The organism is Aquabacterium soli, assembly GCF_003933735.1.
In the GTDB taxonomy this organism is placed as follows: Bacteria; Pseudomonadota; Gammaproteobacteria; order Burkholderiales; family Burkholderiaceae_C; genus Aquabacterium; species Aquabacterium soli.
The window spans coordinates 1-57671 of sequence record NZ_RSED01000023.1 but is presented as its reverse complement, the minus strand read 5'-3'; the positions used below and the strand labels follow the sequence as shown (position 1 = coordinate 57671).

40 protein-coding genes (1 of these 40 running past the window's edge) are annotated in these 57671 nt (G+C 66.7%); 23 read left to right on the top strand and 17 right to left on the bottom strand.

The features are described 5' to 3' along the window. The 3 genes from EIP75_RS20875 to EIP75_RS20865 form a co-directional block, all read left to right on the top strand. On the top strand, window positions 1-1258 hold the 3' portion of the coding sequence (locus tag EIP75_RS20875; RefSeq protein WP_233584970.1) for a ShlB/FhaC/HecB family hemolysin secretion/activation protein. Its footprint begins 491 nt before the window's first position; only the last 1258 of its 1749 coding nucleotides appear in the window; the start codon falls outside the window, past its left edge; the stop codon is at window positions 1256-1258. A gap of 72 nt (window positions 1259-1330) precedes the next feature. Then, window positions 1331-14989, top strand: a complete 13659-nt coding sequence (locus EIP75_RS20870; RefSeq protein WP_125245130.1) for a filamentous hemagglutinin N-terminal domain-containing protein — start codon at window positions 1331-1333, stop codon at window positions 14987-14989. Window positions 14990-15021: 32 nt separating this feature from the next. Continuing rightward, a complete protein-coding gene (locus tag EIP75_RS20865) occupies window positions 15022-15753 on the top strand; it encodes a SapC family protein (RefSeq protein WP_125245129.1) in 732 nt (243 codons plus the stop codon). 22 nt (window positions 15754-15775) lie between these two features. Here EIP75_RS20865 and EIP75_RS20860 read toward each other — a convergent pair whose 3' ends face one another. Continuing rightward, window positions 15776-16321 (bottom strand): DinB family protein, encoded by a 546-nt coding sequence (locus EIP75_RS20860; protein WP_125245128.1) that lies wholly within the window; start codon window positions 16319-16321, stop codon window positions 15776-15778. Window positions 16322-16567: 246 nt separating this feature from the next. Here EIP75_RS20860 and EIP75_RS24720 point away from each other — a divergent pair, with 246 nt between their 5' ends. Together EIP75_RS24720 and EIP75_RS24715 are read left to right on the top strand one after the other, a co-directional pair. Then, a complete protein-coding gene (locus tag EIP75_RS24720; RefSeq protein WP_233584969.1) occupies window positions 16568-17008 on the top strand; it encodes a cupin domain-containing protein in 441 nt (146 codons plus the stop codon). Further along, window positions 17002-17571, top strand: a complete 570-nt coding sequence (locus EIP75_RS24715; RefSeq protein WP_233584968.1) for an AraC family transcriptional regulator — start codon at window positions 17002-17004, stop codon at window positions 17569-17571. Before EIP75_RS24720 ends, EIP75_RS24715 begins: the two co-directional genes overlap by 7 nt. A 133-nt stretch (window positions 17572-17704) precedes the next feature. Here EIP75_RS24715 and EIP75_RS20850 read toward each other — a convergent pair whose 3' ends face one another. From EIP75_RS20850 to EIP75_RS20830, 5 genes are all read right to left on the bottom strand, one after another. After that, the gene (locus EIP75_RS20850) at window positions 17705-18223 is read right to left on the bottom strand and encodes a flavin reductase family protein (protein WP_233584967.1); all 519 of its coding nucleotides are present in this window, start codon (window positions 18221-18223) and stop codon (window positions 17705-17707) included. A gap of 23 nt (window positions 18224-18246) precedes the next feature. Next, window positions 18247-19491 (bottom strand): styrene monooxygenase/indole monooxygenase family protein, encoded by a 1245-nt coding sequence (locus tag EIP75_RS20845; RefSeq protein ID WP_125245126.1) that lies wholly within the window; start codon window positions 19489-19491, stop codon window positions 18247-18249. 53 nt (window positions 19492-19544) lie between these two features. After that, entirely contained in the window at window positions 19545-20333 is a 789-nt protein-coding gene (locus EIP75_RS20840) for an SDR family oxidoreductase (RefSeq protein ID WP_125245125.1), read from the bottom strand. A gap of 131 nt (window positions 20334-20464) precedes the next feature. Next, window positions 20465-22036, bottom strand: coding sequence for a phytoene desaturase family protein (locus tag EIP75_RS20835; protein WP_125245124.1), 1572 nt, complete (start codon window positions 22034-22036; stop codon window positions 20465-20467). After that, window positions 22033-23073 carry an AraC family transcriptional regulator gene (locus EIP75_RS20830; protein ID WP_125245123.1) on the bottom strand — a complete coding sequence of 347 codons (1041 nt, stop codon included), beginning with the start codon at window positions 23071-23073 and terminating at the stop codon, window positions 22033-22035. The genes EIP75_RS20835 and EIP75_RS20830 overlap by 4 nt, the downstream gene beginning before the upstream one ends. 308 nt (window positions 23074-23381) lie before the next feature. On the opposite strand from EIP75_RS20830, the gene EIP75_RS20825 reads away from it, so the two are divergent. The 12 genes from EIP75_RS20825 (at window position 23382) to EIP75_RS20770 (ending at window position 36947) form a co-directional block, all read left to right on the top strand. Next, window positions 23382-24374 (top strand): ABC transporter permease, encoded by a 993-nt coding sequence (locus EIP75_RS20825; RefSeq protein WP_199758661.1) that lies wholly within the window; start codon window positions 23382-23384, stop codon window positions 24372-24374. Continuing rightward, window positions 24371-25249, top strand: coding sequence for an ABC transporter permease (locus EIP75_RS20820; RefSeq protein ID WP_125245121.1), 879 nt, complete (start codon window positions 24371-24373; stop codon window positions 25247-25249). The genes EIP75_RS20825 and EIP75_RS20820 overlap by 4 nt, the downstream gene beginning before the upstream one ends. After that, window positions 25246-26127 (top strand): ABC transporter ATP-binding protein, encoded by an 882-nt coding sequence (locus EIP75_RS20815; protein ID WP_125245120.1) that lies wholly within the window; start codon window positions 25246-25248, stop codon window positions 26125-26127. The genes EIP75_RS20820 and EIP75_RS20815 overlap by 4 nt, the downstream gene beginning before the upstream one ends. Next, entirely contained in the window at window positions 26124-26951 is an 828-nt protein-coding gene (locus EIP75_RS20810) for an ABC transporter ATP-binding protein (RefSeq protein ID WP_125245119.1), read from the top strand. Before EIP75_RS20815 ends, EIP75_RS20810 begins: the two co-directional genes overlap by 4 nt. Window positions 26952-27047: 96 nt before the next feature. Further along, the gene (locus EIP75_RS20805; protein WP_125245118.1) at window positions 27048-27827 is read left to right on the top strand and encodes a cyclase family protein; all 780 of its coding nucleotides are present in this window, start codon (window positions 27048-27050) and stop codon (window positions 27825-27827) included. Window positions 27828-27963: 136 nt separating this feature from the next. Further along, window positions 27964-29511, top strand: a complete 1548-nt coding sequence (locus tag EIP75_RS20800) for an ABC transporter substrate-binding protein (RefSeq protein WP_125245117.1) — start codon at window positions 27964-27966, stop codon at window positions 29509-29511. Window positions 29512-29672: 161 nt separating this feature from the next. Continuing rightward, window positions 29673-30464 carry a methyl-accepting chemotaxis protein gene (locus EIP75_RS20795; RefSeq protein WP_233584972.1) on the top strand — a complete coding sequence of 264 codons (792 nt, stop codon included), beginning with the start codon at window positions 29673-29675 and terminating at the stop codon, window positions 30462-30464. A gap of 79 nt (window positions 30465-30543) precedes the next feature. Further along, window positions 30544-32142 (top strand): phytoene desaturase family protein, encoded by a 1599-nt coding sequence (locus EIP75_RS20790; protein ID WP_125245115.1) that lies wholly within the window; start codon window positions 30544-30546, stop codon window positions 32140-32142. A 170-nt stretch (window positions 32143-32312) separates the two neighbouring features. Next, a complete protein-coding gene (locus tag EIP75_RS20785; protein ID WP_125245114.1) occupies window positions 32313-34466 on the top strand; it encodes a thiamine pyrophosphate-dependent enzyme in 2154 nt (717 codons plus the stop codon). 10 nt (window positions 34467-34476) lie between these two features. Next, complete coding sequence (locus EIP75_RS20780) at window positions 34477-35982, top strand: indolepyruvate oxidoreductase subunit beta family protein (RefSeq protein ID WP_125245113.1); 1506 nt, start codon at window positions 34477-34479, stop codon at window positions 35980-35982. A gap of 17 nt (window positions 35983-35999) precedes the next feature. Beyond that, window positions 36000-36428: an acyl-CoA thioesterase gene (locus EIP75_RS20775; protein WP_199758660.1), complete on the top strand. Its 429-nt coding sequence runs from the start codon at window positions 36000-36002 to the stop codon at window positions 36426-36428. An 18-nt stretch (window positions 36429-36446) separates the two neighbouring features. Further along, window positions 36447-36947, top strand: a complete 501-nt coding sequence (locus tag EIP75_RS20770) for a MarR family winged helix-turn-helix transcriptional regulator (RefSeq protein ID WP_125245112.1) — start codon at window positions 36447-36449, stop codon at window positions 36945-36947. Here the strand turns inward: EIP75_RS20770 and EIP75_RS20765 are convergent. After that, window positions 36944-37522 (bottom strand): MarR family winged helix-turn-helix transcriptional regulator, encoded by a 579-nt coding sequence (locus EIP75_RS20765; RefSeq protein WP_125245111.1) that lies wholly within the window; start codon window positions 37520-37522, stop codon window positions 36944-36946. The two genes, EIP75_RS20770 and EIP75_RS20765, sit on opposite strands and share 4 nt — an antisense overlap. A 109-nt stretch (window positions 37523-37631) precedes the next feature. On the opposite strand from EIP75_RS20765, the gene EIP75_RS20760 reads away from it, so the two are divergent. Both EIP75_RS20760 and EIP75_RS20755 read left to right on the top strand, forming a co-directional pair. Further along, entirely contained in the window at window positions 37632-38339 is a 708-nt protein-coding gene (locus tag EIP75_RS20760) for a DsbA family protein (RefSeq protein ID WP_233584971.1), read from the top strand. A 98-nt stretch (window positions 38340-38437) separates the two neighbouring features. Further along, window positions 38438-39535: a porin gene (locus EIP75_RS20755; RefSeq protein ID WP_274379821.1), complete on the top strand. Its 1098-nt coding sequence runs from the start codon at window positions 38438-38440 to the stop codon at window positions 39533-39535. An 847-nt stretch (window positions 39536-40382) separates the two neighbouring features. On the opposite strand, the gene EIP75_RS20750 is transcribed toward EIP75_RS20755, so the two are convergent. From EIP75_RS20750 to EIP75_RS20725, 6 genes are read right to left on the bottom strand one after another with little or no spacing between them, the layout of a single operon-like run. Then, window positions 40383-41564 (bottom strand): acyl-CoA dehydrogenase, encoded by a 1182-nt coding sequence (locus EIP75_RS20750; protein ID WP_125245108.1) that lies wholly within the window; start codon window positions 41562-41564, stop codon window positions 40383-40385. A 49-nt stretch (window positions 41565-41613) separates the two neighbouring features. Then, entirely contained in the window at window positions 41614-42006 is a 393-nt protein-coding gene (locus EIP75_RS20745; protein WP_125245107.1) for a RidA family protein, read from the bottom strand. Between the two features lie 43 nt (window positions 42007-42049). Beyond that, complete coding sequence (locus EIP75_RS20740; RefSeq protein WP_125245106.1) at window positions 42050-43234, bottom strand: acyl-CoA dehydrogenase family protein; 1185 nt, start codon at window positions 43232-43234, stop codon at window positions 42050-42052. Window position 43235: 1 nt separating this feature from the next. Then, window positions 43236-44093: an enoyl-CoA hydratase family protein gene (locus EIP75_RS20735; protein WP_125245105.1), complete on the bottom strand. Its 858-nt coding sequence runs from the start codon at window positions 44091-44093 to the stop codon at window positions 43236-43238. Window positions 44094-44125: 32 nt separating this feature from the next. Then, window positions 44126-44905, bottom strand: coding sequence for an SDR family NAD(P)-dependent oxidoreductase (locus tag EIP75_RS20730; RefSeq protein WP_125245104.1), 780 nt, complete (start codon window positions 44903-44905; stop codon window positions 44126-44128). A 3-nt stretch (window positions 44906-44908) separates the two neighbouring features. After that, a complete protein-coding gene (locus EIP75_RS20725) occupies window positions 44909-47248 on the bottom strand; it encodes a bifunctional salicylyl-CoA 5-hydroxylase/oxidoreductase (protein ID WP_125245103.1) in 2340 nt (779 codons plus the stop codon). A gap of 293 nt (window positions 47249-47541) precedes the next feature. Here EIP75_RS20725 and EIP75_RS20720 point away from each other — a divergent pair, with 293 nt between their 5' ends. After that, the gene (locus tag EIP75_RS20720; protein WP_125245102.1) at window positions 47542-48219 is read left to right on the top strand and encodes an N-acetylmuramoyl-L-alanine amidase; all 678 of its coding nucleotides are present in this window, start codon (window positions 47542-47544) and stop codon (window positions 48217-48219) included. A gap of 23 nt (window positions 48220-48242) precedes the next feature. Here the strand turns inward: EIP75_RS20720 and EIP75_RS20715 are convergent, their stop codons facing one another. Continuing rightward, on the bottom strand, window positions 48243-48857 hold the full coding sequence (locus EIP75_RS20715) for a biliverdin-producing heme oxygenase (protein ID WP_125245101.1): 615 nt from the start codon (window positions 48855-48857) through the stop codon (window positions 48243-48245). Window positions 48858-49026: 169 nt separating this feature from the next. Between EIP75_RS20715 and EIP75_RS20710 the strand changes: the two genes are divergently transcribed. Continuing rightward, window positions 49027-50385 (top strand): hypothetical protein, encoded by a 1359-nt coding sequence (locus EIP75_RS20710; protein WP_125245100.1) that lies wholly within the window; start codon window positions 49027-49029, stop codon window positions 50383-50385. 20 nt (window positions 50386-50405) lie between these two features. On the opposite strand, the gene EIP75_RS20705 is transcribed toward EIP75_RS20710, so the two are convergent. Together EIP75_RS20705 and EIP75_RS20700 are read right to left on the bottom strand one after the other, a co-directional pair. Beyond that, the gene (locus EIP75_RS20705; protein WP_125245099.1) at window positions 50406-52025 is read right to left on the bottom strand and encodes a sensor histidine kinase; all 1620 of its coding nucleotides are present in this window, start codon (window positions 52023-52025) and stop codon (window positions 50406-50408) included. A 116-nt stretch (window positions 52026-52141) separates the two neighbouring features. Further along, window positions 52142-54028 carry an ABC transporter ATP-binding protein gene (locus EIP75_RS20700; protein ID WP_125245098.1) on the bottom strand — a complete coding sequence of 629 codons (1887 nt, stop codon included), beginning with the start codon at window positions 54026-54028 and terminating at the stop codon, window positions 52142-52144. Window positions 54029-54287: 259 nt separating this feature from the next. Here EIP75_RS20700 and EIP75_RS20695 point away from each other — a divergent pair, with 259 nt between their 5' ends. Next, window positions 54288-54959 (top strand): PEP-CTERM sorting domain-containing protein, encoded by a 672-nt coding sequence (locus EIP75_RS20695; RefSeq protein WP_125245097.1) that lies wholly within the window; start codon window positions 54288-54290, stop codon window positions 54957-54959. A gap of 294 nt (window positions 54960-55253) precedes the next feature. Continuing rightward, window positions 55254-57398 carry a putative bifunctional diguanylate cyclase/phosphodiesterase gene (locus tag EIP75_RS20690; protein ID WP_125245096.1) on the top strand — a complete coding sequence of 715 codons (2145 nt, stop codon included), beginning with the start codon at window positions 55254-55256 and terminating at the stop codon, window positions 57396-57398. On the opposite strand, the gene EIP75_RS20685 is transcribed toward EIP75_RS20690, so the two are convergent. After that, complete coding sequence (locus EIP75_RS20685) at window positions 57366-57575, bottom strand: DUF6496 domain-containing protein (RefSeq protein WP_125245095.1); 210 nt, start codon at window positions 57573-57575, stop codon at window positions 57366-57368. The two genes, EIP75_RS20690 and EIP75_RS20685, sit on opposite strands and share 33 nt — an antisense overlap. Window positions 57576-57671: the final 96 nt, after the last annotated feature.

Below are 57671 nucleotides of genomic sequence, written 5' to 3'. Positions count from 1 at the left end.
CTTTCGTCTCGTCGTGGTGGAAGGTTTCGTCGCTGATGTCCGCTACGAGGACGACATCGGCCCTGCCCGAGCGGCAGTCGAGCGCCTGGTGGGTGGCCTGCGAGGGGTGAAACCGATCAGCGTCGCCGAGATCGAGCGCCGCCTGCTCCTGGCCAATGACCTGGCCGGCCTCACCGTGCGCGGCACGCTGGAGCCCTCGCCGAACGAACGGGGCGGCTCCGTGCTGACCGTGCGCACCGAGCGCAAGCCCACGGACGGGCAGGTGACCCTGGACAACCGCGCCTCGCCCTACCTGGGCCGCGGCCAATTGCAGGTCAGTCACGCCTGGAACGCCGTGGGTGAACGCGCCGACCGCATCACGCTGAACGCCAGGACCTCGGTGCCCACTGGCCGCAGCATCGGCATCGGCGCGGGCTATGACGCGCTGATCGGCTCGAACGGCACGATGCTGACCCTGGCGTTGTCTCATGCGCGATCCAACCCCCGCCGCGAGCTTGAACCGCTGGATGTGAAGAGCCGCGTGACGAGCGGCCTGGGCACGGTCACGGTGCCGGTGATCCGCTCGCGTGACGAGAACCTGCGGGCTTTCGGACAGGTCGAAGTGCGCGATGTCGACACCGACCTGACGGGCATCGAATTCACCCGCGATCGCCTGCGCATCGTGCGCGCTGGCGTCAGCTACGACCGCAGCGACCTGTGGGATGGCATCACGACCGTGCGGGCCACCCTGCACCAGGGCTTGCACGGCCTGGGCGCTTCGGACAATGGATCCGCTCTGGCCTCACGTGCCAACGGCCGCAGCGACTTCACCAAGCTCACGCTCGATCTCACGCGTCTGCAGCAGATCGCTCCGCGCCTGAGCGCTGTCGGCAGCTTCACCAGCCAGTTCTCGCGGCGCCCGTTGCTGGCCAGCGAGGAGATCGCCCTGGGAGGCGCCAGCTTCGGCCGCGCCTATGACGAGGGCGAGCTGTCGTCCGACAACGGCATCGCCGCGATGGTGGAGTTGCGCTACGTGCCCGACGTGCGCGCCAACACGCTGCAGCTCTACGGCTACATCGACGGTGGCCGCGTCTGGGCCGCCGAGGGCGGTAACGAGGTGACGCCGAGGAAGCTGACGTCTTTCGGTGGTGGCGTTCGCGCCAAGCTGAATGACTACTTCTATGCCTCCTTCGAGATCGCCAAGCCGATGAACACCATCGTGCGCACCGAAGGCAACAAGGACCCCCGTGCCTTCGTTTCGCTGACCGCGCTGTTCTGACCCGCCTGCCGTCGCAGTGGGCACCCGTGGCGCCCGCATCTCCCGCACATCGATTTTCCTGAAAGCCGTCCCATGACCATTGGCCAACCGTCCCGCCAAGTGCTCCGCCGCGTCGCCATCCGTGCCCGCCGCCTCCAGCGTTCCCTGCGCCGCCAAGGCCACGGCATCATGCTCACCAAGCTGGCGATCGTCGTGGGCTGGACGATGGCGGGGCAGGTCGCCCTGGCCAATCCGACAGGCGGCCAGGTGGCAGCGGGCTCGATCACCATCTCCGATGGCGGTGCCGGCACGCTCAATGTCCTGCAGCAAAGTGAGCGCGGGATCATCAACTGGCGCAGCTTCAGCATCGGCGCGGGCGAGACGGTCAACTTCATCCAGCCTTCGGCGCGCAGCGTCACGCTCAACCGCGTGCTGGGCAATGATCCATCGGCCATCTTCGGGCGCCTCAACGCCAATGGCACCGTGATGCTGGTCAATCCGAACGGCATCGTGTTCGGGCCCACGGCACGCGTCGATGTGGGTGGCCTGGTCGCCACCACGGCGAACATCCGCGACGACGACTTCATGGCCGGCCGCTATGAATTCGGCCTGGCTTCGCCGAACACGAACGCGGCCATCGACAACCAGGGCCAAATCACCATCCACGACAGCGGTCTGGCGGCACTGGTGGCGCCACGCGTGCGCAACTCTGGCGTCATCGAGGCCCGCCTGGGCCGTGTGGCGCTGGGGGCGGCCAACACCTTCTCGCTCGATTTCCATGGCGATGGCCTGCTCAGCTTCAGCGCGGGCTCGGCCATCACAGAGACCGTACCGGGCAGCGGTGCACTGGTCACCAACAGCGGCGAGATCCGTGCCGAGGGTGGCAGCGTGCTGCTGACGGCCCGCGCGGTGAAGGGTGTGATCGACAACGTCATCAACACCGATGGGCTGATCAGTGCGACCGCGGTGGCCAGCCAGGGCGGCCGCATCGTGCTGTCCGGCGGTGACGCCGGTACCGTGGCCATCGGCGGGCGCATGGACGTCTCGGCCGCCAGCGGTGGCCAGGGCGGCACGGTGATCGCCACCGGCGAAAAGGTGCGCGTGGCCACGGGCACGTCCATCGACGCCTCGGGCCGCCACGGTGGCGGTGAAATCGCACTGGGCAGCACCGGCTTGACCGACGCTGCCCATCCGTTCTCCAACAAGTCCGAATCGGTGTCTGTCGCGGCTGGCGCCACGCTGAACGCCGATGCGACCGAGAACGGCAAAGGCGGCAACGTCACGCTGTGGTCGACCGACACCACCGTCTTCAACGGCAAGATCAGCGCACGCGGCGGCGCCCAGGGCGGCGACGGCGGTTTTGCCGAAGTCTCCAGCCAGAAGAACATCGGCATCACGGGTGACGTGGACCTGCGCGCAGACAAAGGCCAGACCGGCACCTTCCTGATCGACCCGACCGACTTGCGCATCACCGATTCCGCCTCGGGCGGCACGCAAGACGGCAATGCGTCGGATGGCAGCGTTGCCGCGGGTGATGGCAACCAGGGCGCTGGCGCCACGCTGAACACGATTTCGCGCGGCCTGCTCGAAAGCCTGGCCGGCAACGCCAACATCGTGCTGCAGGCCACCGGCCAGATCACGATCGATGCAATGGCCGGGGGCGCCATCAATTTCCAGACCACCGCGGGTCGCGGCGTGACGCTGCAGTCCACCCAGACCGGTGGCATCCACTTCGTCGATGCGAACACCGAACTGCGCACACAGGGCGGCTCCATCACGCTCGAGGCCCTGGGCCTGGGCAGTGCACTGACCAACATTGGCCGCCTGACCACCAACGGTGGCGCCGTGACGCTGCGGGCCACCGGCAACATCCAGATCGCCGGCGAGATCAATGCCGGAACCGGTGCGGTGCAGATGGTGTCCACCGTCGGCTCGATCACCAACGCGGGAGCGACGGCGCCCTTGGTCACCGGCAGCACCGTGTCGCTGACCGCTGGCGGCGGCCACATCGGCACCGCGGGCAGCGCGATCAGCACCCACACCGAGCGCCTCACCGTGGAAGGTGGCGGTGACATCTTCGCCGCCAGCGACCGAACCCTGACCGACCTGTCGGTCAACGCGCTGCATGTCGCACCCGGCACGCACACCTACCAGATCGATGCCAGCGGCCTGAGCTTTCAGCTCACCGATGGCAGCACGCTCAGCGCCACCCAGATCGCTCAGGCAGGGCTGAACCTCACGCTGGTGTCCGACCGTTCGATCGAGCTGGGCACCCTCGACGTGGGCAGCGGCACGCTGACGCTTACCTCCACCGCGGGCAACCTGACCGGTGCGGCTGGCAACCTGAGCACGGCCGCCTCGGTGGTGCTGACGGCGCGTGGCAGCAACGGCAACAACGGTGCCATTGGCACCAGCACCCAGTCGGTCAACACCGATACGCCGACACTGTCGGCCACCTCGGGCACGGGCGGTGCCTTCGTCGCCAACGCCGGTGCGCTCAACCTGACACTGCTCAACACGACGGGCAGCTCCGCGGTGTCGGCCGCGGGTACCCTGACCGCGGGCACCGTCAGCACCGGCACCTCATCGCTGACGTTGAGCTCCAGTGGTGGCGACGTGGTCGACGACGGAAACGCCAGCACGCGCATCACCGCGGGCGCGCTGGCAGTCCATGCGGCCGGCGCCATCGGCACGTCGGGCACCCGCCTGCAGACCAATGCGACCACGCTCAGTGCCAACGCGGCCTCGGGCGGCATCTACGCGAACACCACGGCCACCAGCTCCTACCTGTCGACCATCGTGTCGGGCAACGGTCCGATCGACATCACGACCGCGGGCAGCACGACCCTCGGGACGGTCACCTCGACGACCAGTTCCCCGGGCAACGGCATCACGATCGCGACCACCGGCACCGGCGACATGACGGTGGGCACGGTCGACGCAGGCACAGCAGGTACCGTGTCGCTGACCACCCAGAACGGCAGCATCACCAGCATCGGCTCCAACGATGTGAACGCCGACCTGATCGTCGCGCGTGCCGGCGGCAACGCCAGCAACATCACGCTGCGCAGCACGGCAGCCCACCTCGACCTGGAGAACGCCGGCAACATCACCGTCACACAGAATGGCGGCGTGACGCTGGACAATGTCGCCACCACGGGCAACTCGATCCAGGTGACCAGCAGCAACGGTGACATCACGATCGGCACCGTGCGCAGCGCGCTGAACGGTTCGACCACGCTGTCGGCCAATGGAGGATCCATCGTCGATGACGGCAATGGCAGCACGCGCCTGACCACCGGCTCTGCCTACCTCAATGCGGCGCAGTCCATCGGTACCAGCGCGAATGCGATCCAGGCCAGCATCAGTGGCCTGTCGGTGAACAACACCGGCAACGTCTACCTGGTCAACACCGACAACACGCTGACCTCGCTGAGCGTGACCAACCGCCACGCCGTGCCAGGCGTGGCGAACGTGCTGGAGATCACCTCGCCGTTCCTCACTTTCGATGTGGTGGACAACGGCTCGCAGTACGCCATCAACCGCATCGTCGGTGTGCCGCTCAACTCGTTGAGCTTCAGCGGCGACCAGACCGCCGTGATCGGCCAGGTCCAGGCCAACAGCGCGTCGGTCAGCATCACCGCCACACAGGGCGACCTCGTCGAAGACGGCAACACCGATACCCGTGTCACCGGCAGTTCCGTGACGCTGCGGGCCAACCAGGGCCATGTCGGCAGTTCTTTGGCACCGCTCGAGGTGAACACCAGCCAGCTGACCCTCGCCACGCGAGGTGACCTGTATGTCAACAGCATTGCAGACCTCTCGGGCTTGAGCATCAGCAGTTCGCATGCCGACAGCACGACCGCCTATGGCCTGGTCGTGAAGGCACCGTCGCTGGCCTTCACCATCACCGACTCGGCCGCGGGCCACCACGTGCAGAACGTGGTCGATTCGAGCGGCTTGGGCTTCAGCTTCACCAGCGACCGCGACATCACGCTGGGCCAGGTCGATGTGAGCTACAGCGGCTCCGTGAGCTTCACTTCAACGGGCGGCAGCATCGTCGACGATGGCGACAAGGCCACCCGCGTGCTGGCGAACTCGACCTATCTGAATGCTCGCTCGATCGGTGCCAGCGGTAACGACCACCTCGATCTGATCACGGGCTCCTTGAATGCCAATGCCACCTACGGTGGCGTCTACATCGATGTGCCGACACCGACCGGCGGCAACTTCACCAACACGCTGACCCTGACCGGTGTGTCAGCGGCCGGCCCGGTCGAGATCGCCGTCCATGAGGGCGACATCTCGATCAATGGCAACATCACGGCATACAGTCAGGCCGTGCGTCTGACGGCAGACCGGGGCTCCATCCTCAACCCGACCGGCACGGTCTATGTCGGCGACGGCTCGCTGACGCTGAGCGCCGCAGGCAGCATCGGCAACAGCAGCCGCGCTTTGACCGTGAGCGCCTATGGTGCCGCGCTGGACGCGCAGGCCACCACCGGCATCGCGGTCACCAGCGACGGTTCGCTGACGCTGGGCGCGGTGAACGCCACCTCAGGCGGCGCGGTGTCGATCACCGCCACCAACGGCTCGCTGCTGGACGATGGCAATGCCGCCACCGGCATCACCGGCAGCCAGGTGAGTCTCAGCGCGGCCTATGGTGCGCTGGGCGGCAATGGCGCTGTCCTGAGCGTCGACACGCAGCGGCTGAACCTCACTGCCCAGGGCACCGTGGCGGTGGACGACGGCACCACGCTGACCGAGTTGAACCTCACGCGCACCGGTGGCGCCTTCGGCACCATCGGCATCACGGCCGGCGCAGGCCAGGTCTTCGACATCAGCGAAAGCGGCGGCAACCACACGCTCACTGAGGTGAGCAGCACTTCGGCGCTGGCCTTCGGCTTCAGCGGCACGGGATCGGTGAACGTGGGCACGATCGACGTCGGTGCAGCGGGCGCTGCCTCGGTCGCCAGCACCGGCGGCAGCATTGCCAACATCGACACGGATTCATCCATCACGGCGGGCAAGGTCGCCCTGGCCGCTGGCACGAGCGGCTCTGTCGGGTCCAGCACCAGCGCGATCGCGCTGCATGGCACCACCGACCTGTCGCTCACGGCCGGCCGCCACCTGCATGTGAACGACGACGCGACGCTGGCCAAGCTGGCGATCACCAGCACCAACGGCACCACCGCCGTCGGCACGGCCAGCCAGTTCGGCATCACCGCGGCGGGTCAGACCTTCAGCATCACCGATTCGGGTACCACGCAAAGCCTGAGCTCCGGGGGCACTGCGCTGGGCGATTTCAGCTTCACCAACAGCAAGAACATCGAAGCCGGTGCGCTCCAGGCCACAGGCAGCATCATGCTGGCCACCAGTGGTGGGGGCGCCAACAGCAACATCACCAGCGACGCGGGCAGCGGCCGCATCACGGCCGGCAGCGTGACGCTGAACGCCGCATCGACCACCAGCGGCGGCGGCAACATCGGCACCGCGGGGCACTACCTGCGGGTGGCCACGCCCTCGCTGACCTTGAACGGCAGCGGCAACATGCTCGTGACCGATTCGCAGAGCCTGTCCAGGCTGGACATGACGGTGACGCACGGCACCAACACCACGTACAGCTATGGCGTGGGCGCGACCAACCTCACGACGTTTGCCATCACCGATGGCGCCACGCAGTCCCTGGGCCTGGTGGCCACGAGCCCGCTCGATTTCAGCTACAGCACGGACCGCGCACTGTCGCTGAACACCATCACAGCAGGCAGCAACAGCACGGGCTCGGTGTCATTGACCTCGCGCAGCGCGCCCAATAACACCAATGCGCAGATCAACCGCAACAGCGGCACCATCACCGCAGGCGCTGTGAGCCTGACGGCGGTGGCCGGCAACGGCGCGGTGACCGCCACCACGAGCACGCAGAACCTGTCGATCGCCTCAGGCGGCAATGTGTCCGTGAACAACGGCAGCACCACGCTGCAGTCGCTGAGCCTCGACCTGCAGCACAGGACCAGTGGTGCCAACACCCACAGCTACACGGTCACTTCAGGTGGTGGCCTTGCCTTCAGCCTCAGTGACACGACCGGAGTCGGTGGCCTGATACTGAACAACATCAGCCAGTCCGGCCTGGCTCTGGACCTGAAAGCCGACCGCACGATCACGGCCACGAGCGTCAACACCGGCTCGGGCAGCGTGACACTCTCCAGCACCGACTACCTGGGCGTGGCCAATGGGCTGATCCAGGGGGGCAGCGGCGCCAGCGCGGGCAGCCCCTCCATCACCACCGACCACCTGACGCTGAACGCAGGCAGTGTCTACAGCTACAACTACAGCCCCAATCCGCTGTACACCTCGGTCAACTCGCTCAGCAGCAAGATCACCAGCTCGCTGTACGTGTCGAACAACAAGTCGCTCACGCTGCAGGACAACACCGTGGGCAACTTCGCCCGCGTGACGACCACCGCCGGCTCGATCCTGCAGGGCAGCGGTGCCCTGTTCACGGCGCCGAACCTGACGCTGACGGCGGCCCAGGCCATCGGTGCCACTGGGGCCGGCAGCAACACGGTGCAAACCAACACGCGCCAACTGGTGTTGAGCGCCGGCCGTGACATCGTCGTCAACAACTCGACCGACCTGTTCGGCCTGGACATCACCTCCACGCACGCTGCGGTGGGCACGTCCAACACCGTGTCGGTGACGGCAGACCGGCTCGACCTGTTGGTGACCGACAGCGCAGGCGGCAACCAGTACACGCTGGACCACGTCACCGATGCCAGCGGCATCAACTTCAGCCTGCGCACCGATGTGGACCTCGTGGTCGGCACCGGCGATGTGAAGGATGGCCACCACCTGACGCTGGAAAGCGGAGGCGCCAACACCTCGATCACCAACATCGGCAACTCCGCGCTGAAGGGCAACAGCGTCACGCTGCTGGCAACCGGCTCTGTAGGCGTGGCGGGCGATGCCACCACGCGCATGCAGACGGATGCGCGCTCGCTGACCGTGAGCACCGGCGCCAATGCCTTCGTGGACAACGCACGTGATCTGCTGGATCTTTCGTTCACCAGTGCTCAGGGCACAGGTGGCGCGGCACCGACCTACCATGTCACCGCGCCCCAGTTGACGTTCGACGTGACCAGCGACGGCACGACCACGACCGTCAATCAGATCCATGACGCGACCGGATTGAACTTCTCCCTCAACACCAACCAGAGCCAGGTGGTCGAACTTGTCGATGTGCAAAAGACCGGCACGGTGTCATTGACCACCTACCGTGACCTGCTCAGCAGCGGCAGCCCGACCCATCACATCACCGCTGCGCGCACCACGCTGGCCACGGCGAACTACAACAGTGGCACTGGTGGCACCATCGGCGCACTGGGCAACGAGATCCACCTGTCGTCCCCGCTGCTGACGGTGAACTCGACCGGCTCGGTGTACATCGCATCGGACACGCACATCGACCAGCTGGCGATCAACGCGACGCACCCGGTGGCCACCAGCAGCACCTACGATATCCAGTCGGTGCCTGTCCACGGCAACACACCCTACACGCTGCTGAGCGGCACCGACAGCAACACGGGCAGCGCCCTCACCACCCTGAACGACACCGAAGGCCTGGTCTTCTCGTTCGACAGCGACCGGGCCATTGCCGTGGGGGACCTGAACCTGGGCACCACAGGCGCGGTGTCGCTGAGCAACCGTGGCGGCGGCAGCATCACCGGCGACGGCGTGGCCGGCACGCAGATCCGTGCCGCCAGCCTGTCGATGAGCAGCAGTGGCGGCGCCATCGGCGCTTCCGGTGCGGGCAACAGCATCGAGGCGACGGTGGCATCCCTGAGCGCCAATTCGAACGGTGGCGCCACCTACCTGAACCTGCATGGCCGCACCTCGGTCAGCGGCGTGAGCGCCAACGGCGATGTGAACCTGGTCAACGACATCGGCGACATCGCGCTGGGCAGCATCGACGCCCGCGGCAATGCCGTCAACATCGACAACCAGGGCGGTTCGATCCTCAGCGGCTCGATCAGCAGAACCACGAGCGTGTCGTTGACGGCCGCCGGTTCCATCGGCAACCAGTCGGCCGTGAGCTTGTCTGCCAACGGTGGTGGCACGACCACCCTGACGGCATCGGCCGCCGCGGCCAACGGCGCCACCGGCAGCATCAACATCAGTGAAGGCTACGCGCTGACCGCCACCTCGGTGACCGCGCCCGGCGCGGTGACGCTCCAGGCCGGCACGGCCCTGACCGCGGGCGTCATCAGCGGCGGCGATACGGTGACGCTGACGTCAACGAATGGCAGCATCACGGCCCTGAACGGTTCGAACCTGGTCAGCGGCAGCAGTGTGGCGATGAACGCCGCCTACAACATCGGCGGCAGCGGCTCGCCATTGCGGGTGTCGACGAAGAACCTGGCGCTGCGCAACATCGGTGACATCTATGTCCAGGGGCAGCAGGATCTGGATTCGCTGTCGATCAACCGGGCCAACAACCTGGGCGCCACCAGCAGCACCGGCGTCTTCAGCCTGGCGGCGACCAACCTGACGCTGAGCGGTGCCGATACGGGCAGCGTGAGCGTCCTCACCAGCCTGGTGGACACCACCGGTCTGGACTTCAGCTTCCGCTCCATCTCCCGCATCGCGGTGGGCGGCATCGATGTCGGCAGCGGCTCCGCCACCCTTCATTCCAGTGTGAGCGGTGGCGACGGGGCCATCTACGCCTTGAACGGCAGTTCGCGCATCACCGCCGGCAACGCCTCGCTGACGGCCGTGGGCACGGACAGCTTCATCGGCACCAACGGTCTGGCCCTGGGTCTGGCCGTGGGCACGCTGACCGCGAGCTCGGGCACGGGTGGTGCCTACATGACGCAGGCCGGGTCGCTGAACCTCAGCAACCTGACCACCACCGGTGACCTGTCGGTGACCGCCACCACGGGTGACCTGACCCTGGGCACCATGAGCTACGGTGCGAACAACACGCTCCGCCTCACGGCCAGCACCGGCAGCATCCTGGCCGGCAACGTGACGCTGAGCGGCACGGGTGCGAATTCCTCGATCCAGCTGAGCGCAGCCAACGGCATCGGCACTGAACTGGCGCCGATCATCGTCAACGGCAATGCCGGCAACAGCGTGAGCGCCACCGTCACCGGCGCCGGCTCGCTGTACCTCAGCAGCACGGGCTCGCTGACAGGCGGCCTGACGACCTCGGTGGCCAACGGTTCGACCAACGTCACCGCGGCCGGCAACATCGTGCTGACGTCGATGACGTCGGCCACCGATGCGGTGGGCAATGACATCAACGTCACGGCCAGCGCAGGCAACATCACCGTCAACAACGTGTCGGCCGGTGCGAACGCTCGCCACAGCGGCGTGAACCTGTCGGCCAACGCTGGCAGCATCCTGGCCACCGGTGCCGGCACGGTCACCGGTTACGACCTGAACCTGTTCGGCGCCAATGGCGTCGGCACCAACAGCAACCGCGTGGTCGTCAACGGCCAGCGCGTGCAGGTCATCACCGATGGCGGTGCAGCCTTCCTGGGCACCAGTGGCGCCTCTGTGCTCACGAACGTGGCCACCAACGGCGGCCAGATCAATGTCAGCACCGCGCATGACCTGCTGATCGCCAATGCCACCTCCGGCGGCGGCGCGATCACCGTCAACGGCACGGCCACGAACGTGGACCTGATCGCAGGCAACATCAATGCCGGTTCCGGCAACGTGTCGCTGATCTCGAACCAGGCGGGCGGTACCGTGCAGGACGACGGCTCGGTGCTCACACGCATCACCGGCAACACGGTGACGCTGCAGGGGGCCGGTGGCGTGGGCAGTGCCTTGATGGCCATGCAGACCACGGCCAACACACTGGCCTTGAGCGATGCGGCGGGCGGTGTCGGCATCTACGTGAATGACAACAACACCAACGGCCTGACCTTGAGTTCGGTGACCGCTGGCGGCGGTGCCATCGTCATCAACGCCGCAGGCCCGCTGACGGCCACCTCGGTGGCGGCCACGGCCGATGCCGTCGGCAACAACGTCACCCTGGCCACCACCCTGGGCGACATCACCGTGGGCAGTGTGTCTGCGGGTGCGAACAACGGTGCCGTTGTGCTGAGTTCGGCAGGTGCGATCGTGGGCAGCGGTTCGGGCACGAACTTGACGGCCCACTCGGCACAGCTGACGGCCAATGGCAACATCGGCGTGGTCAACGATCTCGCCACCGGGGCCGGCACGCCGCTGCGCGTGAACGTGAGCGAACTCGACAGCCTGACGGCCACCGGTGCCAACCGCGTGGTCAGCATCAACAACGTCAACACCGGCACCTGGACAGTGGGCGCCGCCGGCCTGACGATGGGCGCGGGCGGCTCCGCCTACCTGCGATCGGCCGGCAACCTGAACGTGAGCGCTGCCACGCTGCCGCAGGACGGCAACCTGCTGCTCAGCGCCGCGGGCACGCTCACGCTGCCGACGGCCGGCCTGAGCACGAGCGGCGCGTTGAGCCTGACGGGTGGTACCGATGTGGTCACCGCTGCCAGCGGTGCCGCGGCACGCAACCTGGCCTTGAGCGGTGACACGGTCTATGTGCGCAGCGGCTCGGCCGGTGGCAACACCGTGCTCACGACCACGACGGACAGCCTCGACGCGGCACTGACCGGCGCTGGCGCGCTGACGGTGAACAACACCGGCACGCTGACCCAGACCGCGCTGCAGACCAGCAACGGCAACATCACCGCCACCAGCTCCACGGGCCTGACGGCCCAGACGGTGGTGGCCGGTGGCACCAACCGCGTCGTCTCGCTGACGGCCACCACAGGCAACCTGACCACCAGCACGGTGAACGCAGGTGCAAACGGCACGGTCTCGCTGAACGCGGCCGTCGGCCAGTTGTTCACGGTGTCGTCGTCGCTGACGGGCAGCACGCTGAACCTGACCAGCGGCAGTGGCATCGGCAGCAGCAGTTCGGCCTTCGACGCGACGGGCATGACCGTGAACGCCACGGTCACCGGCACGGGCGATATCCACCTCACGTCGAGCGGCGCGCTGACCACCGGCACCCTGACAACAGCCGATGGCGGCATCAACGTGGACACCGTGGGCCCCCTGAACGCCAATGGCGTCATCACGGCGGGGCAGGGCGGTGATGTGTCGCTGGCCTCTGACAATGGCACGGTGACGCTGGCACAAGCCTTTGCGAACCAGGGCAAGCTGACGGTCGACGGCCAGCACATCGTGCTCAATGGCGGCAGCGTCAGCACCACCGGCACACAGCACTACACCGGTGCGGTGACGCTGGGTGCCGATACCGTACTGACAGGCAGCGCCCTGACCGTGGACGGCTCAGTCAATGGTGCACGGGCGCTGACGGTGAACGCCGGCAGCGGTGACGTGGCCTTCAACGGTGCGGTGGGCAACACCACGCGCCTGGGTGCGCTGGTGGTCAACACCGCTGGCGAAACCAGCTTTGGCGCGGTGCGCGCGGCCTCGGTGACGACGGATGTGCCTGGCACCGTGGTGCTGGCTGGTGATGTGAACACCACCGGCACGCAGACCTACGGCGAACTCGTGACGCTGGCCGCGGACATCACCTTGACCGGCACCACGGTGACCATGTCCAACGGCGTGGACGCCAGTTCGGAAGGCGGCCAGGGCCTGACGATCCAGGGCGTTGCCGTGCTGGGCACCGTGGGCGGCAGCCAGGCCTTGTCGTCGCTGACGGTCAACGGTGCGAGCACCCTGAGCGGCACGGCGGTCAACACCACAGGGGCCCAAGCCTACAACGGTGCCCTCACGCTGGGAGCCGACGTGGCACTGGAAGGCAGTGCGATGGCCTTCAACGGCACGGTCGACGGCGCCCATGCCCTGACGGTGAATGCCGGCAGCGGTGACGTGGCGTTCGATCACGCGGTGGGTGGCACGACGCGCCTGGGTGCGCTGACGGTCAATACCTCTGGTGAGACAAGTTTCACGTCGGTGCGGGCAGCCTCGGTGACGACGGACGGCCCGGGCACGGTGGTGCTGGCTGGTGATGTGAACACCACTGGCACGCAGACTTATGGCGAGCAGGTGACACTGGCCTCCAACGTCACGCTAACCGGCACCACGGTGTCGCTGGCCGGTGGCGTGAACGCCAGCACGGACGGTGGGCAGAGCCTGACGATCCAGGGTGACGCGGTGCTGGGCACCGTGGGGGACAGCCAGGCGCTGTCGAGCCTGACGCTCAATGGCGCGAGCACCCTGAATGGTGGCGTGTCCACGACCGCCAGCCAAACCTACAACGGCGCGATCACGCTGGGTGCGGACATTGTGCTGAGCGGCGGCGCGATGGCGCTGAACGGCACCATCGACGGTGCGCACGCGCTGACCGTGGATGCCGGCAGCAGCGACGTGGTGCTCGACCATGCCGTTGGCGGCACCACGCGCCTGGGTGCGCTGACGATCAACACGGCTGGCGAAACCCGCCTGAACGCGTCGATCCGCGCGGCCTCTCTGGAGACCGATGCCGCAGGCACGGTGGTGCTGGCCAACGCGGTCGACACCACGGGCACGCAGACCTACGGTGAGCGTGTGACGCTGGCCGGGAACGCGGTGCTGACGGGCACCTCGGTGTCGCTGCGCCATGGCGTGGATGCCAGCACGGCCGGCGGCCAGAGCTTGAGCATCCAGGGCGATGCCGTCCTGGGCAACGTGGGCAGCACGCAGGCGCTGTCTTCGCTGAGCGTCAGTGGCGCCACCACGCTGGAAGGCACCTCGGTGTCGACCACGCAGGGCCAGACCTACAGCGGCGCGCTGACGCTGACCGACGATGCGACGCTGCACAGTACCGGCGGCTCGCTGGTCTTCGGCAGCACCGTGGACGGCCCTGCCAGCAACACACTGACGCTGCGCGCCGATGTCGGCGACATCGATGCGGTGGGCGCGGTGCGCATCGGCAACCTGGTGAGCAGCGCCGATGGCGGCACCACGCGCTTCCGCGGCGCTGTGACCGCCGACGACATCGGCGGCCTGCAACTGTCGGGCATGGGCTTCGTGTTCGAGGGGGCCGTGGCGGCCAGCACGGGCGCGCTCTCGATCGCCAACACCAGTGCTTCGGGCAGCGTGAACTTCGCGCCGGGCGCCACGGTACAGACCGCGACCGGTTTCACGCAGACGGGTGGCGCCGCGGTCTACCTCCCTGCGGTCGTGCGGGTGACCAGCGGCCCGATCAGCCTGGAGGCCCCGGTGTACCTGCCGGGCGGCTCTGCGGAGCTGACCACCGATGGGAACATCACGCTGACCGGTCTGATTGGCCGCAACACCTCGCTGACCATGGCGGCTGGCCCGACGGGCGTGCTGAACATCGGCCGCAACGATGCGGTGGCCGAGCACAAGGTCGATCTGGGACGCCTGACGGTATCGTCGGCGGTTTCTGCGCAGATGTTCGGCCGCATCGGCGGACGCACTGGGGCCATGGCCGCCGCCGGCATTGCCGGTGGGCTGGTGAATGCGCCGTACTTCATGAACGGTACGCCGTGGGGGCCGATCGACCTGATCGGCACGGTCACGGCCTCGACGCTGCCTGGCAACGTGATCCCGAGCATGCCAGGTGTGGGGGCCTTGTTCACGGGCAACTTCTCGACGACCGGTCTGTCGCCCGATGCGCTCGGTGTGTTCAAGGATCCCGTGGTGCTGACGGTGGCATCTGCCGAGCTGCACAATCGCCTGCTGGTACCTGCGGCCGACGAGCGCGAGAACGGCGAGACCGCCGGCACACGCTGAGCCCTGTCAACGAATGAACTGGACGTTTCTGGATGACTGACGCTTCCCTTCCGCTGTTCTACAAGTCGCCCCGGGTGTTGACTCCTGGGGAGCATGGCGAGCGCTCGCTGGCCCGTGACCCTGGCTATGCCTTCGCCGCCACCACGAACGCGGTGCCGCTGGTGGCCGAAGAGATGTCGATGGCCGCAAGGCACTTTCCCATCGTCTTCAGCCATGAGGCCACCCCGCACCCCGTGGCCATCCTGGGCCTGCGTGGGCAGCAGAATTTGTTCGTCGAGCCCGACGGGCAGTGGTCTACCGATGTGTATGTGCCGGCCTACATCCGCCGCTACCCGTTCATCTTCCTGGAGAACGAAGCACGCGCCGAGCTGACGCTGTGCATCGACGAGGCGTCCGAGGCACTCGTGGCCGGCCGCGACCGCCCGCTGTTCGACGATGCCGGCGAGCCGACGGCGCTGACCCGCAGCGCGCTGACCTTCTGTCGCGACTATCAGGCACAGCACCTCGAGGCGGCCGCGTTTTCGAAGGCCCTGTCCGAGGCCGACTTGCTGGTCGACCACCGCGCAGACGTCACGCTGCGCAGCGGCGAACGCCTCAGCCTGGCCGGTTTCAAGGAGATCGACGCTGACCGCTTCGCCAAGCTCCCCGACGCGACCTTCCTGGCCTGGCGGGCCAAGGGCTGGCTGACCTTGGCCTATGCGCACTTCTTTTCGATTGGCGCCTGGTCGGCGCTGGTGAACCGCGTGGCGAGTGCAGAGCACTGAAATCGGCGGGCCCGTTGACCATTCAAGCCTGGACATCCACCTGAGGAATGATCGGCAGCAGATCGGTGATCCCCAGGTCGACCCCCGCCTGGGACAACAAGGTGGAGACTTGACCGCGGTGGTGGGTCTGGTGGTTGAAGAAATGCATCAGCAGCGCGAACAGGTTTCGGGTGGATTCGACACCCTTCATGTTCGCGTAGGTCAGTGACAGGGACAACGCCTCCTCTGGGACTTCCGTGGCGAAGTGAGCGATCAGGCCGTCAAGCCAATGGCGGTAGGTTCTCAGCGAGGCGAAGTCCGGGAAAAGCGGCTCATCCAGCCGCGTTGGTCTGGGCGTTTCGTTCAACCGCTCCAGCGCGGGCTTGCACGCGGGAAGCGTTGCAAAACGCTTGAGCCATATGGTGTCAGCCACGGCAAGGTGGTTGAGCGTTCCCTGGATCGATCCAAAGAAGGCGCCTCGCTCGAGAGTGACCTCGACGGCGGGCAGCCTGTCGGCCGCCGAGTAGAGGTTCTGGTTCTGCCAGAGGTTGTACTGGGCCAGTAGCTGCAGTTGTGCTCTAGGGGTCATGGGGCGCTGCTTCGGGATGAATGGAATTGCGTCTGCGAGCAGCTTATCCGCCTCTCGGACAGGTAGTCGCATCACGACGGTGCGCCGTTGCACAGATCGGTGCCCCATTTCAGGGAAACACCCGAATCCAGGGTATTTATTTAGGTCTAAAGTTTCCTGTCCGTTTGGCACCGCTTTTGCGTGCCGCAGGCTGCGACGGTGCATTGGCGCACCTGGCTTCTTGGCGTACACGGAGGCTTCATGCTCATGTCCACATCGACCCCGGCTTCTGCCGGCCTGCATCGAGCGATGCTGGTCGCGCCGACGAGGCAGTTGTTCGCCTCGCGCGATGTGCAGGAGACGCGCGCGCTGGTGTCCCGCGTGATGAAACCCCACGCGTTGAACATCGCCAGCGGCCGGCAGAGCCTGGACGCGCGCATGCACCACCTGGGCTTCGGCGATGTAAGCATCAGCCGCCTGTGCTATGGCGCCGAGGTGCAGATCGAGCCTGGCGAACTGGAGGATTTCTTCCTGGTGATGATGCCCTTGCAGGGGCGTGCCCAGGTGCGCAGCGGCTTCGACACGCTGGAGTCGCAACCCGATGTGGCCTCGGTGATCAGCCCGCACCTGGGAACCGCCATGCGATGGAGTGCCGATTGCGACCAGCTGATGGTGCGCATTGCCCGGCCATTCCGGAGCGCATGCTGACCGCCCAGTTGGGGCATGAGCCGGATGCGCCTCTGCAGTTTTCTCTGGGCTTTCGCTGGAAGGAACAGCCCGCCTGGCAATGCCTCGTGCGCTACCTGGTGGATTGGGCCGAGCAAGCCGGCGATGTGTCGGAGCACAAGCTGCTGGTGGGCCAGCTCGAGCAACTGGTGGCCACCTCATTGCTGTCCTGCCAGGCCCACAACTTCAGCGACGAACCGCTGGCACGGCGTTCGACCGTGCTGCCCCGGCATGTGAAGCGCGTGCAGGAGTACCTGCAGGCCCATGCCCACGAGACCATCCGGGCCGAGGCCCTGGCCGAGATCGCGGGTGTCAGCTTGCGCAGCCTGTACGCGGGCTTTCAGGATTTCTGTGGCATGAGCCCGATGCAGTACCTGCGCCATACCCGCCTGGAGCGGGTTCGGGGGGATCTGCTGGCGGGGCCCGTCAGCGGTGGCGTGGCTTCGGTCGCGCTGCGATGGGGGTTCGCGCACATGGGGCGGTTCAGTGCGGAGTACAAGGATCGCTTCGGCGAATCGCCCAGTCAGACCTTGCGGAGAGCTTGAGCGCTTTGTCTTTGCAGCGCGGGGCGCGGGATGTGTTGGCATCCGGCCGGGCGCCCTCAGACCCCGCCCCGCGCTGTCACGAACAAGCGCTCAATCCAACGCAGGCAAAGAACGTGCGGGCTCTGGCACTCGATCAAGACGCATGGACCAGCGACTCAAACCGTCCATGGTGAAACACCAGCGGTGCCCCTTCAAGCGTATCCAGTCGCACCACCCGCCCGATGAACAGTTCGTGATCGCCTTCACTGTGGTGCTTGACGGTACTGCATACCAAGGTGGCCACAGCCCCCTCGATCACCGGCATCCCCTCCGGCGCCTCCCGCACCGCCACCTGATCGAACTTGTCGACCACGGCGGGGTTGGCGAAGCGGCTCGCCAATGCCTGCTGATCCTGCCCCAGCACACTGATCGCGAAGTGCGATGCCTGCTGGAAGGCCGCCAGGTTGGGCGAGCGGTCCACCAGGCTCCACAGCACCAGCGCCGGTGACAGCGACAAAGATGCAAACGAGTTGATGGTCAGCCCGATGGCCCGTCCATCAGGGCAGCGCGCCGTGACGATGGCCACCCCCGTAGGATAGCGCCCCAGCGCCTGACGCAGTGCCTTGCATTCGAACTCGGTCTGGCCCCAGACCGGGCTGCGTGCAGAACTCATGGTGAGTGCTCCCTGCATCGCCATCATGCGGCCACCGCCTGGGTCATCTTCTCGCCGACGAACTGTTCGCAGGCCTGCTCATCGCCCCACCACGGGTACAGGCTCGGCGGGTGGTTGAACCCATTGACGATGGCCTTGGCGATCGGCGGGCATTGGCCGGCAGCACCCAGCAGGTTCAACAGGTGCGGCGGGGGCGGCATCAGCATCGAGTTGGTCCACGCCACCACATCCTGCGCATAGTGCCAGAAGGTCTCGAAGGTCTGGTTCATCCAGTCCTCGCTGTAGGCCTGGTCCCCTCGGGCGAGGATCGCATCCAGGTACACGCGGAAGGCCTTGGTGGCGTTGTTCGAACCCTGCCCGGTGATCGGGTCGTTGACCACCACCGCATCACCCAGGCCCAGCACCAGCTTGCCGGAAGGCAGGCGCAGCACCGGCTTGCGGATGGTCGGCGCAAAGGTGCCCGCCAGGATGCCGTTGGCATCGGTCAACTCGGCATGGCGGGCCCGCTCGGCCTCCCAGGGCAGGTAGGTCTGCAGGATCTGGCAGCTGAAGGCCAGGTGCTCCTGCGGGCTGGTGATGCCTTTCCAGCCATCCATCGGGCCGCCGGGCAGGCCTTCGAACACCATGATGTCGCACGGGCCGCTCAAGGTGTAGGCCGGGAACACGAAGTACTCGCCGACGCCCGGGATCAGGTTGAAGGAGACGCGGCTGTACTCGGGTGTCGGGGCCAGTCCATGCACATAGGTCAGGGCCAGGGCGCGCTGCGGCTGCTCGAAGCGTGAGCGCGCGGCATCGCGTTCGAACAGCTTGACCACCTCGCCCTTGCCGGCAGCCAGGATCACCAGGTCATTCGTGGCCGCGAGTTCTTCCAGCTCGGCCACGCCCGCATCCTGCAGGATGAGCTTCCCGCCGCGCTGCTCGAACAGCTCCAGCCAGGCCGGCATCTTCACGCGCTGGTCCACGGCTTGGGCGATGTGGTCCAGGCGGTGCGACCAGTCGATCAACTTGGCGCCAGGCTGCTCCGGGTGCGGCACGGTCAGGCTGATGCCCTCCACCGGCGGACACACGGCTTCCCACTGGTTCAGGCCCACGTCGCGTTCGATCTGCAGCGAGGCGTCGAACATGCACTGGCTGGACATGACCTTGCCCGCACGGATGTGGTCTGGCGTGCGGTTGGACACGAGGGTGACGTCGTACTTCCTGTCGAGCAGTGACAGGGCCAGTGGCAGGCCGGCCTGGCCTCCACCCACGATGGCGATGCGGCGCATGGTGCGTTCCTTTGGTCAGAAGAATGGGGGTTGGGTGCCTGTGCGGTGGCGGCTCAAGCCATCAGGCGGGGAATGGCGGGCACGTTCTGCTCGGGGCCCATGGCCGAATAGCCGCCGTCGACGGCGTAGTCGGCGCCGGTCACGAAGCTGGCATGGCTTGAGAGCAGGAAGGCGACGACCTCGGCCACCTCGGCCGGATCGCCCAAGCGCCCGAGCAGGTGGTAGGACGCGGCCACCTCATCGGCCTTGGCGCGGTTGCCGCCGGCGCATTCACTGATCACGCGAGACCAGGTCCAGCCGGGTGACACCGAGTTCACGCGGATGCGGTCGGGCGCGAAGTCCATGGCCATGCTGCGCGTGACCTGCAGCAGCGCGGCCTTGGACACCGGGTACAGCCAGCGGCCGGTCTGCGCCACGCTCGACGAGATGCTGGTGAAGTTGACAATGGCACCGCCACCGGCCTGGCGCATGGGTTCGCGCACGGCGCGCGCCATCATCACGGCGCTGACCACGTTCACGTTCAGGGCCTGCAGCCAGTCTGCGCGGCCAGAGGCGGCGCCATCGTCCAGGTAGGAGCAGGCCAGGTTGACCAGGGCGTGCACGCCGCCCAGCGTGCGGACCACCTCGGCCACACGGACGTCGAGCTGGGCGTCATCGGTCAGGTCCAGCGTGTGGAACTGCACCTGTTCGGGGTGGCGGGAGGCCAACTGCGTGCCACCTTCAGCATCGATGTCGAACACCACCACCTGGGCCCCGGCGGCCACCAGGCGCTCGACGACGGCCTGGCCGATCAGGGTGGCGCCGCCCGTGACGATGGCCACATTTCCGTTCAATCCTTGCATGACGTTCCTTTCGATCGCTCTGATCAATGCGCGGTGTGTCACCGTGCATTGATCTTGATCGAAAGGGCGGCATCAGCAGTAGCCGCAGGCTGCAGCGCCTATCCAGTAACTGCGGCCTTCGTCCTTGCAGCTCAGGCGAGCTCGCGCGCCAGCATGTAGCCGGATCCGGCCCCCGTGCCGCCACCCGGCCAGGTGCTGGCGCCCACGTGGTACAGGTTCTGCACGCCGGTGCGCCAGCGTGCGCGTCCCCAGCCCGGGCGCAGCATGAAGAACTGGTCCAGGTGGTGGCTGCCGCTCAGGCTGTCGCCTTCGACCAGGTTGGGGTTGTCCCGTTCCAGATCGACCGGGGACAGCACCGTGCGGGCCAGCACCTTGGCCTTGATGCCGGGGGCATAGCCTTCCAGCAGGTTCATCATGCGGTCGGCGTAGGCTTCTTTGAGCGCGTCCCAGCTGCCGGCGGGCAGTTCATTTGACGCGTCGGCACGCACCTCGTAGGGCAGCGTGCGCACCTGCACCCACAGCACATGCTGGCCGGCCGGTGCCCGCGAGGGGTCGTGTGCGGTAGGCTGGCCGACGACGAGCATCGGCTCCGAAGGCAAGGTGCCTTCGAGTGAGTTTGCATAGGTCGTGGCCAGTTGCGTGAGCGACGGCGCCAGGTGCACATACGCGAACTGCTTGAGCGCTTCACCAGCGGCCCAGTCGGGCAGCGAGTCCATGGCCAGGTGGATCATCATCGTGGCCGGTCCAGGGCGCAGCCTGGCAGCCCCGGCGCTGTCGGCGGGCGCATCCTTGCCCAGCAGTCGGCCATACAGGGCGCGTGGGTGCACGTTGGCGATCACGGCCTTGCTGGCCAGCAGCGTCTGGCCGCTGGCGAGTTCGACACCGGTGGCACGCCCGGATTCGACGGTCACCCTGGCCACCTCGCAACCTGTGCGCACCTCGCCTCCAGCGGCTTCGATGGCCTTGGTCATCGCCTTGATGATCGTGTCGGCACCGCCCTGGCCCAGCATCATGCCGAAGCGCTGGCTGGCCATGGCCTCCAGGTAAGGGAACAAGGCACCGCCCGACACATCGGGCCCGAAATCAAGGTGCATGCCCCACGATGCCAGCATGCAGTGCACGGAAGGGCTCTCGAAGTGCTCGTGCAGCCAGTCGCGCGGCGAGCTCAGCAGGATGCGCACCAGCGCCGAGGCCTTCTGCAGGCCCAGACCACGGTACAGGCGCCACAGCAGCTTGAGCGCAGCCCACGACGGCGCGGGCGTGCCCAGCAGGCCGAACAGGTAGGGCGCCTGTTCGTCGAAGGTCTTGTCCAGCTGCTGCCAGCGCTCGGCATCCTTCGGGTTGGCCCGCCGCACGTGCGCCAGCGTGGCCTCCAGGCCTTTCTCGACGCCCACCCAGGGCAGCTGCGAAGCGGGCGGGAAGGCCGAGGCGAAAGGCTTGTCGGCGGGCACGAAGCCCAGGCCATGCTTGGCCAGCAGGCCGCCATGCTCGGCATGGAAAGGGGATCCAGCGAAAGAACTCAGGTTCATCGCGTACAGGTCATGGCGGAACCCGGGCAGGGTGCACTCCACGGTCTTGACCGCGCCGCCAGGCAGTGCCTGGCGCTCCAGCACCAGGACGCGCCAGCCCTTGGCTGACAGGTGAACGGCGGCGGCCAGACCATTGAGGCCGCTGCCCACGACGATGGCATCGAATGAACTCATGCAGCTTGCAGAAGAGAATGTTCAGAGTGACGAAATTGCCCTGGGATGAAGCCCGCCACGCGGGGCCGCAGGGTGTCCGAGGGCGAGCAGCCGTAGCGCTTGCGGTACTGGGCCGCGAAGCGCCCCAGGTGCACGAAGCCGAAGTGCAGTGCCACCTCGGTCACGGCCACCGGCCGGCCGGAGCGGTTGGCGTTGCACAGCAGTTCATGCGCGGCCTTGAGGCGCTGATCCCGCGCATAGCTCAGCGGTGAGGCCTCGCCCTGGCGCCGGAAGGCCGATTCCAGCGTGCGCGCGCTGACGCAGGCGTGGTCCGAGATCTCGCACAGGGTCAGGGCCCGGTCCAGGTGCGCATGGATGTATTCCTTGGCGCGGCGCACGCAGCGCTCGTTGTTGCGCTCCGGGCGGGTGTTGCCCGCATCCGTGGGCATGAGCAGGGCGAAGGCCGACAGCAGGAACTCTTCCATCGAGGCGCACGCCGCCCGGTGGCTCAGCCACAGCGAGCCGAACTTGTCCAGGTTGTGGGTGATGTCCATGGCCGCCTGGCACCACGCGGCCACGCCCGGGTCCTGCCGGGAACGGCTCAACGCGAAGTCCAGTGTCCGGGGGGCGTGGTCGTTGAAGAAGCGGCGTTGCACCAGCTGGCTGGGTGCACTCAAAAGGAGCATCTGGCAGTCACTGCTCCAGTGCATGCGCCCGTGTCCCTTGGGCTGCAGGATGCTCAGCACGTCCGAATCCACGTGGATGTCATCGCTGCTCGATTCCAGGCGTGCCGATCCCCGCAACGGGATCTGCACCATGTAGAAATCACCACGCTCGCCAGGGTCGATGGTGACCTCTGCGCCGTACGACAGCACGTTGAGCGAAGCCTCTTCCAGGCGGACCTGGTTGTGGTGGGCATGCAGAGCCTGGGTGTCGCCATGCAGTTCCAGTTGGTGTTGAGAGAAGGCGCGGCCGATCTCATGGCGGGCCTGCTCGGCGGTGCAAGCCCGGACAAGGGGGAAACTGTCGAGTAGTTGTGGGGCGGGGAAAGGGGACATCGATCACTCCAGGAGTGTGACGGATAGTTGACAGATAAAGTAATAGCCAGGCAACTAGGGTTTGCGCCTAGCCACCAGGAAATCCGACACGGGCCGAAAACCTCAGGCTTGCCAGTAACTTAAGAGGTAAAGCAATTTGCGGGCTCACCCGGTGCGTGCGGACCAATCGGCGCGTTTCGGCTACAGGCTCGCGGCCAATGGATAGCCCTCCAGCGCCCCGGCGGCGAGCATCAGGCCTGTGTTCAACGGCGGAAGTCGGACAGGCCCACAGCCCGTTTGATGCGTCATCGATGTCCTGGAAAGCCTTCTTGAAAACCCTCTTTCACATCGCGCTCACGCTGCTGGGCGTGGCGGTGGTCGTCTTCTTCCTGATGAGGGTGGTGCCTGGGGACCCGGTGGCGATGATGATTCCGCCCGGGGCCGGCCCCGAGGACATCGCCCACCTGCGCGCCTTCTATGGCCTCGACAAGCCGATCCCCGAGCAGTTCGGCATCTGGCTCTGGCACGCCGTGCAGGGGGATTTCGGCGTGTCCATCAGCCTGAAGCAGGACGTGCTCGGCCTCATCCTGGAGCGCCTGCCGGCCACGCTGGAGCTGGGCTTCACCGCGCTGACGCTGGCCGTGGTGGCCGGGGGGCTGCTCGGCATCATGGCCGCGGCGGGGCAGGGCTCCTGGCTGGCCTCGGCCATCGATGGTGTCACCGCCTTCTGCCAGGCCATCCCCGATTTCCTGTGGGGCCTGATCTTCATCCTGCTGTTCGGTGTGCTCTGGATGTGGCTGCCGATCTCGGGGCGCGTGGACCCCACCATCGCCTTCGACGCGCACACGGGCTTCTACTTTTTCGAGAGCCTGCTCAGGGGCCGCTGGGATGTCACCGCCTCGGTGGTCCTCCATTCGATGGCGCCCGCCGTGGCCCTGGGCATCCCCGTGAGCGCGATGATCGCGCGGGTGCTGCGGGCCTCGATCCTGGAGGCACTGTCGTCCGACTATGTGCTGCTGGCCCGGCTCAAGGGCATGTCGGGCACCCGGGTGCTGTGGGTCGAGGCATTGCCCAATGCCATCACCCCCACGCTGCAGCTCACCGGCGTGCAGTTCGCCTTCATGCTGGGCGGCACCGTGCTCATCGAGCGGCTGTTCAGCTACCCCGGCATCGGCGGGCTGGCCATCAACGCCGTGATCGCCCGCGACCTGCCGCTGATCCAGGGCATCGTGCTGACCTTTGCGCTGTTGTTCGTGCTGATCAACCTGTTGGTCGAGGTGCTGACCCTGGCCATCAACCCCCGCCTGAGGAGCTCGACATGAGCCGCGCTGCTGTTCCGATCCATGCCCGCCTGGTGCGCAACCCGCGGGTGGTGCTGGGTGCCCTGATTGTGCTGGTGCTGCTGGTGTCTGCGGTCTTTGCCCCGTGGCTGGCCCCGGTGGACCCGCTGGCGCAGGACCTGATGTCGCCGCTGCTGCCGCCGGGCACCCTGGCCGAACCCCTGATGGAGGGCGATGCCGCGGTGATGCATTGGCTGGGCACCGACAGCCTGGGCCGCGATGTCGTCTCGCGCATGATCTGGGGCGCACGCACGGCGCTGATCGTGGCCCTGCTGGCCGCCACGCTGTCGGCCCTGGTGGGCACGCTGCTGGGCGGCCTGGCAGGCTACTTCGGCGGCCGGCTCGATGCCGTCATCTGCCGCATGGTCGATGTGTGGATGGCCTTCCCGCCCGTGCTGCTGGCGGTGGTTCTGGTCGCGCTGCTGGGCACGGGCCTGACCTCGGTGATCATCGCCATCGTCGTGGTCGACTGGACCCGCTTCGCGCGCATCGTGCGTGCTGAGGTGCGCGCCCAGCGGCAGCTGGATTACGTGACCTCGGCGCAGATGCTGGGCCTGGGCCCGATCCGCACGCTGTTCAGCGAGATCCTGCCCAACGTCGCGCCCTTGCTGATCACCCTGGTCACGCTGGAGATGGGCGTGGCCATCGTGGTCGAGGCCATCCTGAGCTTCGTCGGCCTGTCCATCGCCTCGGGCGAGGCCACCTGGGGCAGCATGATCGGCGAAGGACGCCTCTACGTGAACCAATCGCCCTGGCTGATGACGGTGCCCATCATCGCGACCATCGTGTCGGTGGTCGGGCTGAACGCGCTGGGCGATGGCCTGCGGCATGAACTGGACCCGGTGGTGCGCAAATGAGCAAGAACGTACTTCAGATCGAGAACCTGGAGATGTCGATCACCTCCGCGGGGCGCGTCTCGCGCATCCTGCGGGGCGTCAACCTGCGTGTCGAAGCCGGCCAGGTGCACGCGCTGGTGGGCGAGTCCGGCGGCGGCAAGTCCATGGTGACACGCTGCGCCACGGGGCTGATGCCAGCCGGTGCGCGCATCACGGGTGGCAACATCATCCTGGCCGGCAAGGACGTGACACAGGCGAACGAGCGCGGGTGGCGCACGCTGCGCGGCAAGGTCGTGAGCATGGTGCTGCAGGATCCGCTGACGGCGCTCAACCCGCTCCGGCGCATCGGCGCCCAGCTGGAAGATGTGCTGCGCCTGCACAGCGGGATCCGGGGCGCCGACCTGCGCAAGGAATGCATCGCGCTGCTCGACAAGGTGCATGTGCGCGACCCGGAGCGCGTGCGCACCCTCTACCCCTATGAGCTGTCGGGCGGCATGCGCCAGCGCGTGGTGATCGCCATCGCGTGGGCCTGCCGGCCGCAGCTCATCATCTGCGACGAACCCACCACGGCGCTGGACGTGACCGTGCAGAAGGAAGTGCTCAAGCTGATCCGCGAGCTGGCCCGCGAAGGGCAGGGCGTGCTGTTCGTCACCCACGACCTGGGCGTGGTGGCCAAGCTGGCCGACGAGATGAGCGTGATCCACACGGGCCGCATCCTCGAATCCGGCCGCGTGAACGAGGTCTACCAGAACCCGCAGCACCCGTACACGCGCGCCCTGCTGGCCGCCACGCCCCGCTTCGACCGGCCGGGGCACCAACTGACGCCGGTGAGCGAGACCCTGATCGACACGCTCCAGGCCGAGGCGCTGCAGATCGACGCCCTGAAGGAGGCCGCATGACCCAGCCACTGCTGCACGTGCGGGGCCTGGGCCTGGATGTGCCCGATCTGTCCGCCCAGGGGCGGCGCGACAAGGCCGTGCGCGCCATCCTGCAGGATGTCAACTTTTCCGTCGAGGCCGGCCAGGCGCTGGGTGTCATCGGTGAATCGGGCAGCGGCAAGAGCTCGCTGGCCCGTGCACTCACCTTGCTGATGCCGCCGCAGCGCGGGTTCATCGAGTTCGATGGCGCACCGATCGGCCCGGAGATGGACGCCACCCGGCTGCGTGACTACCGCGCCAGCCTGCAGCTGGTGTTCCAGGACCCGATGTCGGCGCTGAACCCGCGCCGCCGGGTGGGTGCCAGCATCGTGCGTCCACTGGAGGCCTTGAACCGCCTGAACGGCCAGCGTCCGGAGCAGGCCGCTGCGGCCCTGCTGGACCGCGTGGGCCTGCCGGTCGGTTTTGCATCGCGGTACCCGCACGAACTGTCTGGCGGGCAACGCCAGCGCGTGAACATCGCGCGTGCGCTGGCGCTGAAACCCAAGGTGCTGATCGCCGACGAGGTGACCTCGGGCCTGGACGTGTCCGCCCAGGCCCGGATCGTCGAGCTCCTGGAATCGCTGCGGCGCGATGAACGGGTCTCGTTGATCTTCATCAGCCATGACCTGTCGCTGGTGCGCAGCCTGTGCGACAGCGTGCTGATCCTGCGTGGCGGGCACGTGGTGGAGTCCGGAAATTCGGCCGAGGTCTTCGCGCAACCCAGGAGCGAGTACACGCGCAAGCTGCTCGATTCCATCCCCCTGCCGGTGCCGGACGCCCACTGGCTGGACGCGGTGGAAGGATAAGCGCCAGCTGGATAGCCGAGTGCGGATTCTGGATAGAAGCCACCACCCAGGCTGGGCAAGATAGCATCATCGTCAGACCTTCGCAGGAGCAATGCAGTGACCCACGTCCTCCAGGATCTCGTTCAGGAACTCGCCACCGGTGCGGTGCGCATCGTGGACCTGACCCACACCTTGTCCGAGGACTTCCCCGCGCTCCAGCTGCCGCCGGAATTCGGACAGGTCTGGGGCTTCAAGCGCGAGAAGATCTCGCAGTACGACGAGGCTGGCCCCGCCTGGTACTGGAACAACTTCAGCTGCGGCGAGCACACCGGCACCCACTTCGACGCGCCGGTGCACTGGGTCAGCGGCAAGGACTTCCCGGCCAACACGGTGGACGAGATCGACCCAGCGGCCTTCGTGGGCCCCGCCTGCGTGATCGACGCCAGCGCCGAAGTGGCCGCGAACCCCGACTTCATCCTCACTGTGCCCTTCATCGAGCAGTGGGAAGCCAAGCATGGCCGCATCCCGGCTGGCGCCTGGGTGTTCCTGCGCACCGACTGGTGCAAGAAGATCTCGGCCCCCGAGACCTTTGCCAACCTCGCCGCCGATGGTCCGCACACACCCGGGCCCGACAAGGCCGCGGTGGAGCTGCTGGTGTCCCGCGATGTGCGTGGCTTCGGTGTCGAGACCATCAACACCGATGCGGGCCAGTCCTTCGGCTGGGAGCTGCCCTACCCCTGCCACACGCTGATGCACGGTGCGAACAAGTTCGGGCTGCAGTGCCTGAACAAGCTGTACGAGCTGCCGCCGACGGGCGCCTTGATCATCAGCGCCCCGCTCAAGATCAAGGAAGGCTCCGGCTCTCCGCTGCGGGTGCTGGCCCTGGTCAAGAGCTGACCAAAGGGCCGGCCTGGCCGGCCACCGCTGCCTGGCAGCGCTCCTGAATCGTTCTGCGTCGTTGCCCATCGTGCATGGGCAATGGGATTGCTTTGTCTGTTTGATGGCGCCGACATGCGCGCCGGGAAAGGCTTCTATGACTACGAATGCGAACCACGATGGTGGCCGACGCTCCTTCTGCGCGAGCACTGGCCTCGTGATCGCCGCCCTGGGGGCCTCCGGCCCGCTCAGCGTGCTGGCGCAGACCCAGAAGACGCTGACCATCGCCTACAACGTGGACCTGCCCTCCTGGGATCCCACCGTGGGTCCGTCGGCCGTCAACCCGACCATCCAGTCGCTGTACAAGGCGGTGTTCGCCCAGTTCATCACACAGAACGCCGACCTGTCGCTCAAGCCGGACCTGCTCACCGAGTGGGGCTGGAACGCGGACAAGACCCAGGTGTCGATGACCGTTCGCAGCGGTGCCAAGTGGCACGACGGCACGCCCATCACCGCCGAGGACGTGGCCTGGTCGCTGCGCCGTGCCGCCGACCCGAAGACGGGCAACCCCATCCAGTTCCTGTGGAGCAAGATCACCAACATCAAGGCCACGGGCAACAAGGTCACGGCCGATGTGCGCGAGTACGAGCCTGCGCTGTTCAAGTGGATGGCCTTCCTCACGGGCTACATCCTGCCCAAGGCCTATTTCGAGAAGGTGGGCGCCGACGGCTTCGAGAAGAAGCCCATCGGCAGCGGCCCCTACAAGGTGGAGGAGTTCGTGCGCGGCTCGCACGTGCGCCTGTCGGCCTTCAAGGAATACTTCGGCCCCAAGCCGGTGTTCGAGAGCGTGGTCATCAAGTTCACGACCGATCCATCGTCCCGCGTGGCCGAGGTGGAGTCGGGCCGCTCCGACCTGACGCTCGAAGTGCCCTATGAAGAAGCCGACCGACTCAAGGCCAAGGGCTTCGGCGTGAGCACGGCGCCCATCTCCGACATCGGCATGATCTTTTTGACGAACGTCGAGCCCATGACCAACGACAAGGTGCGCAAGGCCCTGGCCATGGCCATCGACAAGAAGGCCCTGGCCAGCCGCCTGCTGAAGGGCCATGTGCGCCCGCTGGACACGCTGGAAGCGCCGGGCTATGCGGCCTACGACGCGTCCATCAAGGCCCCGTTCGACCCCAAGAAGGCCGCGGCGCTGATGGCCGAGGCCGGCTACACCCGCGACAAGCCGCTGAAGTTCAAGGTGCAGACCACGCGTGGCTTCAAGCCCAAGGATTTCGAGGTGATGCAGGCCGTGGTGGGCATGTGGGCGCGCATCGGTGTGCAGGCCGAGCTGGAGGTCTATGAAGTGGCCAAGCATTACGAGCTGCGCTCGCAGCACAAGCTGGCACCGGCAGCCTTCTACAACTGGGGCAATGCCATCGGCGATCCCTCCACATCCACCGGCTTTGCCATGTTCAGCCACTCGCCGCACTCGGCCTGGAAGGACCCCAAGGTGCTGGACGGCATGATCGCGCCGTTGTGGGGCGAGAAGGACGAGGCCAAGCGCATCGCCGGCTACAAGGCGGTGAGCAGGTACATCGCCGACGAGGCCCTGGTCATTCCCCTGTTCCAGTACAGCCAGACAGTGGTCTACCGCAAGGGCCTGAAGTTCACGCCGCATGGCGCCGGCTTCGTGGTGCCCCAGGCCATCGGCCAGTAACACGGCGGCTCGTTTGCGGTTCTCCTGACGCTGGAAAGATGGCTGTGTCCTGCAATTCGATCACCCTTGTCAGAGCGGTCTCGGTGCTGGGCATGGCTGTCGCCGCGTTGGGAGCTTGGGGCCCGGCGGCGGCACCACATGCCTGGACAAGCGGCGTGTTGATGGTGCTCCTCGGGCTCGTTTTTGTGTTCAGCCTGTTCGTGCCAGGGGCGCGCAGGCCGCTGGATGAGCGCGCTGCTGTCGGCAGGCTGGCGTCTTCACCGGCCCCAGCACTGGTGCCGCCTGCTGCTCAGCCTGTCCAGCCACCGCAGGAAGCACTGCCCGTCGAAGCCTTCGCGGACCTCGCGCAGCGCCTGCGGGAGGGCATCGAGCTGTGCCGCAGCGACATGGACCGTGTCACCGAGCTGGCGCGGCAATCCAGCGCCCTGGTGGCCACGGCGTCGGGGGCCACCAAGGACGTCAGCGCCTGCTTCGAATCCCTGCGCCTCAACCTGCAGGCCACCGCCACCGTCTTCAAGGACCTGCAGGGCCGCTCGGGCCAGATCGAGGGCATCGTGGCCGTGATCAAGGAAATCGCCCGCCAGACCAACCTGCTGGCCATCAATGCGGCCATCGAAGCCAGCCGGGTGGGCCACCACGGCAAGGGCTTCGCGGTGGTGGCCGCCGAAGTGAAGAACCTGGCGCGGCGCACCGACGAGGCCGCGGCCGAAGCCGGTCGCCTCACCCGGGATCTGTCCGACTGCTGCCGATCGGCCGATGCCGAGGTGGGCAAGACGCTGCGGCTGGGCGACGAGGGGGTGGGCTTCAACGACGCCTCCCGCAACGCCATCGGGCAGGTCGAAGGCAGCGCGGCCAAGCGCATCGAGATCGTGTCCGCCTTCCTCAGCCGCCTGGACGAGCAGGTCCACCGCAGCCGCGACCTGGACAAGCTGCTGCGGCAGCAGATCGACTGAGAGAGCGCCAACTCATCGCCAACGCCTGTCCCGCGCACATCCTGTCCTGCGGGACGTCTGCATTTTGGAAACCAGATCCATGACACAAGCATTCGACGTGGTCTTTGTCGGCAGCGGCATCAACTCGCTGGTGGGCGCGGCCCTGCTGGCCACCCGCGGCAAGCGCGTGGCCGTGCTCGAGCGCAACGACCGCCTGGGTGGCTGCATCCGCACGGAAGAGCTCTTCCCGGGCTACCGCCACGACGTGCTGTCGCAGTGGTACCCGCTGTTCATGGGCAGCCCGGCCTATGCCGAACTGAAAGACAAGCTGGCTGCGGCCGGCCTGCAGTTCGCCCAGTGCGACTACACCACGGGCCTGGTGCTGCCCGATGGCCGCGGGCTGGCGCTGAAGCAGGACATCGCCGATGCGGCCCGCCGCATCGATGCGCTGTGTCCGGGCGATGGCCAGAAGATCGCGGCCATGGCGGCCCGCATGTTCGGTGAAGACGCCTCGCTCACCTTCGGCCTGATGGGCCAGTCGCCCTATGGCTGGGACACCGTGCGCCTGCTGGTGCGCGAGAGCTTCAAGCGCGGGCTCGACGGCATGCTGGCCTATGCCTCGGCCTCGATGGAGAGCTTTAGGCGCTGGGCCGACCGCGAGCTCGACCACGACCTGAGCCGTGCCCTGATCGCTCCCTGGATCCTGCACTCCGGCCTGGGCCCGGACGAGGCCTGCTCGGCACTGATCGGCAAGCTCACGTTCGCGGCCGTGGTGGCCGGCGGCATGCCGGTGGTGCGCGGCGGCAGCGAAGGCGTGGTGCGTGCGCTCGCCAAGGTCATCGAGGAGGCCGGCGGTGAGCTGCGCACGAATGCGGAGGTCAGCGAGATCCTGTTCAGTGATGCCAGCCCCAAAGCACGGGCCACCGGCGTTCGCGCCGCAGGGCAGGTGATCAACGCGCGGCAGGCGGTGGTGTGCAACGTGACGCCACCGCAGCTGTACGGCAAGCTCTGGCCACAGGCGCCTCAGGCCGTGAAGTCACGGGCCTCGGGCTACCGCTTCGGCCGCGGCGGCATGCAGATCCATTTCGCGCTGCGCGGCCAGCCCCGCTGGATGGACCCCGAGCTGGCGCGCGTGCCCCTGGTGCACCTGACCGAAAGCCTGGAAGAAGTCTGCGCTTCGGTGGTCACGGCCACCAATGGCCACCTGCCTGCCCGGCCCACGCTGGCCATCGGCCAGCCCACGGCCGTGGACCCCAGCCGCGCGCCGGCGGATGGGTCCATCCTCTGGGTGCAGATGCAGGAGCTGCCCAGCCGCATCCGTGGCGATGCTGCGGGATCGATCGAGGTGCCCGCCGACGGGCGCTGGACCGAGGCCGTGCGCGAGGCGATGGCCGACCGCGTGCAGCAGCGGCTCGAACAGGTGATGCCGGGCCTGGGTGAGCAGGTGCTGGGCCGCCGGGCCTACAGCCCTGCAGACCTGGAGCGCCTGAACTGCAACCTGGTCGGGGGCGATCCCTATGCCGGCGTCTGTTCGCCCGACCAGTTTTTCTGGATGCGGCCGTTCGCGTCGACCGCCGGCGCGCGGGGCCACAGGACGCCCTGCAGGAACCTCTACCAGATCGGTGCCTCGACCCATCCAGGCCCCGGCCTGGGCGCGGGTTCAGGCTACCTGGTGGCCCAGGAACTGAGCCGTCGCTGAGTGCTGGAGACGGTGCCGGGGCTGGCGCGGTATCCACAAATCGCAGACCGCTATCCGAAACCGGCAGCACGTCGATTCCATGAAGAATCATCGATTGACAACTAAAGCAATTGATGGAACAGTGACCCCGGTGGCGCGCGAGATGTGCGCACCGACTCGGAGATAGTGCGATGGCCGAAAGATCGTTTGTTGAAGAAGTGAAGAAGCTCCGCCTGGGTGCTGGCGAAGTGTTCAGCGGTGAAGGCATCCTGGCCGTCACCAAGGCCCTGCTGGAATCGGGCGTGTCCTACGTGGCCGGCTACCAGGGCGCCCCGATTTCGCACCTGATGGACGTGCTGGCCGACGCGCAGGACATCCTGTCCGACCACGGCATCCGTTTCGAGAACAGCGCCAGTGAGGCCACCGCGGCGGCCACGCTGGCGGCATCGGTGAACTACCCGCTGCGTGGCGCCGTGACCTTCAAGGCCACGGTGGGCACCAACGTGGCGTCGGACGCGCTCGCCAACCTGGCCTCCGGTGGCGTGCTGGGTGGCGCGCTGATCATCGTGGGAGAGGACTACGGCGAAGGCTCGTCCATCATGCAGGAGCGCTCGCACGCCTTCGCGATGAAGTCGCAGATGTGGCTGCTCGACCCCCGGCCCAACCTGCCGTGCATTGTCCAGGCGGTGAAGGACGGTTTTGATCTGTCCGAGGCCAGCAGCACGCCGGTGATGCTGCAGCTGCGCATCCGCGCCTGCCACGTGCATGGCCAGTTCGTCGCCAGCGACAACAAGCGCGCCTCGTTCACGATCAAGCAGGCCCTGGCCCGCCCGCAGCGCGATGTCAACCGCATCGTGCTGCCGCCCGCCAGCTTCATGCACGAGAAGGAGAAGATCGAGCAGCGCTGGCCCGCGGCCGTGCGCTTCATCAAGGAACGCCAGCTCAACGAGTTTTTCTCCGAGCACGACGATGACGTCGGCCTGGTGGTGCAGGGCGGTTCGTACAACACGCTGATCCGTGCGCTCAACAAGCTGGGCCTGGCCGATGTCTATGGCGAAAGCAAGGTACCGCTGTACGTGATGAACGTGGCCTACCCGCTGATCGACGACGAGTTCGAGCGCTTCTGCCAGGGTAAGCGCGCCATCCTGGTGCTGGAAGAGGGGCAACCCAACTTCGTCGAGCAGAACGTGGCCGACATCCTGCGCCGCCTGCAGTCGCCCACGGTGCTGCACGGCAAGGACCTGCTGCCCCTGGCCGGCGAGTACAACACGGCCACCATGCTGGCCGGCGTCAAGGCCTTCCTGCAGCGCTACGGCAAGGTCGAGGCCGATCCGAAGGAGCGCAAGGTCATCCCCCTGCAGCCCGTGTCGGCCGAGGCCAGCGCGGAGTTGGCCGCCAACGTGCATGCGCGTCCGCCGGGCTTTTGCACCGGCTGCCCGGAGCGGCCCATCTTCACGGCGATGAAGCTGGTGGAGCGTGAGCTGGGGCCGCACCACGTGACGGCCGACATCGGCTGCCACCTGTTCTCCATCCTGCCGCCGTTCAACATCGGGGCCACCACCATGGGCTACGGCCTGGGCGCGGCCAGTGCCGCGGCCTTCAACACGCCAGGCGCCAAGCGCGCCATCTCGGTGATGGGCGATGGCGGCTTCTGGCACAACGGCCTCACATCGGGCATTGCCAACGCGGTCTTCAACCGCAGCGACAACCTGACCATCGTCGTCGACAACAGCTACACCTCGGCCACGGGCGGGCAGGACATCCTGTCGTCCACGGCGCTCAACCCCACGCGCAGCACCGGCCATGCGATCGAGAAGGCCGTGCGGGGTGTGGGCGTTGAATGGGTGCACCGTGTCCAGCGCACCTACGACCTCAAGACCATGATGGCCACGCTGCGCGAAGCGCTGACCACCAAGGAGACCGGCCCCAAGGTGCTGATCGCACAGAGCGAATGCATGCTCAACAAGCAGCGCCGCGAGAAACCCCAGGTGCGCAAGGCCGTGGCCGCTGGCGAGCGCGTGGTGCGCGAGCGCTTCGGGGTGGACCCGGACACCTGCACGGGCGACCACTCCTGCATCCGCCTGTCAGGTTGCCCCTCGCTGACCATCAAGCCCAACCCCGACCCCTTGCGCACGGACCCCATCGCGGCGGTGCAGGACAGCTGTGTCGGTTGCGGCCTGTGCGGCGAGGTGTCGCACGCGGCGGTGCTGTGCCCCTCGTTCTACCGGGCCGAGATCATCACCAATCCCACGCGCATGGACAAGTTCAGGAAGCGCCTGAGCGGCCTGGTCATTGGCTGGCTCCAGGGCCGGGATGCGCGTCGTCGTGAGCAGCTGGCCTTCTGAGGCATTCAACATGCAAGAGATCAAGAACATTCAGCAGCCCATCAAGATCGCCATCCTGGCGATGGGCGGTGAAGGCGGCGGCGTGCTGGCCGACTGGATCGTGGACCTGGGAGAGCACCATGGCTGGTACGCGCAGACCACCTCGGTGCCCGGCGTGGCCCAGCGCACCGGCGCCACCATCTACTACGTCGAGCTGCTGCCGCCGGCACCAGCCCATGAGAAGCGCAAGCCCGTGCTGGCGCTGATGCCGATGCCCGGCGACGTGGACGTGGTGCTGTGCTCCGAGCTGATGGAAGCGGGCCGCGCCGTGCAACGCGGCCTGGTCACGCCCGACCGGACCACGCTGCTGACCTCGACGCACCGCGTGTACTCCATCGCAGAAAAAGCCGCGATGGGCGATGGCCGGGTGGATGTCGACGTGCTGCTCAAGCACGCCGAGAAGGCCGCCAAGCGGCTGGTGAGCTTCGACATGGCCCAGGCCGCCGAAGAGACCGGCAGCGTGATCAGCGCGGTGCTGTTCGGTGCCCTGTGCGGCACCGGCGTGGTGCCTTTCAGCCGCGAGCAGTTCGAGCAGACCATCGAGCGCGGCGGAGTGGGCGTCAAGCCCAGCCTCAAGGCCTTTGCGCGTGGTTGCGGCGAGGCGATGGGACAAGGCGCGCCCAAGGCCGAGGCCGCTGCCGAGGCCCTGCCCAACCCGAAGTCGCCTGCCGTGGCCCAGCTGTTGGACCGTGTCGGCAAGGCCTTCGATGAGAAATCGGGCCGCCTGGTGCGCGAAGGCGTGCGCCGCCTGATCGACTACCAGGACATCCCGTACGCCAGCCTCTACCTCGACCGCCTGGAATCGCTCCAGCGGCGCACCGGCGGGATGGATCCGGTGCTCACCGGCGAGGTGGCACGCCACCTGGCCTTGTGGATGTCCTATGAAGACACCATCCGCGTGGCCGACCTCAAGACCCGTGGCAGCCGCTTCGACCGGGTGCAGGGCGAGGTGCGGGCCAAGCAAGAGCAGCAGGTCCACATCAACGAGTTCATGCACCCGCGCATCGAAGAGATCTGCGAGACGCTGCCATCAGGCCTGGGCCGCTGGCTGTCCAAGCCGCACTTCATCCATCGCATGATCGCCCGCATGACCACGGAAGGCCGCGTGATCCGCACTTCGTCGCTGCCGGGCTTCATGCTGCTGTGGACACTGTCGCGCTGGCGCGCCGGCCGCCGCACCACGCTGCGCTATGAGCTGGAGAACCAACGCATCGAGCGCTGGTTCGGCAAGATCCTTGCCCTGGCCCACGCCCATCCCGCCCTGGCCCTGGAGGTGGCACGCCTGCAGCGCCTGGTCAAGGGTTATGGCGACACGCATGCGCGCGGGCTGGGCAACTACGAAACGCTGATGGGCTTCCTGGAGAAGCACGAGACACAGATCGCGCCAGCCACGCTCGGCGAGCTGCGCGAGGCCGCGCTGGCCTCCGAGGACGGGCAGAAGCTGCGCTTCGCGCTGCAGCGGATGGCGTTCAACTGAACACGGGGAGAAGCCGCTTGAAGACCGTCCAGGACCCCAGGGCCTTCCAGGTGCCGCACCGGATCCGCTTCTCGGAGTGCGACCCCGCGGGCATCGTCTTCTACCCGCAGTACTTCGTGCTTTTCAACGACCTGCTGGAGGCATGGATCGATGCGGTCACGCCGGACGGGTTCTCCGACCTCATCGTGAACAAGCGTTGGGGGCTGCCCACCGTGCACCTGGAGGCGGAGTTCTTCGCCATCAGCCGCATGGGCGATGACGTGACCCTGAGCCTGCGTGTCGAGCGGCTAGGCACGAAGTCCATGACGCTGGCGCTCGAGTGCACCGCGGCCGGCGGAGAAAAGCGCATGGCCGTCAAACAGACGATCGTGACCACCTCGCTGGTCACGCACCAGGCCATCGAGATCCCGGCGATGCTGAAACAGGCGCTGGAACCGGCGCAGTGAGGCGCAAGGAGACGTTTGATGAGCAAGCTCTGTGTGGTTGACAACACCGGCATCCGAACACCGGGCTTCGTGGACAGGTACCTGCCGGCCCTGCTGAACCAGGCGTCCCACCTGATCGTGGGCGATTTTGCCGAGGTCGTGCGGTCCCACGGCCTGTCGATCGTCGAGTGGCGTGTGCTGGCCATCCTGGCCGATGGCGACGCGGTGCCGGTGGGGCTGCTGGCGCGCAAGGCCGTCACCAAGCAATCGACATTGACACGGTTGCTGGACCGCATGGCCGAGCAGGGGCACATCGTGCGGCTGGCAGGAGGGCATGACCGCCGCCTGACCCTGATCGGCATCACGGAGGCTGGGCGTGCGTTGGTGGAGGTGCTGGTGGAGCAGGCCGAAGCGCAGCAGAAGCGCGCTCTGGCTGGGCTGGACCCGGCGCACCAGTGGCAGCTCGAGCACCTGCTCAGGCACCTCATCGACAGCCTGGCGGCCGATGCACCCGGAGCGCCCCGCGTGGTGGGCGTCTAGCCCTTGGTGCGGCGCCGTGCCTTGGGTTCGGGGGGCGCAGGGACAGGAGCAGGTGGTGGGGCCTCGGCGGCCCGTGCGGCGAACATGCGCAATTGCCCCAGCAGCTGCGTGAGCTGCGCACGGTCGGAGGTGCGCATGCCGGCGAACATCGACACCACCCAGGATTCGTGGACGGCGGCGATCTTCTCGAAGGTGGCCCGGCCTTCCTTGGTGAGCTGAAGCTGGTACGAGCGGCGATCGGTCGGGTGGACCTGCCGGGCCACCCAGCCCTGCTTTTCAAGCTCCTGGGTCAGGCCGGTCACGTTGCCGCCTGTCACCATCAGGTAGGCCGATAGCGCACTCATGCTCAGACCATCCGGGTAGCGGTGGAGCTGGGCGAGGTAATCGAAACGCGCCAGTGACATGCCGAACTCCACGCGCAGGCGGCGGCGGATCTCGGCCTGGACCTGGTTGGTGCAGGACATCATCCTGAGCCACAGCCGCAACGACTGGTGGTCGTCGTCGGTCACGCTGGCTTCCAGACCGAGGTTCTCGTCGGGAAGCGCCAGTTTCAAAGGGGATGGCAACGCGGGCATGGTGTGACGGCAATGAAGGGAGGCCAGCCAGGCAACCGGTAAAGGGGCTCCTCCACCTTGATTCGATTGTAGTGGCTGGCCTTGATCAACAGGGGGCATCTTGGGCGACATGGACAACGGCGATCTGGACGAGGGCCCGGCGGTGCTGCATGTGGGCGACCCGACCTGCCCGTGGTGCTGGGGCATGTCGCCTTCGGTGAAACTGCTGGCAGCGACCTGCCACCCGGCGGGGATCGATGTCCGGCTGATCGTGACCGGGCGCCGCATCGACGGCGCAGACGCCGGTAGCCCATCACGGCGAAATCGCCTTCGCAAGGACTGGGCCTACATCCGCAGCGTGACGGGCCAGCCGTTCGACCTTGGGTTGCTCGAGCGCGCATCGTTCGAGCACGACACCGAGCCCGCATGCCGAGCCCTGGTGGCGGTTCGCGGCGTGGTGAAGGCGCATGGGCTGCCCAGGCCAGTCGAACTGGCGTTCTTCTCGGAGGTGCAGCGAAGTCTGCATGTGCAGGGCGAGGACCCGACGGAGAGCGCCTTCTACCTCGGCATCTGCGAGAAGCTGGGCGTTCCCCGCGACGCCTTCCGGGCGCTCTTCTTCAGCGCCGGTGCCAGGTCACAAGTGCAGGCGGATGCTGTGCTGGCCCGTCGCCTGCGCGTGAAAACCCTGCCCACGCTGCTGTGGCAGAACGGCCAGGACCTGCACGTGCTGGCCGAAGGCTATGTCGGCGCAGATGAACTGTTGGCGAGATTGCATGGCAGGTTGGCCTCTTTCCCGATGCCACGCAAACTGGATACCTCATTGCGCCAAACGGATTGAGGCCTTGGTGGTGCTCACGCGAAACTGAATTCGCTCCATCGAGAGCGCACTCGCATGTGCGCGCCCCCAACCCCCTGTTTGTCCTTTAGGAGATCTCTGTGAAGAAGTCGACGATATTCTCTCTGCTGTGTTGCGCTTCGGGTTTGTCCATGGCTCAGTCCTCTTCGGGGGTGACCATCTACGGGATTCTCGATGTCGGTATTGACCGCGTGAGCAACGTCGGCGGACACGGCAACACGCTGGTCAACACCGGCGTGCTGGTGCCCAACCTGCTGGGCTTTCGCGGCAGCGAAGACCTGGGCGGCGGCCTGAAGGCGATCTACAAGCTCGAGACCCAGTTCGCCATCGACACGGGCACCACCATCGGCATCAACGGCACCAGCGAAGGCATGTGGAACCATGGCGCCTACGTGGGCCTGGAAGGCAGCATGGGCAAGGTGACGATCGGTACGCTGGATGACTTCATGTTCTCCAACCTGTCGGTCAAGCGCTATGGCTTCGGCGCGATGTTCCCGTTCGTGAGCCTGACCTTCCTGCGCCAGGGCCCGTTCGCGAACCTGACCCCGGTGGGTTCGTTCGACTTCGACCGCACCGGCCTCACGAGCCGCGTGTCCAATTCCATCCGTTACGACAGCCCCACCATCGGCGGCTTCAACTTCGGTGCGCTCTATGGCCTGGGCGAGCAGTCAGACAGCCAGTCGCGCAACAGCACCTACAGCCTGGGTGCCGATTACAGCAGCGGCCCGTGGACCTTCACCGCCGCGATGATCAATGCCAAGTCGCCGCTGATCAACAACGGCAACGACGGCCTGACGAGCTGGGGCCTGGGTGGCCGCTATGACTTCAGCGGCGGCATCTCGACCGACTTCCTGTACACGAACACGAAGAACACGTTCACGGATGCCAAGATCGATTCGTACGAGATCGGCGCGATCATGAGCCCGACGCCGACGACGCGCCTGATCGGGCAGTACACGTACATGAAGGGCAACGATCAGCTGAGCAACAACAAGGCGCACCAGATCAACACGGGGCTGCATTACCTGCTGTCCAAGCGCAGCAATGTGTATGTGCAGTACTCGTACCAGAAGGCTTCGGGCGATGGCGACAATGCCAAGGCACAGCTGATGCTGATGGGGGCTTCTTCTGGCTCGTCTCAGGGTGTGCTGCGGGTGGGGATGTTCCACGCGTTCTGATCTGTTGATTGATCAACGCCTGCGGGGCTCTTGGGCCTCGTGGGCGTTTTTCATTTGCGGTTCGACGGTTGAGCGCTTTGTCGTGGCAGCGCGGGGCGCGGGATGTGTGGGCATCCGGCCGGGCGCCTATGTTGTCGGTCCTGACTCCGTCATGACTGCCTTGCGATGCTCGCGACGAGGTGGGGTCGCAGAACTCGCTACGCGGCTTCGCCGCTGCGCTCAAACAGCTGCGACCAGTCAGATGAACGAAGCGCGCTGAGCGCGCCCACCTCGCCACTGTGCTTCTCAGCGCCAACGAAGGCGCCCGGCCGGCTGCCCCCACATCCCTTCTTCGCCCCGCTCGGTGGCGTGCGTAGAAGGCTGTGCTGTAGGTCGTTCGGTTCGCGCGGCTACAGGCCCGGGGACGCTCTGCCTTTTGGGATATAGCTGTACGCCTGGCTTGCAAAGGCAAAGGAAAAGACCCTCCGCATGCGGAGAGCGGGGCACAAAGGGCTGAGCTGGCTTCCGTCCGGGCGCCTTGAGGGGGCTGAGGAGCACAGTGGCGAGGTGGGCACGCGCAGCGTGCTTAGTTCAACTGACAGGCTGACGCTGTTTGAGCGTAGTGGCGAAGCCGCGTAGCGAGTTCGGCAGCCCCACCTCGCCGCGCGCACCGCAGGGCAGTTCCGCCGAAGGCGGAACCCCCCGAGTGAAGCCCGGACGGAAGCCAGCTCAGACCCCGCCCCGCTGCCCCGAAAAAGCGCCGACCCTTTGCAGACAAAGAAAAAGCCACCGGGCTCAAGCAGAACCCGATGGCAATGGAGACCGGCGGAGCCAATGCCCCACCGTGGAGAAATTCAGAGAAGAAGGCTCAGAACGCCGCAATCCCCGTTTGCGCACGCCCCAGGATCAACGCATGCACATCGTGAGTCCCCTCGTAGGTGTTGACCACCTCCAGGTTCACCAGATGCCGCGCCACCCCGAACTCGTCGCTGATGCCATTGCCGCCCATCATGTCCCGCGCCAGCCGCGCGATGTCCAGCGCCTTCCCGCAGGAGTTGCGCTTCATGATCGACGTGATCTCCACCGCCGCCGTGCCTTCGTCCTTCATGCGCCCCAGCCGCAGGCAGCCCTGCAGGCCCAGCGTGATCTCGGTCTGCATGTCGGCCAGCTTCTTCTGGATCAGCTGGTTGGCCGCCAGCGGCTTGCCGAACTGCTTGCGGTCCAGCGTGTACTGGCGCGCACGGTGCCAGCAGTCTTCGGCCGCGCCCAGCGCACCCCAGGCGATGCCATAGCGCGCCGAGTTCAGGCAGGTGAAGGGGCCCTTCAGGCCGCGCACTTCGGGGAAGGCGTTTTCTTCGGGACAGAACACCTCGTCCATCACGATCTCGCCGGTGATGCTGGCGCGCAGGCCCACCTTGCCGTGGATCGCCGGGGCGCTCAGGCCCTTCCAGCCCTTCTCCAGCACGAAGCCGCGGATCGCGCCTTCGTCGTCCTTGGCCCACACCACGAACACATCGGCGATCGGGCTGTTGCTGATCCACATCTTGGCGCCGCTCAGGCTGTAGCCGCCAGCCACCTTGCGCGCGCGGGTCACCATGCTGCCAGGATCGGAGCCATGGTCCGGTTCGGTCAGGCCGAAGCAGCCGATCCACTCGCCACTGGCCAGCTTGGGCAGGTACTTCTGCTTGGTGGCTTCGTTGCCGAACTCGTTGATGGGCACCATCACCAGCGAAGACTGCACGCTCATCATCGAGCGGTAGCCCGAGTCCACGCGCTCGACCTCGCGGGCCACCAGGCCGTAGCTCACGTAGTTGAGGTTGGCGCCGCCATAGGCTTCGGGGATGGTGATGCCCAGCAGGCCCAGCTCGCCCATCTCGCGGAAGATGGCCGGGTCGGTGCGCTCATGGCGGAAGGCCTCAAGCACGCGCGGTGCCAGGCGCTCCTGGCAGTAGGCATGGGCGGCTTCGCGCACGGCGCGTTCGTCGCTGGTGAGTTGCTGGTCGAGTTGCAGGGGATCGTCCCATGCGAAGGAAACTTTGGTCGTGGCCATCAAGGGGCTCCGTAGATGATGAGGTCGGGGAGGCGGGGCGGGGCGGGGCTCAGGCCGGGATGACGGCCGTGGCTTCGATCTCCACCTTGGCGCGGTCTTCCATCAGGGACTTGACCTCCACCGCGGTCATCGCGGCGTTGTACGAACCGATGATCTCGCGGAAGGCCCGGCCGATTTCGCGGCCCGCGGCGAGGTACTCGCGCTTGTCCGTGACATACCAGGTCATGCGCACGATGTGTTCCGGGCGGCCACCGGCCTCGCGCAGCACCTCGACGATGCTGCGCAGGGCCTGCTCGGTCTGGACGACGAAGTCGTCGCTGTGGAAGACGCCGTGCGCATCCCAGCCGATCATGCCGGCGATGTAGACCTGTCGGCCTTCGGCGGCGACGCCATTGGCGTAGCCTTTGGGGCGGGGCCAGCCTTCAGGGAGAAGTACTTGCATGGAGATACTGCCTTGTTCGTAGTCTTGATTGATGATGCGGGCCTCAGCCCGCCTGTCCTTCTCGCACGTCCTTGAGCAGTTCGCGCGCGATGATGAGTTGCTGTACTTCGGTGGCACCTTCGTAGATGCGCAATGAGCGGATCTCGCGGTACAGGCGCTCGACCGGCTGATCGCTGACCACGCCCTGGCCGCCCCACAATTGCACGGCGGCGTCGATCACGGTCTGGGCGCCTTCGGTGGCGGCCATCTTGGCCATGGCGGCCTCGCGGGTGACGTTACGGCCCTGGTCGCGCTGCCAGGCGGCGCGGTAGGTCAGCAGCGCAGCGCCGTCGATGGTGGTGGCCATTTGGGCCAGCTTGGCCTGCGTGAGTTGGAAGTCGGCCAGCACCTGGCCGAACATGCGGCGGGTGGTGGCGCGCAGCAGGGCCTCGTCCAGTGCGCGGCGGCCGAAGCCCAGCGCGGCAGCGGCCACCGAGGTGCGGAACACGTCCAGCGTGCGCATGGCCACCTTGAAGCCTTCGCCCGCGGCACCGATGCGCTGCGTGACGGGCACGCGGCAGTTGGTGAAGCGCAGTCGGGCCAGCGGGTGCGGCGCGATCACGTCGATGCGTTCGGCGATGTCGAAGCCCGGCGTGCCCGCTTCGATGATGAAGGCCGAGATACCTCGTGAGCCGGGCGCTTCGCCGGTGCGGGCGAAGACCACGTAGAGGTCGGCGATGCCGCCGTTGGAGATCCAGGTCTTCTCGCCGTCGAGCACGTAGTGGTCGCCGTCGAGCCGGGCCGCGCAGGCCATGGCGGCCACGTCGGAGCCGGCCTCGGGCTCGGACAGCGCGAAGGCCGAGATGGCCTCGCCCTTGGCCACGCGGGGCAGGTAGCGGGCTTTCTGCTCGGGCGATCCATCGATGCTGATGGCACCGGAACCCAGGCCCTGCATGGCGAAGGCGAAATCGGCCAGGCCGTTGTGACGGGCCAGGGTCTCGCGGATCAGGCACAGCGTGCGGGTGTCGAGCGTGTCGCTCGAACCGCCATGCGCGGTACCGGCCACGGCATGGCGCAGCCAGCCGGCCTTGCCCAGGATGCGGACCAGGGCGCGGCAGTCGGCGTCCACATCATCGCTGTGGATGTCGGCCACGTTCGTGGCGGCCCAGGTGTCCAGGTCGCGGGCCAGGGCGCGGTGGTGGTCCTGCAGGAAAGGCCAGTCTAGGTGGGGCAGGCGTTCTGTAGGCATCTCAGTTTCCTTCGAACACGGGTTTCTGGCGCGCCACGAAGGCTTCGTACGCGCGGTTGAAGTCTTGCGTCAGCATGCACAGGGCCTGGGCCTGCGCCTCGGCCTCGATGGCCTGGTCGATGCCCATGGTCCATTCCTGGTGCAGCATGGTCTTGGTCAGGCCGTTGGCGAAGGTGGGGCCGGCGGCCAGGTCGCGGGCCAGGGCCTGGGCATCGTCCAGCAGGGCTTCGGGGGTGCTCAGGCGGTTGAAGAAGCCCCAGCGCTCGGCTTCCTCGCCGGCCATGCTGCGGCCGGTGTAGAGCAGGTCGCTGGCGCGGCCCTGGCCCACGATGCGTGGCAGGATGGCGCAGGCGCCCATGTCGCAGCCGGCCAGGCCCACGCGGTTGAACAGGAAGGCGGTCTTGCTGCGCGCGGTGCCCACGCGCAGATCGGAGGCCATGGCCATGATGGCGCCGGCGCCGGCGCACACGCCGTCCACCGCGGCCACGATGGGCTGAGGGCAGGCGCGCATGGCCTTGACCAGATCGCCTGTCATGCGGGTGAACATCAGCAGCTCGGGCGCCTTCAGCCGCACCAGCGGGCCGATGATCTCGTGCACATCGCCGCCAGAGCAGAAGTTGCCACCGGCGCCGACCAGCACCACCACGTGCACATCGGGCGCGTGGCGCAGCTGACCGAACAGGTCACGCAGTTCGGCGTACGAGTCGAAGGTGAGCGGGTTCTTGCGTTCGGGACGGTTCAGCGTGATGGTGGCCACGCCATCGTTCAAGGACCACAGGAAGTGGCGGGCTTCGTAGCCGGCCAGGGGACGGCGGTTGCCGGCTTGCAGGGCCGGATCCAGCAGGGGGGTGTCACTCATGCGTTGTCCTGGTTGGGGCGGATCGGATGGGTTCAGCGTGGCAGTTCGCCGCCGCAGACGGCGATGCTCTGGCCATTGACCGAGGCGGCGCCGCGTGAGCTCAGCCACACGACGGCATCGGCCACCTCTTCGGGCTGCACGAAGCGGCCCTGCGGGTTGCCCGCAGAGAACTGGGCGCGGGCCTCTTCTTCGCTGCGGCCGGTCTTGGCCATGACGTTGGCGATGCTTTCGCGCAGGATGTCGGTCTCGGTGTAGCCGGGGCACACGGCGTTGACCGTCACGCCTTGCTTGGCCACTTCGAGGGCCAGCGAGCGTGTGAGGCCGATCACGGCATGCTTGGCGGCGGCGTAGGCTGTCACGTAGGTGTAGCCGGTCAGGCCGGCCGTGCTGGCCACGTTGACGATGCGGCCCTGTCTGGCTTTCACCATGTCGGGCAGGGCGGCCTGGGTGCACAGCACGGTGCCCATCAGGTTGACGTCCAGCATCTGCTTCCAGGCGTCACCGCCTGTTTTCAGGAAGGGGGCGCTGCTGGCCTGGCCAGCGTTGTTGACCAGCACCGTGGCTGGGCCGAAGCGCTGGCGGGCCTGCTCGAAGGCGGCCGCCACTTGAGCCGCATCGCTGACGTCGGCCACCACCGCAACGCGGCGCGCCGGGTCTTCGGCCACCAGCGGGGCCAGGCTCTCGGCGCTGCGGCCGAGGATGCTCAGGCGTGCCCCGCGGGCTGCGAAGGCGCGCACGATCGCGGCGCCGATGCCGCGTGCGGCGCCGGTCACCAGCACGTGCTGGTCTTGCAGGGAGTCGTTGGCGCTCATGGCTCAGCCCTTCGCGCCGGTCTGCGCGGCAGCCTGGGCCTTCTCGCGCTGGAACAGCGATTCCATCTGCGGCTTGGCCGAGCGGTACTGCTTGGGCCAGTCGATGCTGGTGAAGCCGATCTTGGCGGCCTCGGTCAGCGTCCACGCCGGGTTGGCCAGGTGGGGGCGCGCCACGGCGCACAGGTCGGCGCGGCCGGCCGCGATGATGCTGTTGACGTGGTCGGCTTCGCTGATGGCGCCTACCGCGATGGTCTGGATGCCGGCTTCGTTGCGCACGCGGTCGGCAAAGGGCGTCTGGAACATGCGGCCATAGACGGGCTTCTCGGCCTTGCTGACCTGGCCCGACGAGCAATCGACCAGGTCGGCGCCAGCGGCCTTGAAGGCGCGGGCGATCTCGACCGCGTCGGCCGGGGTGATGCCGCCTTCGACCCAGTCGTGCGCCGAGATGCGCACCGACATCGGCAGGTGGGCGGGCCACACTTCGCGCACGGCTGCGAACACCTCCAGCGGGTAGCGCAGGCGGTTGGCCAGCGAGCCGCCGTACTCGTCGGTGCGCTGATTGGTCAAGGGCGAGATGAAGCTCGACAGCAGGTAGCCGTGGGCGCAGTGAAGCTCCAGCCAGTCGAAGCCGGCTTCGGCCGCCCAGCGGGCGGAGCGCACGAACTGGTCGCACACCTCGTCCATGTCGGCGCGGGTCATGGCGCGGGCGGTGTCGCTCACGCCCTTCAGATACTGCTGGGGCGAGGCCGAGATCAGTGGCCAGTTGCCCTCGACCAACGGCTTGTCGATGCCTTCCCAGGCCAGGCGGGTGGAGCCCTTGGCGCCAGCGTGGCCGATCTGCACGGCGATCTTGGCGTCGCTGCGCTGGTGCACGAAGTTCACCACGCGCTTCCAGGCGTCGCGCTGGGCTTCGTTCCACAGGCCCGGGCAGCCCGGGGTGATGCGGGCGGTCGGCGAGACGCAGGTCATCTCCACCATGACCAGGCCTGCGCCGCCCAGGGCACGGGAGCCCAGGTGCACCAGGTGGTAGTCGCCGACCAGGCCATCGTCGCAGCTGTACTGCGCCATGGGCGACACCATCACGCGGTTCTTGATCGTGAGGTCGCGCACCGTCAGGGGGGTGAACATGGGCGGCACGGGCGTGGCACCGTCGGCGGTGCTCAGGCCGGCCTGCTCGGCGAACCAGCGCTCGTAGCCTTCCAGCCAGCCCTTGTCGCGCAGGCGCAGGTTCTCGTGGCTGATGCGCTGGCTGCGCGTGAGCATGGAGTACATGAACTGCTCGGGGGCCAGCTGATCGCAGTAGCGCTCGCCACAGACCTCGAACCATTCCATCGCGTTCCAGGCGGCGTTCTGCAGGCGCAGCACGTCCACCGCGCGGGCAGCCTGGTAGCGTGCCAGCACCTCGGGGATGTTCTCGGGCGCATCGCCCAGGGCCTGGAACTGGGCCGTGAGTTCGATGGCGTCTTCCAGGGCCAGCTTGGTGCCCGATCCGATGGCGAAGTGGGCCGTGTGCACGGCATCGCCCATCAGCACCACATGGCTCTTGCCGTTGTGCAGCGACCATTGTTCGCACTTGACGCGCTGGAAATTCAGCCAGGCCGAGCCGCGCAGGTGGCGCGCATTGGTCATCAGTTTCTCGCCCTGGAGGTTGCTGGCGAAGAGCTTCTCGCAGAAATCGATGGATTGCTGCTGGTCGGCCTTGTCCAGCCCATGGGCCAGCCACACGTGCTCGGGGCACTCGACGATGAAGGTGCTGGTCTGCTCGTCGAACTTGTAGACGTGGGCCTGGAACCAGCCGTGCTCGGTCTTCTCGAACAGGAAGTTGAAGGCGTCGTAGACCTTGTTGGTGCCCAGCCAGATGTAGCGGTTAGGGCGCAGCGCGATGTCAGGTTTGAAGGTGTCCTGGTACTTGGTGCGGATCTTCGAGTTCAGTCCATCGCTGGCGATGATCAGGTCGGCATCGGGGAAGTCGGCGTCGGAATCGACCTCCTGCTCGAACACCAGCTTGACGCCGACCTCCTCGCAGCGGGCCTGCAGGATGTTGAGCAGCTTCTTGCGACCGATGCCCACGAAGCCATGGCCGCCCGAGCGGATGGTGTGGCCCTTGATGTGCAGTTCGATGTCGTCCCAGTGGTTGAAGGCCTGCTGGATCTGATCCGCCGACTTGATGTCCCAGCGGCGCATGTTCTCCATCGTGGCGTCCGAGAACACCACGCCCCATCCGAACGTGTCGTAGGCGCGGTTGCGCTCGACCACGGTGATGTCGTGCGTGGGGTTGTGCTGCTTCATCAGCAGGCCGAAATACAGGCCGGCCACGCCGCCACCGATACAGACGATCTTCATCTCAATCCTTCCAGTCAGGAGCGTTCGCCCAAGGGCATGCACCGCATGTACATGCCTTCTAAGTGATTTAGTTCTAAAGTAGTTTAGCGAACTAAATTGAAAGGGGCAAGGGGGCGAAGGCGAGTGTCGTCAGGGATTGCGGGCAGGGCCGGGAAAACGTTGAGGCGGGTCAAGGCACGAGGACGGCACGGGCCGGTGTGCCGTGTCTGTCCCACGATCTAGGGCTTGCCAAGGGGGCGGTGGTGGCAAAAAGTGGCCGCAGCACATCACCCACAGATCCTCAGGAGGACAGCATGGCGGACCCGAGCAGTTATCACTTCACGCTCCCGAAGAGCAAGCGGCCCTCGGAGGTCACTTTGAACGAACCCTGGTATCCCGGGGTGCAGCCCTTCTGGCCGGCGTGCACGACCAAGCGCTCGGTGGACCCCATCCTGGGGGTCACGGCCGTGGTGATCCATGCCACCGCCGGCTCATCTTCTGCCGGGGCCATCTCCGTGATCAAGCGGGCGAAGGACCCGGCATCGTTCCATTGGCTGGTGCCCGATGAGGACGAGCCGCAGCACGGTCAGTTGGTGTGGGCGTGCGTGCCCGAGGCGCTGGCGGCCTGGCACGTGCGGAACGCGGCCTCGCACCCGGATGTGAATGGCGGGGCCACGCGGGTCAACCACTGGTCGCTCGGCATCGAGGTGGTCAATGCCCAGAAGAACGATCCGTTCTCTGACTGGCAGATCGAGGCGACGGCGCGGATCGTGCGCCATTGCTGGGCGAAGTACCCCAACCTGCTGCACGTGCTGTCGCACGCGAAACTGGATCCTCAGCGGCGCAGCGACCCGGGGTCGCACTTCGACTGGGCCCGGTTCAAGGGCCTGGTGCTCAACGGCGAGGCCGAGGCCGTGGATCCCCTGGTCGCGCTGGCCAAGCCCTTGTCGAAGCTCAAGCCAGCGGAGGCGAATGGCTGCTGCGACGTCTGATGGGTCAGACCGCCTTCACAAGATCAAGCAGCGGTGCTGAGCGGCGCCTCGGCCTGGTCCAGTGAGAACTGCGTGCGCAGCAGGTGCCCGAAGCGTCCGTAGGCGGCCAGTGCACCGGCGATCACACGGTCTTGCACCTCGGCCAGCTCTGGCGCATCCAGGGCCGCCACGAAGCGCTTCCAGACGCGCGCGCGTCCATCCGGATAGGCCGCCAGGTTGCGGGCGCCGAATTGACCGTCCAGCCCGAGCTTCTCGCTGACTTCCTTGAGCAGGAAGGCCGCGCCCAGGGTCGAGCCTTCGGACACGTACAGCCAGCCCAGCGCCTCGGGGGCGGTCACGCCCTGCGTGGCGATCGGCTCGCTGGGCACGGGTGCCTGCAGGTCGGCCAGGTCGGCCTGCGAGTCTGTGGCTCGGCCGCGTTCGGACAGGTCGGCCACCAGGCCCTGCACGGCCGGGTCGTCGAACAGGTGCTCCACATCGCGTTGGAACAGGTACTGCACGGCGACGAACTTGGCGTACTGCGCTCGCGAGGAGAAGGGCTGGGCCTGCTCCATCAGATGGTGCATCTGCTCATGCTGGGGAGCGGTCTCGAGCTTCAATCTCTGGGACAGCGTGTGGGTCAGGGTGGTCTCGGTCATGTGGGTGCGCTTGAGGGGCCGCCAGACGATATTTTGCAATTGAGAATCATTCTCATGATAGGCCATTTTGTAGAATTGTGCGGCCGGCGTGCATGACCGGGATGAAGAGCAGATCATGATCAAAAAAGGGGAGAGGTCTGGCAGACGCTGGCTCCAGGGGATCGCGCTCGTGTCCGCAGTGGCGGTGGCGCTGGTGGGAGGCTGGGTGCTGGCCAACAGCATCGACAGCGATCTTCGGCCTTGGGAACCCGGGTTGGAGCCAGTGGCCGAGGAGCGAGCGGATGGCGCACGCCATGAAGGCTGGCTGTCCTTGATGGGGTTGCAGCAAGGCCATCTTGATGACACCCTGGCGCAAGGCCGCAAGAGCTGGGCGGCCTGGGACGCCGGGCGCCAGCGGGTGCTTGCACTCGACCAGATGACCTTGGTGCCTTCGGTGCCGGCGGCGGTGAGACTTGATCCGGGCAGCGCTCTGTTTTGTCGCCCTTTGCATGCATGCGGTGAGACGTTTCGGCAGAGCCTGTCGAAGCTGCCTGAGGCGTTGAAAGCCGTGGCGCCCTTGGCAAGGGCCTGCGCAGACATCGGTCGCCTGACGGGTTTCGACGAGCCATTGGTACGGGTGCCTGTGGTCTTGAGCCGACCTGGTCCGGGCATGGCTCTGGGCACCTGTGGCAGGTTGTGGATGGCTCAGCTGGCCCTGGCCAGCCAGCAAGGGGATGCGGACAGCGCGTTCGAGGCCTGGGGCGCCTTGCACAACGTGTCCACCAGGGTGTTCGCTGGATCGCAATCCATCATCAACGGCGTGATTGCGGCGACGTGGCTGCAGGTGGTCCATGCCGAAGCACCCACCCTGGTGGCGGCGTTCCCGGTGCTGCAGCCTCGGGTCCAGGCTGCCTTGGCGACTCCGGTGCCATGGCGCGACGTGAGCCACCGTTGGTGGATCGATGAGGGTTGGGCGCAGGACCGCGTGCTCTATGAAGCGCTGGATGCCGGGGTCACCATCACATGCCTGGCGCAGGGGCCAGGTGTGGAGCGATGCGAGACAAAGCGGCCCGGGAAGCTGCCTCCGAAGTCGAGGCCTGTGTTGCCCAACCTGACGCGATCCGAGTTCCGCGAACAGCATGCGGCCGTCGTGGCGGCCACGAAGGACAAGGATCCGTCCGTGGCCCTGCAACGTTTGAAAGCGCAGGCCAGGCGCCAGACGGACAGTGTGTTTTCCAATCTGCATTTCAGGAACACCCTGGGAGGCATCCTGCTGTCCGTGTCCAGCCTTTATTCCAGTGTGGACCGGTACATGCGCCAGAGCATGGATGCGGAATCCACCAGGCAGGGGGCGGTCCTGAGCCTGGCCGTGCTGTCCCGGCGCCGTCAGGGGATGTCATTCTCCGAAGCCGATGTGATCAGGGCAACGGACGGCAGCGCGATCCTGAAGGGGGCCATCCATTGCGAGGACGACTGCCATCATCTGGTGCTCAGGTCATGGCGCCTGGATCCGGGTGCGCCTCAATGGCGCCTGCAAGCGAGTCCTTGAGCCGGTCTGGACAGGGTTGCTCACAGCAGTGTTGTGGCTGTGTCGGCCGTGTCGAGTGTCACCCCCCGCTGACAGGGCAGCGTGACGTGGAAGGTTGTACCGATGCCGGGCTGCGATTCGGCGGCGATCGTGCCCCCCAGCCGCTCGATGGCACGACGCACGATGGTCAGGCCCAGGCCGGTGCCGGGGAAATCGGTTTCTTCATGCAGGCGCACGAAAGGCTGGAACAGGCGGCTGGCATGGCGGGGATCGAAGCCGGCGCCGTTGTCCTGGATGAACAGCTGAAGCTGATCGTCGGGTGCAGAGGATTGAGCGCCCACGACCACGCGGGGCCGGCTCTGCTTGGATGAGTACTTGAAGGCGTTGGACAGCAGGTTGTCCAGCGCCAGGCGCAGCAACCCGGGGTCGCCATAGGCCGTGAGCCCCGGTTCGATCAGCACCTCGGCATCAGGCAGCGCGGTGCCCTTGCGCAGATCGGCCACCGACTGGCGGGCCAGCTCGCTCACGTCGATCAGCTCCATGTCGACTTCCTGGCGGCCCGCGCGGGCCAGTGTCATCAGGTCGGAGATGGTGTGCTTCATCTGCGAAGCGCAGTCGCGGATCGTGTGGATGTAATCCTGCTGCGCGGCGTCGAGTTTGGGGCTGACCTGCATATCGAGCAGCGAGCTGAAGCCCAGGATGGCATTGAGCCGGTTGCGCAGGTCATGAGAGACGGAGGACGAGAAGGCCTCCAGCTCCTGGTTGGTGCGGGCCAGGTCTTCGGTGCGCTCGATGACGCGGCGTTCGAGGTCCTTCTGAAAGCCCACGTTCTCGATGGTCAGCGCGGTGGCGTTGGCCAGCGCCTGCATGAGCTCGACATCCTCTGGCGTGGCATGGCGCTCGATGGCCCAGTAGGTTCCGATGGCGCCGATGGGGGATTCCGCGCGGATGGGCACCATCAACAGGCTGCGCACGAAGGTGACGGCGTAGGCCGCGTGCGGCACGCGTGGATCCTCATAGATGTCTTCGATGATCACGGGGGCCCGCGTCAGCATGGCGACGCCGCTGATGCACTCGCGGATCGAGAAGCGCTGGCCTTTCCACAGAGGCGAGATGGCGTCTTCGTCGGCGTAATAGCATTGCTCGCGGTCGCGCAGCACGAAGGTGGCCCCATCGGCGCCGCTCAGTTCGCGCGCGGCGCGGCGCACGATGGCCATGACGTCCGCCAGGCTGCGGGTCATGGACAGCTGCTGGACCACATCGACCAGGCGCGCACGCCGCGAGAGCAGGGCATCGGCGCGGGCCTTCTCGATGATGCTGCGCAGGTGGTGCAGGGCCACGCGCAGTCGGGTGCTATCCTGCGGGCCGATCACATCCAGGGCACCGGCATCCAGCCATTGATGGGCCTGCGCGGCCTTTGAGGTGTCCGACACCAGCACGAAGCCCGCCACCCCAGGCAGGCCGCCCAGCAGCGTGGCAGCATCGTGGCCCCACAGGGCGGCGGGGCTGATCACGCCCACCGGCTGGTGGTGCTGAAGCAGGCTGTGGAAGGCCGCCATGTCGGGGGCCGTGAGAACTTGGACCGAAGGCGGCAGCTGCGGCAAGGCCAGCGCTGACGGGGCTTCGGGATCCTCCAGATGAATGATATGCAGCGTCTGCATGGTCACACAGGTCGCGTCGGGAAGCCTACTCTACGCGCGAGTCTTCAGGCGTGCCAGAACCCCTGCACGACATGGGTGAATGACCGCACGATCTCTTTGAATTTGGGACACGCGGCCTAGGGCATGTCTGCCCTGCAGGCCGGTCGGGCACTGTGCGAGGGGGCCCCTTCCGGGTCGTCCGACAGGAAGCCGCCAGCCTGGCGGCTCCACAGGCGCCAGTACGCACCGCGCTGCTCCAGCAGGGCATCGTGCGATCCATCTTCGATGATGCGGCCCTGGTCGAACACCAGGATGCGGTCCAGGTGGGCGATGGTGGACAGGCGGTGCGCCACCACGATCACGGTCTTGCCTTTCATGACCTGGCCCAGTGTTTCCTGGATGGCCTGTTCGGTGAGTGAGTCCAGCGCCGAGGTGGCCTCGTCCAGGATCAGGATGGGCGCGTTCTTGAGCACCACCCGTGCGATGGCCACGCGCTGGCGCTGCCCGCCCGAGAGCTTCACGCCGCGCTCGCCCACCATCGAGGCATAGCCATCCTTGATCTGGCTGATGAACTCGTGGGCATGGGCCTGGCGCGCGGCTTCGATCACCTCGTCGTCGCTGGCCTCGATGCGGCCGTAGCGGATGTTGTCCATCAGGCTGCGGTGAAAGAGGCTTGGGTCCTGCGGGATCAGGCTGAGCTGGCTGTGCAGCGAATCCTGCGTCAAGGTGCGGATGTCCTGACCGTCGATCACGATGCAGCCCGCCTGCGGGTCGTACAGGCGCAGCAGCAGGCTCACGAAGGTGGATTTGCCCGAGCCCGACACGCCGACCAGGCCGACGCGCTGGCCGGCCGGGATGTCCACGCTCAGGCCCTTGAAGACAGGGGCCTGCGACGCATAGGCGAAGTCCACCGCCTCGAAACGGATGTGCCCGCGTGTGACAGCCGCGGCCCGGGCGTCGGGCTGGTCCACCAGCTCATGCGGGCGCACGATGGTCTGCACGCCATTGGCCACGTTGCCGATGTATTCGAAGAACTCCAGGAAGCGACGGCTGAGGTTGCGCGCCTCGTTGATCACCAGCAGCGACAGGCTCACGGTCATCACGAAGTCGCCGACCCCGATGCGGCCCTCGGCCCATAACTGCAGTGCGAACCACAGCAGGCCGATCTTGAGCAGGGCCGCGGCCGAGAACTGGAACCAGCGTACCCGCTCTGCATAGCCGTTGGACAGGCGCACCGCGGTCAGTTCGCGTTGCAGGTGCTCCTGCAGGTGCTGGCGTTCGAAGCCCAGGCGGGCGAACAGGCGGGCGCTGGTCAGGTTGGTGACCGAATCGACCACCGCCCCGGTGGTCTCGCTGCGCGTGGCCGCGGCCTTGATCACGTAGGGCCTGGCCCGCCTGGCCAGCAGGTAGGACAGGCCGACGAACAGCACTGTCCAGCCCAGCGCGAACCAGCCCAGCGTGGACTGGGCCTGGAACATCAGCACCACGGCCACGCCCAGCACGATGGCGGTGGGCCAGAACTCGGTGATCAGCGACCACAGCGTCTGCGTCACGCCCAGCGAGGTCTCGCTGATGCGGTGCGCCAGGGCGCCCGCGAAGTGGTTGCTGAAGTAGCGCTGCGAATGGTGCTGCAGGTAGTGGTAGATCTGGCGCACCACCTCCTGCCGCTGGCGGGGGCCCAAGCGCACCTGCACAGCGCCGGCCAGGCGGCCGAACAGCACCTCGCCCACGCACAGGGCCATGAACAGCAGCACGGGCGTGTGCAGCGCGGCCAGGATGGTGCTGCTGGCCTGTCCCTGGCTGCCGGTCACGCCCTTGAGGATCTGTCCCAGCGCATAGGGCAGCAGGATGCCGCAGGCCGCATTGAAGGTTTCGAGGGCCAGGATCAGGGCATACCAATGTCGGTTCTGGCGTACGAAGTGCAGCACGAAGCGCAGTGGGGTGTCGGGCAGGGCAGGGGCCCCGGGGGCGCGTTGACGGGCGGCGGTGCCGGCGATGTCTTTCGGGACGGCGTCTTGCGCCATGGAGATCCTCTGCGTGTCTGTGTGCTGGCCCTCTAAGGTACCTTGTTTGGGCGGCCCGACCGTGGCGCAGGGCGTTCCCCCTCAAGCGGGGGGCCTGAAATCCAAGCTTCATCCTGTTTCACGCCTTGACACGGCAACATGCGTTAATGAGAATAAATCTCATTCTCAAAAGAGAATCCGGTGCAGCATCAGTGGACGTTGCCCGGCTTGTTCGCCCGCCTTCGGCGGGTTGTTTTTTGCAGTGAAAGGACTCTTCTCGATGACTTCGATGTTTGCCAAAACCGTGATCGGCCTGGCCGTGCTGGCAGCCACGGGCTTGGCCCAGGCCAACGTGACCCATGAAAACATCACCGATGTGGCTGGCTCCGTGTCCTTCGACGCCTGGAACGAGCTCAACCGCAACCGTGCGGGCGGTGCGCTGACCGAGGCCGAACTCGTCGCCGGCAGCGGCTCCAACGTGGCTGGCTCGGGCGACGCGGTGTTCACCCGCCTGTCCGGTTCGCACTACCCGGCAGGCTTTGGCCTGTACGGCAGCAACTCGGTATTCACGTTCACGGACAACACCGTTGCCAGCAACATCAGTTCGCTGGTGTTCCAGGGCATCATCAATGACTTCGATGCCCAGTTCGGCGCCACGCCGTTTTCCCTGACGCTGAGCCTCAATGGCGGCAGCGATGTCCTGGCCGCCACCTCTGTCACCAGCGTGCTCAATGGCGGTGTCTCCGACCTGCACACCTACACCTGGGACCTGTCCGGCGTGACCACGCCCATCACGTCGTACAGCCTCACGCTGACGGCAGGCTTCTCGCAAGTGCTGGCGCTCCAGGTGGACCAGGTGGCTGCGGTACCGGAACCCAGCACCTATGCCATGGCCATCGCCGGTCTCGCGCTGGTGGGTGGGCTGGCACTTCGCCGTCGTGCTGCCCAGTGATCCTATTGACGATGCTTTGCTGATCCGCCTTCCGGATCGAGCTGAGCGGGCATCTGCTTCCGCGGGGGACGAGATGCTGACCGATAACCCCGACCCCGATCCCACCGCTGTTTCCCGATCCTGACCCACCGCAAGCAGCGGTTTGTGAGAGATCAAGGTGACGCCAGATGCGGCGTCCTAGCATGGCGAACCGTTTGAAGTCGTCATGTCTCCGTTCCCGATTTCCCTGCTTTCCGTCGAACCGCCCAGCCTGGTGGTCTGTCCGTCGTCCGTGCGCCTTCGCTGTCCAGCCCGATGAACACTTCGAACTGGCTCTTGCCCACGCCGCAGGAAGAAGCCGCCGCCTGCGCGGCCACGGTCGAGAACCTCGAGAACCCTGGACGCGCCGATCCCCCCGTGCGCCTGCTGCGGCATGTGATGCTGCCCACGACCATTGCCCTGGTCGCCGTCGTGCTGCTGTTCGTCTTCATCGCCGGCCATCAGATGTACCAGGCCCAGGTGGCCGCGGCATGGGCTGATGATCCGGCGTCCATGTCTGCCGAAGTGAGGCCGGGTACCCGCGGGCAGGATGCCGACCTCATCTCAGGCCACCTGCTGCTCAACGTGGCAGGCGCCGGTGCCGCGACCGTGGCCCTGATGCTGTGCGTGATGGTGGTGCGTGTGCGCGATGCCGAGGCGCGCCTGCGCCGCGCGGACATGGCCTTGCGCCTGGCGGCGACGGCATTCGAATCACAGGACGGCATCATGGTGCTCGACGAGCGGGGCGCCATCCTCCAGGTCAACCAGGCCTTCACCGACATCACCGGCTACAGCCTGCACGAGGTGCGCCGCCGGCCGGTGGAGATTCTGCAGGCCGCCGCCAACCCGCCTGACCTGTACGACACCATCGCCCGGCAACTGGCCGAACGTGGCCGTTGGGTGGGCGATCTCTGGAGCCAGCGCAAGAACGGCGAGGTCTATCCCAAGCGGCTGAGCCTCACGCTGGTGCGTTCAGCGCCGGGCGAACCGCGCTACTGCGTGGGCAGCTTTGCCGACATCACCGAGCATAAGCAGGCCGAGGCGCGCATCGAACAGCTGGCCTTCTACGACCCGCTCACCGGCCTGCCCAACCGGCGCCTGCTGCAGGACAGGCTTCAGCAGGCCGTGGCCGCATCCCGGCTGAACGGGCAGGGCGCGGCGCTGTTGCTGATCGACCTGGACGAATTCAAGACCCTCAATGACACCCTGGGCCATGACATGGGCGACCGCCTGCTGCAGCAACTGGCGACGCGGCTTCAGGGGGCCTTGCGCGAGCGCGACACCCTGGCCCGGCTGGGTGGGGACGAGTTCGTGGTGGTGCTGCAGGAACTGAGCCCCGGCCTGCATGAATCCGCCGAACAGGCCAGGGAAGTGGGCGAACGCCTGCTGAGCGCGCTGGCCGCGCCCTGCGAGCTGGACGGGCATGAGCATCACAGCACCTGCAGCATCGGCGTAGCGATGTTCGGCGCAGCCCACCCTGTGGCCAGCCTGGAAGAGCTGATGAAGCACGCAGACCTGGCGATGTACGAAGGCAAGGCCGCCGGACGCAACACGCTGCGCTTCTTCGACCCGGCCATGCAGAACGCCATCAGCCAGCGCACCGCGCTGGAGTCGGATCTTCGCCGGGGGCTGCAGCGAGGTGAGCTGCTTCTGCATTACCAGGCGCAGGTCGATGACACTGGCCGACTGCTCGGCGCGGAGGCTCTGGTGCGCTGGCAGCATCTGCAGCGAGGCATGGTCTCGCCAGCCGAGTTCATCCCCGTGGCCGAACAAGGCGGGCTCATCCTGCCGCTGGGTGAGTGGGTGTTGCTGACAGCGTGCCGCCAACTGGCATCATGGGCGTTGCATCCCTTGCTGGGCCGGCTCACCTTGTCGGTCAACGTGAGCGCGCGTCAGTTCCACCAACCTGATTTTGTGGACCAGGTGGTGATGGCCTTGCAACGCACGGGCGCCCGGGCCGACCGCTTGAAGCTGGAGCTGACCGAAAGCGTTCTGATCGATGACGTGGACGCCGTGGTGTCGCGCATGGGCGCGCTCAAGGCCTGTGGTGTGCGCTTCTCGCTGGACGATTTCGGAACGGGCTATTCGTCGCTGAACTACCTCAAGCGGCTGCCGCTGAGCCAGCTCAAGATCGACCAGTCTTTCGTGCGCCATGTGCTGACCGATTCCAACGATGCCGCCATCGCGCGGACCATCATCGCGCTGGCCGCGGCCATGGGCCTGAGTGTGATCGCCGAGGGTGTGGAAACGCAGGCGCAGCGAGAGTTTCTGAAGCGGCATGGTTGCACCAGCTACCAGGGTTATCTGTTCGGGCGGCCGATGCCGCTGGCGGCTTTCGAAGCGCTGGCACAGGCCACGGCGCAGGATGCGTCACCGGCTGGCAGACATTCAGTGCTTGGCGCTCGAACGCTTGGTGCCTGAAGAACTGCGGGCCGGGACCTTGGCCCCGGCCTTGCGCGCCTCGGACAGACCGATGGCCACGGCCTGCTTGCGGCTCTTGACGGGCTTGTCGGAGGTGCCGCTTTTGAGCGTGCCTTCCTTGTATTCGTGCATGACCTTGCCTACCTTGTCGGACGCTTTTTCGCTGTACTTTGCCATGGCAGCTCCTTTCGTTCGGGCCCGTACCGGCCCTTGCGACCATCACGGCAAGCGGTGTTCCCGGGCTTGGAACAGGCTCAATGCGCCGGCGGGATG

Coding starts and splice junctions, on each gene's coding strand:
- EIP75_RS20870 (WP_125245130.1), top strand. CDS start 1,331: ATGACCATTGGCCAACCGTCCCGCCAAGTGCTCCGCCGCGTCGCCATC.
- EIP75_RS20865 (WP_125245129.1), top strand. CDS start 15,022: ATGACTGACGCTTCCCTTCCGCTGTTCTACAAGTCGCCCCGGGTGTTG.
- EIP75_RS20860 (WP_125245128.1), bottom strand. CDS start 16,321: ATGACCCCTAGAGCACAACTGCAGCTACTGGCCCAGTACAACCTCTGG.
- EIP75_RS24720 (WP_233584969.1), top strand. CDS start 16,568: ATGTCCACATCGACCCCGGCTTCTGCCGGCCTGCATCGAGCGATGCTG.
- EIP75_RS24715 (WP_233584968.1), top strand. CDS start 17,002: ATGCTGACCGCCCAGTTGGGGCATGAGCCGGATGCGCCTCTGCAGTTT.
- EIP75_RS20850 (WP_233584967.1), bottom strand. CDS start 18,223: ATGAGTTCTGCACGCAGCCCGGTCTGGGGCCAGACCGAGTTCGAATGC.
- EIP75_RS20845 (WP_125245126.1), bottom strand. CDS start 19,491: ATGCGCCGCATCGCCATCGTGGGTGGAGGCCAGGCCGGCCTGCCACTG.
- EIP75_RS20840 (WP_125245125.1), bottom strand. CDS start 20,333: ATGCAAGGATTGAACGGAAATGTGGCCATCGTCACGGGCGGCGCCACC.
- EIP75_RS20835 (WP_125245124.1), bottom strand. CDS start 22,036: ATGAGTTCATTCGATGCCATCGTCGTGGGCAGCGGCCTCAATGGTCTG.
- EIP75_RS20830 (WP_125245123.1), bottom strand. CDS start 23,073: ATGTCCCCTTTCCCCGCCCCACAACTACTCGACAGTTTCCCCCTTGTC.
- EIP75_RS20820 (WP_125245121.1), top strand. CDS start 24,371: ATGAGCCGCGCTGCTGTTCCGATCCATGCCCGCCTGGTGCGCAACCCG.
- EIP75_RS20815 (WP_125245120.1), top strand. CDS start 25,246: ATGAGCAAGAACGTACTTCAGATCGAGAACCTGGAGATGTCGATCACC.
- EIP75_RS20810 (WP_125245119.1), top strand. CDS start 26,124: ATGACCCAGCCACTGCTGCACGTGCGGGGCCTGGGCCTGGATGTGCCC.
- EIP75_RS20800 (WP_125245117.1), top strand. CDS start 27,964: ATGACTACGAATGCGAACCACGATGGTGGCCGACGCTCCTTCTGCGCG.
- EIP75_RS20795 (WP_233584972.1), top strand. CDS start 29,673: ATGGTGCTCCTCGGGCTCGTTTTTGTGTTCAGCCTGTTCGTGCCAGGG.
- EIP75_RS20790 (WP_125245115.1), top strand. CDS start 30,544: ATGACACAAGCATTCGACGTGGTCTTTGTCGGCAGCGGCATCAACTCG.
- EIP75_RS20785 (WP_125245114.1), top strand. CDS start 32,313: ATGGCCGAAAGATCGTTTGTTGAAGAAGTGAAGAAGCTCCGCCTGGGT.
- EIP75_RS20780 (WP_125245113.1), top strand. CDS start 34,477: ATGCAAGAGATCAAGAACATTCAGCAGCCCATCAAGATCGCCATCCTG.
- EIP75_RS20770 (WP_125245112.1), top strand. CDS start 36,447: ATGAGCAAGCTCTGTGTGGTTGACAACACCGGCATCCGAACACCGGGC.
- EIP75_RS20765 (WP_125245111.1), bottom strand. CDS start 37,522: ATGCCCGCGTTGCCATCCCCTTTGAAACTGGCGCTTCCCGACGAGAAC.
- EIP75_RS20760 (WP_233584971.1), top strand. CDS start 37,632: ATGGACAACGGCGATCTGGACGAGGGCCCGGCGGTGCTGCATGTGGGC.
- EIP75_RS20750 (WP_125245108.1), bottom strand. CDS start 41,564: ATGGCCACGACCAAAGTTTCCTTCGCATGGGACGATCCCCTGCAACTC.
- EIP75_RS20745 (WP_125245107.1), bottom strand. CDS start 42,006: ATGCAAGTACTTCTCCCTGAAGGCTGGCCCCGCCCCAAAGGCTACGCC.
- EIP75_RS20740 (WP_125245106.1), bottom strand. CDS start 43,234: ATGCCTACAGAACGCCTGCCCCACCTAGACTGGCCTTTCCTGCAGGAC.
- EIP75_RS20735 (WP_125245105.1), bottom strand. CDS start 44,093: ATGAGTGACACCCCCCTGCTGGATCCGGCCCTGCAAGCCGGCAACCGC.
- EIP75_RS20730 (WP_125245104.1), bottom strand. CDS start 44,905: ATGAGCGCCAACGACTCCCTGCAAGACCAGCACGTGCTGGTGACCGGC.
- EIP75_RS20725 (WP_125245103.1), bottom strand. CDS start 47,248: ATGAAGATCGTCTGTATCGGTGGCGGCGTGGCCGGCCTGTATTTCGGC.
- EIP75_RS20720 (WP_125245102.1), top strand. CDS start 47,542: ATGGCGGACCCGAGCAGTTATCACTTCACGCTCCCGAAGAGCAAGCGG.
- EIP75_RS20715 (WP_125245101.1), bottom strand. CDS start 48,857: ATGACCGAGACCACCCTGACCCACACGCTGTCCCAGAGATTGAAGCTC.
- EIP75_RS20705 (WP_125245099.1), bottom strand. CDS start 52,025: ATGCAGACGCTGCATATCATTCATCTGGAGGATCCCGAAGCCCCGTCA.
- EIP75_RS20700 (WP_125245098.1), bottom strand. CDS start 54,028: ATGGCGCAAGACGCCGTCCCGAAAGACATCGCCGGCACCGCCGCCCGT.
- EIP75_RS20695 (WP_125245097.1), top strand. CDS start 54,288: ATGACTTCGATGTTTGCCAAAACCGTGATCGGCCTGGCCGTGCTGGCA.
- EIP75_RS20690 (WP_125245096.1), top strand. CDS start 55,254: ATGAACACTTCGAACTGGCTCTTGCCCACGCCGCAGGAAGAAGCCGCC.
- EIP75_RS20685 (WP_125245095.1), bottom strand. CDS start 57,575: ATGGCAAAGTACAGCGAAAAAGCGTCCGACAAGGTAGGCAAGGTCATG.